We start from the raw sequence: 51501 nt of genomic DNA, 5'->3' as shown, positions 1-51501 counted from the left end.
CTTGCCCAGTGTAAAGGCATGAAGCATAGTATGAGCAGACGTGGTAATTGTTGGGATAATGCTCCAACCGAGCGGTTCTTTAGGAGCTTTAAAACAGAATGGATGCCCAAGAAAGGCTATGACGATTTATCTCAAGCAAGAGTCGATGTAGCGAGTTATATTTTAGGTTATTACTGTCAAGTTAGACCACATAGCTTTAATGATTATTTAACACCTGTTGAGAAAGAAAATCAGTTTTTTAACCAAAATCTCTTAAAAGCTGTCTAATTAAACTTGACCACTACAATCTTTAGTGTATTTATCGCCATGTACAATATTAACACGTGAAATGACCATGATTAATCTAGGAGACATATTAGCATTTTCATAGTCTACATACTCTTGTATTGGTTTCTCAGTTTCTTTAATAGCTAACCTTATAATATTTTTTGGTTCTAAAAAATATCCATCAAATTGAAACTTTTCATTGTTAAGAAATGGAGTTGCAATTTCATTTTCTATTTCTTCTAAATTAACTTTGTCAAACTCATAGAGTCTTCTGTTGTTTTGTGACTTACCGACTTTTTCATTCGTTTCAATTAAGACTTGATAAAACATAACCTATCCTTTTAGTATTAGCAATAAATTAAAAAATATTTATAAATTTAAAGCGTACACGCCCCACCTGCACAGGCATCAAGGTCGTCTTGAGCATCGTTTGCACCATCACGGGTATTATGATAATACAAGGTTTTTACCCCAAGTTTATAGGCAGTGAGCAGGTCTTGTATCATCGCTTTCATTGGCACACGTCCATCTTCAAAGCGGGTAGGGTCGTAGTTGGTATTTGCTGAAATACTTTGGTCAATGAATTTTTGCATAATGGCGACCAATCGTAAGTAGCCCGTATTGTTAGGCATTTGCCAAAGTAACTCGTAGCTATCTTTTAAACGGTTAATTTCTGGTACAACTTGTTTTAAAATACCGTCTTTGGACGCTTTTACCGAGACCAAACCACGAGGCGGTTCAATACCATTGGTGGCGTTGGCGATTTGGCTTGACGTTTCTGATGGCATCAGTGCAGATAAAGTAGAGTTGCGTAAACCGTGTATTTTAATATCTTGGCGTAATTTTTCCCAATCTAATTGTAAAGATTGATTACAAACACTATCAAGGTCTTTCTTATAAGTATCAATGGGTAAAATGCCTTGTGAATAAGTGGTATCACCAAACGCAGGGCAAGCCCCTTGTTCTTTTGCCAATTTATTAGAGGCTTGTAACAGGTAATATTGGAACGCTTCAAAAGTCCGATGTGTCAAATCCAACGCATCGACATCCGAATAACGTGTGCCATTTTTTGCCAAATAATAGGCAAAATTAATCACACCCACGCCCAACGTACGGCGATTCATTGAGCTATTTTTGGCAGCAATCACAGGATAATCTTGATAATCTAGCAGGGCATCTAAGGCACGCACAATCAATTCAGCAGGCTCTTTGATATCTGCTAAGTCATTGATTTCACCTAGATTAATACCTGACAACGTACAAAGGGCAATTTCGCCATCTTCATCGTTAATATTGTCAAGTGGTTTGGTCGGCAAGGCGATTTCCATGCACAAATTTGATTGACGAATGGGGGCAAGTGCAGGATTAAATGGGCTATGCGTGTTACAATGATCCACATTTTGCACATAAATGCGTCCTGTACTGGCACGTTCTTGCATCATTAGGCTAAATAATTCTTGGGCAGACACTTGTTTTTTGCGAATGCTTTCATCATTTTCATAAAGCTCGTAGAGACGTTCAAATTCGGCTTGGTCAGCAAAAAATGCGTCATATAAGCCTGCAACATCAGACGGTGAAAATAGGGTAATATTTTCGCCTTTAATTAAGCGTTGGTACATGGTCTTGTTAATTTGAACACCGTAATCCATATGGCGGACACGGTTGTCTTCCACGCCACGGTTGTTTTTTAGCACCAACAAATTTTCGACTTCTAAATGCCAAATTGGGTAAAATAAAGTCGCTGCACCGCCACGCACACCGCCTTGTGAACAGCATTTAACCGCCGTTTGAAAATGTTTATAAAACGGAATACAGCCTGTATGCTGGGCTTCGCCGTCACGAATACTACTCCCAATCGCACGGATACGCCCTGCATTCACACCAATCCCTGCACGTTGCGACACATAACGCACAATCGCACTGCTGGTCGCATTGATACTGTCAAGACTATCATCACATTCAATCAGCACGCAAGAGCTAAACTGACGGCTTGGGGTACGCACACCAGACATAATCGGCGTTGGCAACGAAATTTTAAAGGTAGAAGTCGCATCATAAAACCGCTTGATATAATCCAAACGTGTGGCTTTGTCGTACAATTTATCATAACCTGCAAACAAGCACATCCCCACGAGCAAATACAAAAACTGTGGACTTTCAAACACTTGTTTGCTGACACGGTCTTGCACCAAATATTTGCCTTCCATCTGCTTTACCGCAGCGTAAGCAAAATTCAAATCCCGACTATGGTCAATATAATCGTTTAAAATGTTAAATTCATCTTCGCTATAATCTTCCAACAAATGTTTATCATATTTGCCAAGCTCGGTCAAACGCTGAACGTGGGCATATAAATGCGGTGGCTCAAACTCACCATACGCAATCTTACGCAAATGAAAAATCGCCAAACGAGCCGACAAATATTGATAATCAGGCGTGGTGACCGAAATCAAATCCGCCGCCGATTTAATAATGGTTTCGTGAATGCTTTTGGTGGTGATTTCGTTATAAAACTGAATGTGCGAGCTGATTTCCACCTGCGATACCGACACATTTTCCAAACCTTCCGCCGCCCATTCAATCACACGGTGGATTTTTTCAAGGTCAATTTTTTCCAAACGCCCATCACGTTTTTTGACAAAAATTTCTTCAAAACGAGTCATAACGGTATCCTTTAATCAGATAAAAATCAGACAAAATTAAGTTGATGTTATCACTTAATTTTATAAAAAAAGCTAAACAATCTTTGTTATTTTACTGATAAATCACAGACAAAAATTCCCGATAGAAAAACTTGACAAAAATTTTTCTATATTATATATCATTCAAGAAGTGGTAGGTTTTTAAGAATTGAAATACTATATTTAGGGGTAAAGTTGTTTTGCTGATGCACAATATAGCCGAAAAATTTTTAAAAAACTAGCTTGTATTTTATTTTTTTTTGTGATTTATTTTTTTTGCTTTTAACAAAGTGAACTTAATTAATTGATTTTTTTAACAGTTATAAAAGTCAAGCAAACTTTACAAAAAAAAATGTTAAAAAAATGCTTGACGAAAAAATAAACAACTTATTTTTATATTAAATATTATTAAATATTTAAATTAAATTTATTAATTAATTAACGTTCCGCCAACATACATTGTTTTGGTGTTTGTTTTTTATTGAGCGACGTGACGCACGCCCATTGGGGACTGTTTTTGTCATCGCTAACACGGTACATAATCAAGGTTTGACCGTTTAGCCAACGATTGGGAAAGCCGATATTTTGTACAGTGGCTTGGATAATACAAGGGCTTTTTGCCAAAATTTTGTCGGATTTGGTTAAAATTTGCAAATGAATGGTGGGATTTTGGCTATTAAAAGGTGTGTTAATCGGACATTGATGTGTGGTTTGGTAGATGCTTTCTACCCGATTTTGGATATTTTGTACGGTGTCAAACGTGGCAAATAGCACTTCACTAGACTTTTGTTTGGCATAAATCGGTAAAAATTGCACTTGAACAACCAGTAGGGCAAAGGCAAAAAAACCAAATGCAAGCCCCATACCGACAGGGCTTACGCCACCGTGTTGTTGTAAATAAGCCAACTGTTGTTCGGTATCTTGTGGGTACATTTCTATCGCATCGGCAATTTCACGACGTGCGGTACGGTAATAAAACGCATCGCACCAACGTGCCACCATACTCGCCCAAAATAGCCAAACACTCGCCCCAATGCCAAGGCGTGTCCACATTTGCCACGCAGTCGGTAATGAGCCGATAATTAAATATTCGGCAATCACCAAAAAAATCGTCATGTTTAAATGGATAAAAGACCAACCCGCTACCGAATATACCACGCTGTCTAAATAGCGTTTGCGGTACAATAGCCACGAAAAAGTCATAAAAAATCCCGCCCAATGCCATTTTGCCGAGAGTTTGCCTGCACGGTCAAATTCGACAAATCGCTTGAGATAATAGCTTTGCGAACGCTTACCAATAAAGGCTTTATCGTACATTAGACGTTGGCTGTCGCTTAGCTGACTTTGCCAAAATGGCGGTGGCGTGGTTTCTTCAATAAATAACATGGCAGATGAATTTTGGGATTTAAATTGACAAAAGAATAACATATAATAGCGTCATTTTTAACCCTGTTTTGATATTTTTTATGACTATGAACGATTTACATTCACCCACTGAAGTACTTGATAAACAAAATTTGACAATTAAAAGCGAAGTTGCGAATGTCAGAGAACATACACCGCATAATTTGCGACAAATCAACACCTTTATGAAACGCAAAACCCACATGGGTAAAAAGGCCCAAATCGGCTTGGGCGATGCCTATCAAACGTATTTTGTGCAAAAAAACCTAGATGCTATCCAAGCGATGAATATCGATGGCATTGACAATTTACGCACTTTATTTGATAATCCTGAACGACCGTTGACACTGGAAATCGGTTTTGGTATGGGGACGAGTTTGGTAGAAATGGCAAAGGCTGAGCCAAATCGTAATTTTGTCGGTATTGAAGTGCATGAAGCAGGGCTTGGTAATTGTGCATTTTTGGCAGGGGAACAAGGTTTAACTAACCTAAAATTGATTGGTGGCGATGCGATTGCCTTGATGAAACAATTACCACAAAATCATGTGGATACTGTGCAGTTGTATTTTCCTGACCCTTGGCAAAAAAAGCGTCATTATAAACGCCGTTTTGTCAATGCAGAGCGTATGGCAGTCGTCGCTCAAGTGTTAACAGTTGGTGGGATTTTCCATTCGGCGACGGATTGGGCGCATTATGCGTTTTGGATGTTGGAGGTATTAGATAGTTTAGCAGAATTTAACAATGTCGCTGGCAAAGGCAACTTTTTACCCCGTCCTGATTTTCGTCCATTGACCAAATTTGAACAACGTGGCATCAATGAGGGACGGGCGATTTATGATGTGATGTATCAGAAGGTCTGATATTGCTATTAAGCAAAACTGTTAAATAAAAACCGTGTTAGATACGCCTAACACGGTTTTTAAAAGCCTTTAGAGTAACGTCCTATGATTTTAAAGCAGTTATTTTAAAAGCAACGCATTCACCCGTTTTAAATACCCTGCTGGGTCATCTAGCTGACCGCCATCCGCTAGTACCGCTTGGTCAAAGACCACTTGGGCAAGCTCGTCAAACTGCTCTGATGTTTCCAGCTTTTGGATAAGTGGGTGATTTGGATTTACTTCCAACGTCGGTTTGACATCAGGCACTGGTTGCCCCATGGCTTTTAACATTTGCACCATTTGCGGAGTTAGCTCGCCATCGCCCACAACCAGACACGCAGGGCTATCCACGAGACGGTTGGAGACTTTAACGTCTTTGGCACGATTTGATAGCACGCCTTTTAATTTATCGACGATGGGCTTTAAGTTTTCTTCAGCTTGCTTGGCTTCTTCTTTTTCCGCTTCATCGGTCAAATCGTCCAAATCCACCGCCCCTTTGGCGATGTTTTGTAATGGTGTGCCATCAAATTCGTGCAAGAAATTCATCGCCCATTCGTCCACACGGCTGGTCATCAAAATGACTTCAATGCCTTTTTTCTTGAAGACTTCTAACTGTGGGCTATTTTTGGCACTCACTAGGCTGTCCGCAGTGAGATAATAAATCGCCTTTTGACCATCTTTCATACGTGCCTTGTAATCAGCAAAGCCTGTGTTAATGGCGTCATCAGTGCTTGTGGCGTAGCGTAACAGTTTAGCAATTTTGTCTTGATTGGCTTGGTCTTCACCCAAACCTTCTTTAATCACATCACCAAACTCTTTGTAAAACTCTTTGAACTTGTCTTGTTTTTCGCTTTCTTCAGAATTTGCCAAACTTGCAAGCACGGTTAAAATACGGCGTGCATTGCCATCGCGGATTGCCTTAACATCACGAGACTCTTGTAAAATCTCACGGCTGACATTCAGCGGTAAGTCACTTGTGTCAATCACGCCTTTCACAAAGCGTAAATACATCGGCAACAACTGCTCAGCATCGTCCATGATAAACACACGTTTAACGTACAATTTCAAACCACGCTGATGTTCACGGGTGTACAAATCAAACGGGGCTTTTTTGGGAATGTAAAGCAGTTGCGTATACTGCAGACGCCCTTCCACACGGTTATGCGACCACGTCAAAGGCTCGTCATAGTCATAGGTCAAGTTTTTGTAGAAATCGGTATATTCTTCATCACTGATTTCACTTGCTGAACGTGTCCACAAGGCGTTGGCTTGGTTGATGGTTTCCCACTCGTCCGTTGTAATGTACTCGCCTTTGGGTGAAGCATTTTCATCATCGGACTCCGCTTCTTGCCAAACTTCTTTACGCATTTGAATTGGTAGGCTGATGTGGTCAGAATATTTGTTTACAAGCGACTTGATTTTAGCACGGTCAAGGTAGCCTTCATGCTCTTCTTTGATGTGCAAAGTGATGGTCGTGCCACGCTCGTTTTTGGTAATTTTTTCAGTGGTAAACGTGCCTGTGCCGTCTGATACCCAGCGAACGCCCTTGTCGGCTGACTCGCCTGCTTTGCGAGTTTCTACGGTAATCGTATCCGCCACGATAAAGCCAGAGTAAAAACCCACGCCAAATTGACCAATCAGCTGACCATCTTGTTTTTGGGCATCGGTAAGTTTTTCTAAAAAGGCTTTTGTACCAGATTTGGCAATCGTGCCTAAGTTTTCGATAACATCAGCTTCATTCATGCCGATTCCATTATCAATAAAACTGATAGTTTTATTGGTCTTGTCAATGTCAATACGTACTTTTAGTTCACCGTCATTTTCAAACAGGCTATCGTCTGAGTTAGCTTCAAAGCGTAATTTATCGCAAGCATCAGAAGCATTAGACACAAGCTCACGCACAAAAATATCGGCATTTGAGTAAAGTGAGTGCGTGACAAGATGCAAAAGTTGGGCAACTTCGGCTTCAAAAGTGTGTTTGGTTGGATTTGTCATAATCTCTCCGTTTTTAATCAAATTTTTGGATTAGCGGATAATTATTTATGGTTTGTGGCAGTTTTTTCAAGAAAATTTTTGCATAATTTTGCCCAATTAAATTACAATAAATCGGATAAATACAAAAATTGACCCAAATGCCAAATTTGAATACAAATAGAATGGATAGTGCAAAAGTTTGATTTGAACGAGTGCAAACGCAATCTTCGACAAGATGAACTACAAAGCCTTGCTTGTTCAGCTAGTGTTTGTACGACCAAAAAATTCTTGCAAACACGGTTGGAAAAAAGCGGTTCAACAAGATAGGGTTTTAATTAAAAGGGTGATACAATGAAATCAAAGCTCTATGATGCAACCACTTTTGCACTATCTAAAGAAGTTGCACCACCTAAACTAAAATTGATAACATTCCTTACGCAAACCGCTCACCCAGCCACTGCCCAATCGCTTTAATTTGTGGTAAACAAACTTGATGAGCCATGGGATAAGTCTGATAAATTGGCTTAAAATCATGCTGTTGCAACCACGCAACCGCCTGTTGCCCTAGCACTTCAGGTACAACAGGGTCTTGCGTGCCATGCTGTACAAGGATTGGCAGGTTTTGGTTTAGTTTACTTAGGTTTAAAGTTTCTTTTGCTAAAACTTCTTTGGTCGCCAAATAAGTGGACAACGCAAGCAATCCTGCCAACGGCTTATCAAAAGTTAAGGCGGTTTGGTAAGCCACCGCCCCACCCTGCGAAAAACCCGCCAATACGATATGTTCGCTCGGTATGCCTCGCTCAATTTCACGCAAAATCAACGCTGTAACCGCATCGCTTGAGCGTTCAATCTGTGCCACGTCAATTTTCCTATCCAAACTCATTTCCAAAATATCATACCACGCAGGCATGACATAACCGCCATTCACCGTCACAGGGATAGACGGTGCGTGCGGAAAAACAAATCGCACGCCACGGCTCACATCCAAGCCCAACTCAGGCACAATCGGCTCAAAATCATGCCCATTTGCCCCAAGTCCATGTAGCCAAATCACACTATGCGTAATTGGTAAATTAGTTGGGTTGTGAACTACTTCTACACAGTCTAATAAACTCATTTAATCAAACCTATCAATTTTTGTTAATTTGCTAAAATTTATTTTACCAACTGAATGACGCCATTTGCCGTCACCGTAATGCTAGTTTCACCCACTTCAAAATTTTGGCTTGCGACACTCGCATCGACTACCTGAGGCATTGCCATGGCATATTTACGCGATGAATAATTGTTATAACCGCCACCTTGATTAAAATCCAAACTCACCAACTGATAACCTGTCGCATTCCACGCAGGGAGCAAGGCTTGAGCTTGTTGCTGAAAAGCTTTGGAAGCATCAATCATCAAACTTTGGGTAATGGCTTTTTGTTTGGCTTCCGACACTGAAAAATCCAAACCATTTAACTGCATAAAACTTTGCAAGTCGGCAATCAACTGACTCACCGCTAGCGTATCACTACTTTGCAAGTATAGGCTTGCAGTGCCTGTCCAACCGCTGATTTTTTGATTTTTGTCATATTCAGGATAGGTTGATTGACTGCCTGTACTGACCTTGACGCTTGGATATTTTTTGGCAATCGTGGTCGCCTGGTTTAGCGTTTCGGTAATGCGTTTTGCCACTTCAGTGCTAGACTTATGCTGAATCGTTTTGCTCATCGTGGCATTGATTTCATCATTTTCCACTTTTTGCGTGGCATTTGCAGAAAAATTAATCAAATTATAATTAATCGATTTGTTCACATTACTATCTGCATTTGCACCGACTGCCAAAGTCATCAGGCCTGCCAATGCCAATAAAGCTGAAAGTTTCATAAAATTCTCTCTTTGCTAAAAGTGAAATTTGGTTAAAATAAAAAATACTCCCAACTATTGTAAATTTTTTTGCCCAAAATTACCATGTAAAAATTGTCAAACATTGTTATCAAAATGGTTAATAAAACTTACGCCAAATTTTTTTTAAATGATTGATTAAATAATGCTTGCAATCGTGTAAACTTTAAGATAGAATACCGTCCTGTAACCTCATTGGTAGCTTCGCAATTTGATACTATGAACCCCGCCAGGACCGGAAGGTAGCAACGGTAGTAGTTCTCAAGTGTGCCGAAGATGTGCTAGTGGGGTTACATTTTTTCCTTAAATCTTTTGTATTAATATTTTTAATTATTCTTTTAAAAAAATATTGAGTAATATAAATTTTACCCAATATTTTTTTATCTAATTTAAAGCTTATATTTAATTTCTCACCGTTTCCCACGGTGAAATACTGCCCAACTGCACGACTTCTTCTGGGGCTGATTGCGAAATTTTGCGTAAACTTGCCGACAACCACACAAAAAATTCCACGAATTTTACCGCATCCATATGTTTTGGCAAATTATTTACCGATAATTGTTGCAACATTGCCATTTCGCTATCGCCTGTTTCAATACCAATCGGATAAATCACACATTCTTTGGCTTGCTCGGCTCGTTGGCATTGTTGGGTTGCCGACAGCCAGACATCGGCGTTATCGGTTGGCAATCCGTCAGACATGGTGATAATCCACGGACGGGTGTAGCTGATGCCTGCGTTGCGTAGGTTTTGGCGTTCGGTTTCAATCATGCGTATCGCAAGCAACATCCCTTCACCCAATGGCGTAAATCCCCCTTCGGAAAATTTTAGGGGCGTCAAATCCACCGCATCCGTCCAATCCAAAATCAAATTCGCCCCATCATTTACCCCACCGACCGCAATAATTGCCAGTCGGACACGGTTACGAGCGGTTTCGTCATTCATCAAATCATCATAAAACGCTCTCACGCCTGCGTTGAGCATATCAATGCGTTTGTGCCCATTTTTGGTGGACAATGACATCGTGCCTGACACGTCAAGCACCAGTACGCAAAGCGTGCGTTGGGCGACATTGTTACCATAATCAATCTCACGCATCGGTTGATAAGTCATGATTTTTCCTTATAACTATTTTTAATCAAGTTTGAAGTTTATCATCAGTAAAAATGTTTAAAATTGAACCGCCTATTGTAAACAATTTAGCAAAATTTTAGTATATCAAAATGCAAAATTTTAGTATATCAAAATGCAAAATTTTGTTAAAATAACCCAATTTGTTTTTTTAAGCGACTTTGACAAGGAGAATATGATGACGCTGACTGCCGAACTGCACCATTCCCAATCTCTGCCACAACTTACCAAAGATGGACAATTAAAGCATTTTTTGTGTGTGGAAGGCTTAAGCCGTAAGCATTTGATGGCAATTACTGAAAAAGCCAATGGGTATTTACTTGGCGATGGACAAATTAAAAATTCTGATGAATTAACAGGCACGACGGTGATGAACCTATTTTTTGAAAATTCCACCCGCACCCGCACCACTTTTGAAGTCGCCGAAAAACGCTTGGGGGCAAATGTCCTAAACCTTGACATTACCAAATCGTCCACGAGTAAGGGCGAGAGCCTTGCCGACACGCTGTGGAATTTGCAGGCGATGACGGCGGATATGTTTGTGGTGCGTCATTATTCGTCTGGGGCGATGCATTTTATGGCTCAAAAGGTCTGCCCAAGCGTTGCCGTTATTAACGCAGGGGACGGTCAGCACGCCCACCCCACGCAGGCGATGCTAGATATGCTGACCATTCATCGTGAAGCCAAAAAGCCCTTTGACGAACTCTCCGTTGCCATTATTGGCGATGTTAAGCACAGCCGTGTCGCTCGCTCGGACATTTGTGCTTTGCAGACTTTGGGCGTGAAAGATTTGCGAGTGGTCGCCCCCAAAACCTTACTCCCCAAAGGCATTGAACGCTATGGTGTGTCGGTGTTTGACGATATGGACAAGGGCATTGCAGGCGTGGATGTGCTGATTGGACTTCGCATTCAAAATGAACGCATTGGTTCGCCCCTTTTGCCGTCCACTGCTGAGTATTTTAAAATGTACGGCATTACCGACAAACGGCTAAAACTTGCCGACAAAGACGCAATCGTAATGCACCCCGGCCCGATGAATCGTGGCGTGGAAATTGCCTCCGATGTGGCGGATGGCGTGCAATCGGTGATTTTAAAACAGGTTAATAATGGCATTGCTGTTAGAATGGCGGTAATGGCAATGGCAATGGAAGGGCAAAGAAGTTTGAGACAATGATTTAATGAAAAAGTTAATTTATTCTTATCAAAAGTCAAAGTCCGAAGTTTATGATTTTGTGATGAATTTACCAAAAGAGAATTTAAAAAAAGACGGTTTAACCATTCAAAGAAAGTTAAGAAATGAATGGTTAAAAAATTCTTGCAAATTAGCTAAGAAATAAAAATGATAATCACCCCTTTAAAAAACGCCACAAAAAAATTGTCCGAAGGCTTAATTCGTTATCAATCCGATATTAACGATGAACAAATCCGAGATGGACTGATTCAGCGTTTTGAATTTACTTATGAATTAAGCCATAAATTTATCAAACGCTATTTGGAATATAGCTCGCCCACGCCTGATGATATTGATAAACTGGCATTTGGCGATATGATACGCACCGCCAATGAAATTGGGCTTTTGTTTGGCGACTGGTCGGATTGGCGAGTATATCGTGAAATGCGAAATTTGACCAGTCATAGTTATAATGAACAAAAAGCCCTACAAGTGGTTGTCAATATTCCAAAGTTTTTGATAGAAATAGAATTTTTGTTAAATGAATTAGAAAACAGATTAATCAATGACTGATATTTTATTAAGCGAAAGCGAAAAACGTATTGTACAAAACATTTTAAAAACCCATTGCAAAAATGCCAAAGTTTTTGCTTTTGGTTCTCGTGTGAATGGCAATGCCAAGCCTTATTCGGATTTGGATTTGGTGATTAAAGCGGACAATGCGTTGCATTTATCAGACATTGCGTGTCTAAAAGATGAATTTTGCCATTCGGATTTGGTGTTTAAGGTAGATATTTGCGATTGGCAAAGTTTGGACGATGATTTTAAAAGAAGTATTGAAAATGAGTTGGTATTGATTTGATGTTGGTTTTAACATTGGGCGTAAGGTGCATATGACGCACCTTTTAACACTCAAACTTTAAATGGTGCGTGGTACACACCTTACCCATTACCACTTTTATAATTTGGAGAATATAATGTCCATTGCAAAACAATATTTTAAAAGTTTGAAACAAGCCTATGCCGATTTTGGTGGTTTGTCAGAATGGAATGAATTTGAAACGATCATTTGTGGGGCAAGCAATGAACATATTGCCCAATTAAAAGAAAAATTTCCTTTAATCCCACAATCTTTGATTGATTTATTAAAAATTGTGGACGGCACTTATTGGCGAGAATATCAAGGTCAAGAAATTGCCTTTTATGTATTAGCATCAATGCCAGATGAATTTAATTATCCTTGTTATTTAAATTCTAGTGAGCAAATTTTAACAAGTGATGAAGTTGTATTTTTAGCGGATTATATCAATCGAGACATAGACCCTGATTGGGGCGTTGAAATTGATGATAAAATTATTGATGATTTTGATAAAGTGCATTGGCTACATTTTTCAGATTGTATGAATAATGGCGGAACTTCAAAATTGTTTATTGATTTTTCTCCGTCAAAAAGCGGAAAAATCGGGCAAGTAGTGATGTATTTGCACGACCCAGACGAATTAACCGTGATTGCTGATAGTTTTGATGAATATTTGCAAATGCTGATAAATTCAGAATTTGCCTTTATTGAAGATATTGCAGACGACTTTGAAGAGAGTGAATAATGAAAAATTTATTACCAACCAACTGGCAATTTAACGCCGACTCATTAAAAGACGCCGACAACAACAAATGGCTGATTCAGCCCATTGTGGATTTGTGCGGTGTGATTGCAAATGACGAACACGCCACGATAGAGAGCGAGAGCATTTCGGCATATCATAATGGTATTTTGCACATTTGTACACCGCCTGCCAGCTCTCGCCCACAGGACAACCCGTCTTTGATTGACGACATTCGCCACAAGGCAAGTAAATCAGGCGTCAAGCTCTATGCCATTGGAGCTTTGACCGCATCGCTTGGCGGTGAAAAACTTGCCAACATTGCAGGGCTAAAACCCAAAACGATAGCGGTGTCCAATGGGCGATGTGGGTTTGCCAGTGATGATGTGCTTTTGCGAGCGTTGGAATACGCCAAAACCTTTGATGTTCAAGTGTTTTTTTACCCAGACGAGCCGTCCTTGACCAAAAATGGCGTGGCTCACGATGGCTATGTGGCAAGCTATCATGGTCTTTCGGGCATTCCGTGGATTGCTGAGACGGTCGCCCTTGCCAAACAGCTCCTTATCGTGGAAGAAACGGGCGTGTCGGCTCATTTTAGCCAGATTAGCTGTAAATCGTCTGTGGAGCTGATTCGCACCGCCAAGGCAAAGGGCTTGCCCGTTACCTGTGATGTGGCGATGCACCAGCTTCATCTGACGGACGATGCGATTGACGGCTACAATACTTTGGCATTTGTCTATCCGCCCCTTCGCTCCGAGACCGACAAGCGGGCATTGATTAAGGGCTTGCAGGACGGCACGATTGATGCGATTTGTTCTCATCATCAGGCGGTTTCTATGACCGCCAAACTTGCCCCATTCCCCGAAAGTACGGCTGGGATTAGCAATTTTGATACTTTTGTCAGTTTGGGTTGTCAGCTGGTGGCGGACGGCATTTTGACGGCTGAACAACTGGTGGAAAAAATTTGCACCAATCCTGCCAAAATCGCAGGCATTGAAACGATTTATCACGAAAAAGGCGGGGCGGTGCTGATTGACCCAAACTGCGAGTGGACAGTCAGCGATGAGACGATGTTGTCAATGGGCAAAAATACGCCGTTTATTGGGCAGGTTTTAAGAGGGAGAGTGGAAAAAGTGTTTTTTGATTAACACTAAAATCTGTTATAATAGCAAACATTTTTAAGTAAAAAAATGAGTATTTGGCTTAATAAATTTTATTTAACAAAAAATTTAGCGGAGTAAAACAATGACAAACAAAAAAATTCCACACGTTTTGATGATTTTGGACGGTTTTGGACACCGTGAAGACCCAAAAGATAATGCTATCGCACAAGCCAACACACCAAATTTGGATAAACTGTATCAGCGCTATCCACATGGCTTGATTTCAGGCTCTGGCGAAGATGTCGGCTTGCCAGACGGTCAGTTTGGTAACTCAGAAGTTGGGCATATGAATTTGGGTGCAGGGCGGATTTTGTACCAAGATTCTACACGTATTCATAAAGAAATCCGTGAAAAAACCTTTTTTAGCAACGATGTATTAGTAGAAGCAGTAAAAATTGCCAAACAAAAATCTGCCAATGTGCATATTTTAGGGCTTTTGTCGGACGGTGGCGTGCATTCTCATCAAGACCATATGCTTGCCATGTGTGAATTGGCGTTGCAACAAGGGGCAAAAGATGTTTTCGTTCATGCATTTTTGGACGGACGAGACACACCGCCAAAAAGTGCAGACGGTTATTTGGCAGATTTTGAACAAAAAATCGCACAATTAAACAGCCAATATGACGGCAAAATTTACCTTGTCAGCCTAGTGGGGCGTTATTTTGCGATGGACAGGGATAAACGTTGGGATAGGGTGCAACAAGCCTACGACTTATTAACGTTAGCAAAAGCCGAACGTGTGGCAAGTTCTAGTTTAGAAGCGATTAAACTGGCTTATGATAATGATGAAACGGACGAGTTTATCAAGCCTACCTTTATTCAGTATGCGGAAAAAGCGAATGATTTTGGCAAAATCAGCGACAATGATAGCGTAATTTTTATGAATTTTCGTGCCGATAGAGCCAGAGAAATCAGCCAAGCCTTTGTCGAAAATGATTTTTCAGGGTTTGCTCGTAGCATACAACCAAAAATCAGTCGTTTTGTGATGCTGACCAAATATTCGGACGATTTGCAAAACAATGCTTTAACCAGTATTGCCTTTTTGCCAACTGAATTAACAAATACCTTGGGTGAGTTTTTACAAAATAACAACAAAACGCAACTGCGGATTGCCGAAACCGAAAAATACGCCCACGTTACTTTTTTCTTTAGCGGTGGACGTGAGCAAAAATACACAGGCGAAACCCGTATTTTGGTCAATTCGCCCAATGTGGCAACCTACGATTTACAACCTGAAATGAGTGCATTTGAAGTTACTGAAAAACTGAAAAATGCGATTAATGGTGGCGAGCATGATGTGTTGATTGTCAATTATGCCAATGGCGATATGGTTGGGCATACAGGGGTGTTTTCGGCAGCGGTGAAAGCGGTTGAAGCCTTGGATATTTGTATTCAAGACATCGTTGATACTGTGCTTGCACATGATGGGCATCTTATCATCACCGCTGACCATGGCAACTGTGAGCAAATGCAGGATTATGAAAGTGGGCAAGTGCATACCCAGCACACGACCGAGCTTGTGCCATTGATTTATGTGCATAAACATGCCACATCAGAAACAGTAACAGTACGTCAAGGCGGTAAATTATCAGACATTGCACCGACTATTTTGGCATTAATGGGCTTAGAAAAACCAAACGAAATGACAGGTGAAACCCTGCTAAACTTCAGTTAAATTTCAACCGAATTTTAACTAAAAATTAATTTTTAATCATGTAAATTTTAACAAAAATGTTTATATAATTTGACAAAAAAATTGGAAAAATTTATGCCAACCGTGCCAAAACTTGTAACCAAACCACGCATTTTTTGCCAAAAAACTTTAAAAGCGTTAGGTATCGGGTGTTTACTTGTACCAATTTTTTGTCAAACCACCCTTGCCAATCCGTCTGTTAGCGCACTGCCAAGCGATGATGACGGCGAAGTGGAAATTGCGGACGGTTTTGCCATTCCGCCTGATGCCCCACGAGCCGATATGCCGATGCAAACGCCACCCTTGGATATGGATTTTCCTGCGGTAGATGTGGAAAGTATGGACAAACTCGCCCAACTTGCCGAAGAAAATCCCGATATCGGACAAGTGGCAAATGTACCGCTTGGGGCGATTTCGCCGTCAACCATTGCCAAATTTGTTAAAATCATTGATGTTGTACGTCAAGATTATGTAGAAACGGTTGATGATGAACAATTATTTAACAATGCAATGAATGGGGCGTTGGCAAGGCTTGACCCTTATTCGGAATATTTGGACGCCAAAGCCTTTGAAAATTTACGCTTGTTCACTGAAGGCGATGTCGGTAGTATCGGCGTGCAAGTCAGCTATCACGCTGACGAAAAAATGTGGGTGTTTGATGATGTGCTCGCTAACTCACCTGCTGACCAGGCAGGCATTCAAACAGGCTATTATTTACATCAAATTAACGATAACAAGCTCAATGATGAACAAACCCAACAAGATATCGACCAACTTTTGTCAGGTATTGCGGGGACAAGTGTAAAGTTAACGGTTTCAGATAAAGGCAGACGTAAACAAAGTGTGAGCGTTCAGCGAAATTTGGTAGAACAACAATCAGTACAAGCTCGCATGGAACAAGGCGTGGTAATTGTACAAATTCCTGTATTTCAAAACAACACCTTGCAACAAGTCATACGAGCGATTGCAGGGTTAAATGAACCATTTAATGCACTGATTTTGGATGTTCGTAACAATCCAGGTGGCGTGCTGTCATCTGCTAATGACGTAGCAAGTTTGTTTATGAATGATAAAATGTTGGTACAAATCAAAAATCGCAATGGCTTGCAAGAAACCATGAAAACCTATCATAACGCACGCCTTTCCAATGTACCGTTAGCGATTATCCAAAACCGTTATTCGGCATCTGCCGCCGAAGTGTTGGCAAGTGCCTTGCAAGAAAACCAACGTGCTAAAATCTATGGCGAAACTAGCTACGGTAAAGGCTCAATCCAAAGCATCGTGCCTGTGAATGATGACGAAGCGGTGAAATTAACCGTGGCATACTATTACTCAGGCAAAGGGCAAGTCATTGACGGCGTGGGCGTTAAAGCCGATGTACCGTTGCCAAATGGCGAAAGATCGTGGGAAAATCAAGTTTTACAACAAATGTTACAAACCAGTCGACCCACCTTTTATCAACTACATAATACGCCAAATGGGCAGGAATTTTAATGTGATACCCTATACTCAAATAATCCATAAAAGCGTTCAGCCGTTCAGCCGTTCAGCCGTTCAGCCGTTCAGCCGTTCAGCCGTTCAGCCGTTCAGCCGTTCAGCCGTTCAGCCGTTCAGCCGTTCAGCCGTTCAGCCGTTCAGCCGTTCAGCCGTTCAGCCAAAATTATGCTTAAATTCTGTTAAAAGTCAATACACTCACAGTCTAAAATTCTTATTTTTATGTTTTAAAAGCTCGTCTTATGACGGGCTTTTTTCGTGTCCAAAATTTGTCCAAAGTCTATCCAAAAAGGCGGTGCAAAATGACTGATACCGCCCCAATCCAAGCGAGCAACAAACAAGTCAAATCCAAAAAACGAGTAGCCGATTTTGGCGAAGTGTTTACGGGTGAGCGAGAAGTAAACGCAATGCTGGGTCTTTTGCCCGACACCATTTGGCATAACATTACCGCCACATTTTTAGAGCCTGCGTGTGGCAATGGCAATTTTTTGGCACAGATTTTGAGCCGAAAATTGGACGCTGTTCTACAATCGCTATCCGCCAAAAAAATCAAAAAGAGACACCGAGCCTTTAATTACGGATTTTATGCCATTGGGGCGGTTTCATCAATTTATGGCATAGAAATATTAGCAGATAATTGCTACGAGTGCCGTGAGCGATTATTAAATTTATTTATAGAGCATTATCAAACGCATTTTAAAGAAACCGACCAAAATATCATCAAGGTTGTTAAATATTTGCTGGGTCAAAATATCGTCAATGGCGATGCGTTGTTTAACACACCGATTGTATTTAGTGAGTGGGCATTTGTGGGAGAGATGGTTTATCGCACCGATTATATTTATCAAAATATGGTTGATGACAAACATTATCGCACCGAACACCACTTACATAAAAAATACAAGTCAGTTCATTATTTAGAATTAAATGAGAGTACAGAATGGAAAATCTAAATTTATCAATAGACAGCCAATTTACCCCCGATTTGGATAATATCGGCAAAGGTCAATTAAACCTATTTGAACTCGCTTACAATCCTGATGTATTAGATTGTTTGTCTAGCCTTTCTAATGATGAAGTATTTACTTCGCCAAAACTTGCCAATCAAATGCTGGATTTATTGCCGTCTGACATTTGGCAAAATCCCAATGCCAGATTTTTAGACCCTGTCTGTAAATCAGGTGTTTTTTTAAGAGAAATCGTCAAACGCTTAGATAAAGGCTTGGCAAGTCAAATTCCCGATAAACAAACTCGCATTAACCACATTTGTAAAAATCAAGTGTTTGGCATTGCGATTACCCAATTAACCGCCCTATTATCACGCCGTAGTGTGTATTGTGCCAGAATCGCCAATTCGCCATTTTCTATCTGTGATGAATTTGATAATGAAAGTGGCAATATTATTTTTGGCAATGTCAATCATCAATTTGACAATGGCAAATGCACAGAATGTGGGGCAAGCCAAGATGTTTTTGGTAATCGGCAGGGGTTAGAAAATCACGCTTATGCGTTTATTCATAGCGATAAAGACAATGAATTTAAAGAGATTTTAAAAATGAAATTTGATGTGATTATTGGTAATCCGCCTTATCAATTAAGCGATGGTGGTGGAAATGGTTCAAGTGCAATTCCATTATATCATAAGTTTATTGAACAAGCCAAAAAATTAAATCCCGATTATCTGATTATGATTACGCCTAGCCGTTGGTTTACTGGTGGTAAAGGGCTTGATGAATTTCGGGATAATATGCTAAATGATAAACACATTAAAGAAATTCACGATTTTCCCAATTCAAAAGATTGTTTTGATAATGTAGAGATTAAGGGTGGTGTCAATTATTTCTTATGGGATAAAACTCATAATGATGATTGTATGGTGTTTACCTATGATAATGGTTATTGTATTTCGCAAGTAAAACGCCCTTTAAAAGAAAATGGTATTGATGTATTTTTTCGTTATAATCAATCAATATCCATATTAAACAAGGTAAAAAGATTTAATGAGAAAAGTTTTGGCGAGTTGGTGAGTAGTAGAAAGCCTTTTGGGTTATCAAGTAATTTTAGGGGTAATGTAAAGCCTTATATAAACTGCAATGAGAATGTCATTTTATATCAAAATGGCGGTATTAGTTATATTAAAAAATCAGATATTCCAGTTAGTTCCAATAATATTTTAAGACATAAGGTTTATATAACATTTGCTTATGGTGCTGGTGAAGGGTTTCCGCATCAAATAATAAATAAACCTATATACGGTGTTCCAAATAGTGTTTGTACCGAAACCTATCTATTGATAGGTGGTTTTGATAGTGAAGAAATTTGTAATAATGTTATTTCCTATATTTCAACAAGATTTTTTCGTTTTATGGTAATGTTTATTAAAAATACGCAAAATGCAACAAGGAGAGTTTATCAACTTGTCCCAATGCAAGATTTTAGCCGTGCGTGGACAGATGACCAGCTTTATACCAAATATGGGCTATCCAAAGATGAAATCAACTTTATTGAAAGTATGATACGCCCAATGGATAATGAGACTGGTGTAAAACCTAAAAAATCTCGTGGTAAAAAGACCACGCAATCACAGTTAGATTTGGGGAATGATGATGAGTAGAGCAAAACCACATTTTTTAAAAACTAGAAATGTTTTATTTCCAACAAAGGGGGAATTTATAAAACATCTGCAAAATATTCATCATAGAGCAAAAGCAAGCAAAAATGGTTTGGTTTCATCAAATGATGATATTTTGGACTTAATAGATTTTATTCAAGATTATTGTGATAAATCAGAAAGATTACAGGATATTTTTGATTTCGATAATTGTTATTTTATTTTTAAAAAATCGCCAAATTATAATACTGAATGCTTGTTTATTGTTGACAATTTAACAAATAAAGAAGAGCAAATTAGTATTATTCGGTTTGGAAATTCACCAAAACCGATTATAAACTTTCGTTCTTTTTGCACATATACAATTATGGATTTTAAAAGAAACTACCGTATTCAATTAAGTCAAGAGCTTGGAAAAGCTTATGATGAATATGATTTATGGCATAAAAAACCAACAACAAAAGAAATTGTTGATGAGTTTATTGCCATAAAAGATATTGGAGATAAATTAGATGAAGTAATTTCCCCAAATGGTAGTGGTTTTAATGTTCCTGTTTTAAATCAAAAATATGCAGGTCTAAAACAGGAGTTTATTGATTTTTATCAATCCAAAGTTGCAACCCAATTAAATTTTGAATTAAAGCCGAGAAACTAAAATGACCAACCCAACCTTTGCCCAAATCCACGCCCCAAAAATTTATGTTTATTCTGATAGCCGTTATCCAAATTACCTTAAAGTTGGCTACACCGCCCAAGAAACGGTAAGCCAGCGAATGAAACAACATTATCCAACCGTTACGCCAAGCCAAAGTTGGAAACTAGAATTTGAATCGTTGGCGATTAAAGATGACGGCAGTTATTTTAAAGATTTTGCCGTGCATAAAATGCTAGAAACAATGGGCATTAACCGCATTGCAGGCGAATGGTTTGATTGCGATATTGAGACTGTCAAAAACGCCATTTTAAATATTAAGAAAGCCAAAACTTTTGAACGGCAACGCACACAAGATTTTAAAATGCGTCCAGAGCAATTAGACGCTGTGAATAAAACCGCTTATTATTTTAATTCTATTAAACAAGATAAAAATAACAACCGCACACCGCATTTTTTATGGAATGCCAAAATGCGATTTGGTAAAACTTTTGCCACTTATCAGCTTGCCAAAAAGATGAATTGGCAACGGGTACTGATTTTAACCTTTAAACCTGCGGTCAAAAATGCGTGGCAGGAAGATTTAACCACCCACAGCGATTTTAATGGTTGGCAATTTGTCAGCCGTGATAGTGAATTAAAGCTAGAAAACTATGATAAAACTCGTCCGATGGTCTATTTTGCGTCTTTTCAAGATGTTTTGGGTAGAGACAAATTTGGTAATATCAAAGCCAAAAACCAAGAAATTCACGCAATGAATTGGGATTGTGTGGTATTTGATGAATACCATTTTGGGGCGTGGCGTGATAACGCCAAATCGCTTTTTGCCAAAGATGATGAATTGGCAAAAATGCAAAATGAATATCAAGAAATGGAAATTGGGGTAGAAAGTTTTAATGAAAATGAATTGCCCATTACCACAGAGCATTATTTGTATTTATCAGGTACGCCATTTCGAGCGATTGCCAGTGGTGAATTTATAGAGGAGCAGATTTTTAATTGGACTTATGGCGATGAACAAAAAGCCAAATTAGAATGGGATAAGACAAAAGGCGATAATCCTTATTTGTCATTGCCACAAATGATGTTATTAACTTATCAATTACCAGAAAATATTCGCCATATTGCCACACAAGGCGAATTTAATGAATTTGATTTGGGCGAATTTTTTAAAGCAGACGGCAATGGGGAAACGGCTAAATTTAAACACGAAAATTATGTGCAAAAATGGCTGGATTTAATTCGTGATAATCTTGATGAGATGATTGTTACCAATTTAAAACAGGGCAACGCCAAACCGCCAATGCCATTTAGTGATGTGAATTTATTAAACAGTTTATTGCATACGCTTTGGTTTTTGCCCAGTGTGGCAAGTTGTTATGCGATGGCAAATTTATTAAAAGCTCCTAATAATAAATTTTATCACGATTATGATATTATCGTATCGGCAGGCGATAATGCAGGAATGGGCGATAGGGCGTTAATTCCTGTGAATAATGCGATTGGTAACAATCCACTTGCGACAAAATCCATTACGCTGTCGTGTGGCAAGCTGATGACGGGTGTGTCTGTGCCTGCGTGGACGGGGATTTTTATGCTAAGAAATTGTGCCAGCCCTGAGACTTATTTTCAGGCGGGATTTCGGGTGCAGACCCCGTGGACGGTGCGGGGCGATGACGGGGTAAATATTATTAAAAATCAATGCTATATCTTTGATTTTGCTCCCAATCGTGCCTTACGCCAAATCGCCGATTATGCCCATAAACTAAACCCAGCCGAGGGCAACCCTGAGAGTAAAGTATCTGAATTTATCGCCTTTTTGCCTGTGCTTGCCTATGACGGCAGTGCAATGCAACAAGTGGACGCAAAACTACTCCTTGATATGGCGATGAGTGGCACAACGGCAACGCTACTGGCTCGCCGTTGGCAGTCGGCACTTTTGGTCAATGTTGATGATTTTACCTTGCAAAATCTGATGAAAAATCAAGATGCCATGGACGCTTTGATGAAAATTGAAGAGTTTAGAAGCCTTAATGATGATATTGAAGTGGTCATTAACCGCTCTGAAAAAATCAAAGGTTTAAAAGAAAAAGCCAAAGACAATGATGGCGAATTGTCAAAAGAAGACAAAAAGACATTAACCGATGAAGAAAAGGAGCAAAAATCCCTGCGAAAACAAATTCAAGATAAACTCATTAAATTTGCCACTCGTATTCCGATTTTTATGTATTTGAGTGATTTTCGGGAACACAGATTAAAAGATGTGATACAAGAGCTTGAACCTGAATTGTTTACCAAAGTAACAGGTCTAACACAAAAGGATTTTCAATTATTGGTGTCCTTAAATGTCTTTGATGAAAGTGTGATGAATGATGCGGTGTATAAATTCAAACGCTATGAAGACGCAAGCCTTGAATATACAGGGATTGATAAGAAAACGGCGTATTTGGGGTTGTTTAACACAGTCATCATAAATGAACATGTGCAATAATTTGATGGTTATTGCACAAATTGACAAAAGCGTTCAACCTGTATGTAGAAATTTATTTAGGATTATTTAACAACTGTGGGTCAACCGCATCCAAATCGGTGGCTTTTAGTTTTGGATAATCTTTTTTGCAAAACGTTGGGTCAAGGCGACAAATCGCATTTTGCAACTCATCAAGTCTTGCTTCCGATTGGCGAATATGCTCTAACATCTTAATAAAACTTAACGCCACAGGGTCTTGCGTGTTTGGGTCAATGCCGTATTGGTGAAATTCTTTGGCAAATTGGCTAAAATCGGGTTTTTTAGCTGATTGTTTGGCATTATTTTTAGCATCTTCATCAGATTGGTTATCAACTTTTGCTTGATTTTCAGGACTGACAGGATTGTTGCTTACCAAGCTATCTATCCCGACTTTTTCTGCCAAATTTTTGTCTTGAATTAACCGTGCTGCATTGCCAACCATGGTCGCCCCTGCAGGGACTTCTTTGACAACCACCGCATTTGAGCCGATTTTGGCATATTTACCAACCGTAAATCCGCCCAACACTTTCGCCCCTGCACCGACCACCACGCCATCTTCTAAAGTTGGGTGGCGTTTGCCTTCATTCAGCGACACACCGCCGAGCGTTACGCCATGATATAGCGTAACATCATCGCCGATTTCTGCCGTTTCACCAATCACCACGCCCATGCCGTGATCGATAAAAAAACGTCTGCCGATTTTTGCGGCTGGGTGGATTTCAATGCCTGTCAAAAAGCGGTTAGCAAAGGAAATAAAGCGGGCCAAACCTTTTTGCTCAGCGTGCCAAACTTGGTGAGCAATGCGGTGAAAAATAATAGCGTGAACCCCCGGATAAGTCAGCAAAACTTCAGCCGTATTGCGGGCAGCGGGGTCTCGTTCAAAGACCGCTTGCACGTCTTCTTTGATTTCTCGGCGAAAGGTAGTCATGGCGGTTTTAAGTTTTTTTAGCGGTGAAAACATGGTTTTTCTCAATATCTTTGCGTTTATCTTTGGTGTTTAATTGCACAAATTATAGCAAAATTAATAGGATAAAAAAACCGCTATTCAACGTAGCGGTTTTTGTTTTGGCACGGATTTTAGTTAATCAGTTTTTCTTGACGTTTTGACAAAATCAACATAATTACGATAATCGCCACATAAACCCCTTGAGCAGTCATCGTCTGCACTGTCGGAAAAAATCCAGCCCACTCTATTGCTGGTAAATTTGGCACAAGCGTGCGATTGATATGATTGGTTAACTGTAAGGCGGACAGGCTAATTCCTAAAATCTTAAATCCTAAAAAATAAATCGTCCACGTCAAAATCTTAAACAAAAACGGAATGGGCAATTTAACAGATGTTTTTAGCATGATAAAGGCAGTCACTGCCAAAATCACAAGTGCCATGCCAATCCCTGTCAAAAAATTCGCCATACTGATATTCGGCAAAATCCCCACATAAAACAAAATCGTCTCTGCCCCTTCTCGGAATACTGACAAAAATGCTAAAGTAAACAAGCCAAAAAACGATCCTATCGTCATGGCTTTGCTCATGTGTGATTTGATATAGGTATTCCATTTTGCCACCGATGATTTGCTATGTAGCCAAGCTCCGATACCAAGCATCATGAACACCGCCACGATACCGACCACCCCTTCTAAGGCTTCACGGTTTGCACCACTTGTCGTTGCAGGAAATAATTTTTGCAAAATAATTGCCCCACCGACACTTGCTAAAAGACCTGTCATCACACCTGCATACACATACTTTTTGGCGGAAGCTTGCTTAGCGACTTTTAAGGCGGTGATGAGTGCCATGACAATCAGCAGGGCTTCCAAACCTTCACGCAATAAAATCAGCATGGAATCGATGGCGGTGTATTGGGCTTTTGGGTTAATTTTAGCAAGTTCATCAATAATGTTCTGTAAGTTAGCTTGCTGTTCAGCTTTCTCGCCAGTTGCCATAATTATCGGAATTTGGCTTTCAACTTTAGAATACAAAGCGGGATTGCGAGTAGATACATCACCCTCAATCATCACCCAAATGTCAATAAATTCGCCAAGTTTACTTTGTGCAACTGCTATCTTGCCATTTTGAAAATTTACCAAACCATCTTTTAGCAAATCAATGCCATAATTTAAATCAACATCTTTTTCAACCTGCTTTATCGCTTCGCCGTTGTTGTAGCTCATCACGGCACTTTCCAATTTGGCAAATTGGTCTTTTATCTGTTCATGATTGGGCGGACTACTCTCAATCGCAACTCGGATTAACGCCAGTGGCGTCTCTATTTTGCCATAATGTGCCATGCTCGTATTTCGCACCACTCGCTCGTTCGCCACCCATGTGCGGTTAAATTTATCGTAAGCAACCCTTAAATCTGCCAATTTTTGTGGTGAGTTATCAAAACTATTAATCGCCCCTTTTAAGGTCTCAAGCTCTGGTGTGACTTTTTTGGCAAACTCTTTGCGTTTGGCACGATAGTCCACAGGATTTTGCAGTTTTTCTAGGGCGTAAATGTTGGTGGATAAATCGGACAAATTGGTTTCGTTAGGTGAGTTTATTGCATTAGCAAAAGCATCATGAACCGCTTGTTTTTCGCTCGCTAAATCAGCACGAATAACAAGTTTGTCAAATTCACTTGCCAAAATTGTTAATTCATCAACGCCTTTTTGCGTGTCACCTTGTTTGACCAAGCCCATCACATCTGATAGTCCGATAAATATTGGGCTAAAATTGGTTTTTTCTTGAGCTTGAACGGTTTGAGCTTGGGTGCTTGCAACCGCTTGATTTTTCTCGCTATTTGCTAAGGCAGGATTGATTAAAATACCAAATGATAACATCAAAGCAACGGTTAGTTTTTTATAAAATATCATACGATTATCCAATTTTTTTAAATATAAGATTTAAGTCCAATCAGCATACACCGTGCCATCATCTTGCAAGCACAACCACACAAATCCTGCTGGACAATTTGGCATAAAAAACCAAGTATAAAAAGCACCATCTTCTGTTAAAAGTGGTACTTCACTTTTGGGGAAATTTTTTTTGCCATTGTTTAATTTGACTATCAATCGAACCTGTTAAAAACTTGTCATTTTTGCCCAATTTCATCAAGCCATTTTCTAAGGCATATCACATAAAATCCAAAAAAACTCGTCTTTTAAAAGCAAAATTATGCGTGTCGCCAAACAATACCAAATGCTCATCACCTTCAATACACTGCCAAATATTATGACTGGCTAGACCACAAACATTGTGGACGAATTTTTTAATCGCTTGATAATAAAGCCATTTTTTGGTTTCATTGCCATTTATCCTATTGGCTTTCAAATAAGGCTTGACCCAAATACTCACCTTGTTTCACCCCACCAAAGCACAAAAACAGTCCGCTACCGATGTGGGTGGTGTACTCGTTCATTTTATCAACCTTACCAAACGCATTTTGAATAACGGAAAATTGCATGGGCGATTTTTGAAACGAGATAAACAGTAGTCCTGCATTAAACTGCCCAGTTTTGGCATCAATACCACTGGCGTACGAATAGGAACGGCGGAGCATTTGTAGCCCTGTACGTTTGGCAAGCCCCATGTGCGAAATATCAGGCACAAGCGTTTTGCCATTTGCATTCTTTTCATTGACATCAAACTCATCAAACTCGCCCGTCTTGCCGATACTCGCCCCACTCTCACGATGGCGACCAAAGGTGTCTTCCTGCCCTTGTAGGCTTGTTCTATCCCATGTTTCTAGGTGCATTTGGATAATGCGTGCGACCAAATATGTGCCATTTTTAAATACGCCCTCGTCAATCCACAACCATTTGTCCGCATCTTCAAGCGTGTTTTTGTTTGCCGTACCGTCCTTAAAACCAAACAAATTACGTGGGGTTTCATGCCCTGTATCAAAGGCATTGTAACCCGTCTGCGACCATTTCATGGTAACGAGCGAGCGAGCCTGACGCACCAGCTGTCGCACCGCATGAAAGGCAACTTGCGGGTCATCAGCACACGCCTGAACACAAATATCACCACCAGAGAGTTCGGGGCGAATTTGGTCTCGTGGAAAATTTGGCAAGTCGCTAAATTCTGGTGGTGCTTTATCAGTTAAATTTAACTTTTGCAAAAAAGATGGGCTAATCCCAAAGGTGAGCGTTAAGCCATACGCCGACAAGCTATCCGCTTCGCCCGTATCGGTAGGCGGAACGTGTGGATTATCAGAATAGGGCAAAATATTTTCACCCTTCATAAGCTTCACCGAATAATCTGTCCAATCTTTAAACATTTGAGCAATCGCTTTTACATCCGTTGAATGCAAATCCAACACCAAAAAATACACATGACGCTGGACAGGCGTTAAAATCCCTGACTGGTGCGTGTCATAAAATTCGTATTTTTTATCGGCAAAGCAGTTTTTGGCAGAAGTTGCGTCTGAACCTGCGTGTTTTGGGTTGTCGTTGTCATTGCCTTTGGCGGTATTATTGCTTAGATTGTTACTAGACGAATGTTGTGTCTTGTCATCGCAACCCGTCAAAAGCGTTGCCCCAGCAAGGCTTGCAACACCCATATTTTGCAAAAATTGACGGCGATTTTTTAAATTTGACATAATTTTCCCCTTTATTTTCGATTTTTAACGAAAAAAGCACTAACAACAACTTTGTCGTTAATGCTTTTGCTTATCAAATCCTTGCAGTCATTTACATTTACTGCATAACAATGCCCATTTGAGCGAGTGGCTCACCCAATTTATTAACTGCTTCAGCAAGGGCTTTAATTTCATCTTGAGCTAATTTGTCATAGAGTTTATAGTCTTTTTCACCCACTTTTTGCTTGTCAAGTAACGCATTAACATCGGCAAATTTTTGGGTCAAATCTTTGACTAACTCAGGATTTTTTGCTTGTAATTTTGGCGTTAAAATTTGGAAAATTTTCTCAGCACCTTCAATATTCGCTTTAAAATCATAAAGGTCGGTTTTTGAGAAAATCTCTTCTTCTCCTGTAATTTTAGTCGTCGATACTTCATTTAATAAATCTACCGAACCTTGCACCATAAGCTCAGGCGTTACGTCGGCGGTTGGGATTTTGGCACGCAGTTCTTTGACATCGGCAATCAACTTATCGCCCAATGCTTCCGTGCCTTTGGTCGTGTTTTTTGTCCACAGGATTTTTTCGATGGCGTGAAAACCCGTCCAAACTTCATCTTTTTCAAGGTCAGCTTCACGGTTGTCAATGCGTGGGTCAAGGTCACCAAAACTCTCAGCAATCGGCTCGCTACGCTCAAAATACATACGGGCGTGTGGATATAAGGCTTTGGCCTCCTCTGTTTTGCCTGCCTTTAATAGTGCAACAAATTTTTCAGTCTCCACCAACATTTGGTCAATTTGCCCTTCCACAAATTTTTTGTATTCGGTGGTTTCAGCAGATAAGTCAGTATCAGCGGTTGAAGCACCTGTAACTACTGGGGCGGTTGTGCTTGCGTTGGTTGGCGTTTGAGCATTTTCGGTAGGTTTTTGACAAGCGGTTAAAACGGTGATGATTGCTAAAGCTAGCAATGATTTTTTCATAACATTTCCTATTTAAATGAGTTAAAATATTGTTATACTTTGTTAAGTGTTATCTTTTTTAACAAAATTGATACAACTATTATAGTTTAAATGATAATTATTATCAATCCTTTTGAGAAATCCTTTATCAGTTTTGTTGAATGACATGGCTAATAAATTTCACTGTTGATTAAAAATTTTTCATGTTAAAATAATCGGTCTTGCCATTCATGCTGCTTGCCAACGTTGAAAGTAAATTTGCCCAGTGGCAATTTAGTAAAAAGCAATTACAAATCCATTCGCCAAATTAACAAAAATTATGCTAAAACTCACACCACGCCTAGATAACAACGAATTTTTACAAAAATTACCAACAACGTTTCAGCAGTTAGCACCACTTGCCGAACAATCCATGACCTTAGCCCGTATTTTGGCAGGGCGTGGCGTGCTTGCACCGACTGAGCTAGATACTGATCTGGGGGCATTATTGCCCGCCAATCAGCTATTAGACATTGACAACGCCGTTGCCCTACTTAACCAAGCTATTGATAATCAACAAAAAATTTTAATCATCGGTGATTTTGACTGCGATGGGGCGACCAGTACCGCTCTTATGGTGCGAGTGTTGCGAGAAATGGGAGCAAACGTTGAGTTTTTAGTGCCTGACCGCTTTAAATATGGCTATGGCTTGACCCCTGAAATCGTAGATTTGGGCGTGGAAAGCTATCAGCCTGACATGATTGTCACAGTGGATAATGGTATCTCTAGCCATGCAGGGGTAGAACGTGCCAAACAATATGGCTTGACCGTGGTTATCACCGACCATCACTTGACCAACAAAGTAAAACCTAACGCTAATGCGGTGGTTAATCCCAATCAACTGGGTTGTGCGTTTGCCAGTAAATCGTTAGTAGGCGTTGGTGTGGCGTTTTATGTGCTTGGCAATTTGGCAAAAATCCGCCGTGAGCAACAAAAACCCACCACCCACGTTAGCAAATATTTAGATTTGGTGGCGTTAGGCACGATTGCCGATGTGGGGGTTTTGGATCAAAACAATCGGATTTTGGTGCATCATGGCTTAATGGCTATCCGTGAAGGACGTTGTTGTTTGGGAATTTTGGCATTGTTAGAACAAGCTAGCAAACAGCCAAGCGAAATTACTGCACAAGATTTTGGTTTTATCATCGGACCCCGCATTAATGCCGCAGGTCGCATGGACAATATGCAAATTGGTATTGAATGTTTGCTCAGTGATGATTGGCAACAAGCAACCGAATTGGCAAGTGAGCTCAATCAATTAAACCTTGAACGTCGTCAAGTGGAACAAGGAATGCGAGAACAAGCCGACATAATTTTACAAAATAAACATTTAGACAGCCAAGATAGTGACAGTTTGACAAACGCATCGCATAAACGCAGTATTATTTTGTACCAAGACAATTGGCATCAAGGGGTGATTGGCATTGTGGCAGGTCGTCTTAAAGAACGTTATCATTTACCTGCGATTGTGTTCGCCCCTGCCGATACCAGTGCGGTGAGCGACAGCGATTTAATCAAAGGCTCAGCACGCTCTATCGCAGGCGTGCATATCCGTGATATGATTGAAACGGTGGCACAACGTCATCCAGAGCTGATTACGCATTTTGGCGGTCATGCCATGGCAGCAGGCTTAAGCATTGAAAAACGCCATTTTTCTGCATTTTGCCAAGCATTTGAAAACGTATTAAGCAAGTTAGATGCCGATGTGTTTGAAGAAACTTTGCTGACAGACGGTCAGTTATTAGCCCAAGATTTTAATACACAATTTGTCTATTTTTTAAACAATTTAACCGTTTGGGGGCATGGTTTTGTGCCACCGATTTTTGACGGTGTGTTTGTAGTACAAGATTTTCGGGTGTTAAAACAACGCCATGTCAAACTTTGGCTTAGCCACCCCGATGTTGCCTTTACCATTGAAGCGATTTGGTTTAACACAGATTTTGAAGCGTTTAATCCAAACGATATTGAGCCAAGCGTTAGCCAAGCCCATTTGTTATTTAGCCTTGATAACAATGAATTTAATGGACAAGTTAAACTGCAATTACTCATTAAAAAAGCGGTGCTAGTCTAGGTTATTACCATGCCAAAATCTCCATTAATTATCAACAAAATTCCGCTATCACTCTACATTCACATTCCTTGGTGCGTGAAAAAATGTCCGTATTGTGATTTTAACTCGCACCAAAGCCAACCTAGCATTGACTTTGACGGTTATGTTCGCTGTTTGCTCACTGATTTGGACAGCCAGCTACAATGGGTACAACAGCGTGAAATCACGTCCATTTTTCTCGGTGGTGGCACGCCGTCGTTGTTGCCGATTGAGCAATATCGCCAATTATTTAATGGCATTAACGCCCGTTTGCAATTGGCAAGCAACTGCGAAATTACCATGGAAGCTAACCCTGCCACGGTAGAACACGCCCCATTTATCGATTATTTGGACGTGGGCATTAATCGCTTATCACTCGGTGTGCAAAGTTTTGACAGCGAAAAACTGCACGCACTGGGACGAATACACGACCGCACCCAAGCCATCACGGCGATTAAAAACGCCCAACAGGCGGGCTTTACTCGGCTCAATATTGACCTAATGCACGGCTTGCCGAACCAAACTTTACATCAAGCCTTGAACGATTTACGCCAAGCGGTGGATTTGGGCGTGCCACATTTATCTTGGTATCAGCTGACGATTGAGCCGAATACGGTTTTTTACCGTAATACGCCAATTTTACCACAAGATGATGTTTTGATGGATATTTTTGAAAAAGGCAGTGAATTTTTAATTAATAATCATTTTAGTCAATACGAAGTATCCGCTTGGATAAATAACCAAAAACCACAGCCTTGTCGGCACAATGTCAATTATTGGCAATTTGGCGATTATTTGGCGATTGGTTCAGGGGCTCATGGCAAAATCAGCACACCTGACGGGGTTTTTCGCTTTAGCAAATCCCGCTTGCCAAAAGATTATACTCGTAATCAATCGGCGATTGGTTGGCAAAAAATCGCTGATAGTGACATGGCATTTGAATTTATGATGAATGGGTTACGCCTAAAAAATGGCGTAGCAAAAGCCAACTGGTGCGAGCGTACCGGGCAAAATTGGCAAACGATTACACCAATTTTGGCAAAGTTAGAGCAAAAAGGGCTGATTAAAGTTGATGATAATATCCAATGCACACAAGCAGGTTTTTTATTTTTAAATCAAGTCTTAACGGAATTTTTAGTGGATTGATAAATAGAAGCCTTAAATGCAAACAACAACCGCAACGCTTAAAAATAATCCCCCCAACCAAAACTGTTCTGATTAATTTCAGTCAAAAATAAAATGCCAAACAGACTTTGCCCTTTTGTCTGCCATTTTTCCACATAAGAATGGGTAAAATTGAAGCTATCAATGCGTGTATTCTGCCGATACGTTTCAAGATTTCGCCGTTCTAAATCCGAGATATCATAATCCACCAACAAGCCATTCTCCACCGCCAAAAAATGACACGCCGAGCGTGGTTGCGTGGGTTCTTTGTATTTTGCAGTTTCATGGTAATGACAATACACTGCTTTATCCTGTGTGGGGTGGTAGCTAACATAATCGGCATTGATTGGGATATGAAGGGCAAGTTTTTGGTTAACGTGGGCGACATGATAACGCACATTGGAAAATTGACAGACCGTATCTTTTGTAAATTTTTTTTCAATTTTATAAATATAATCGTTAAATTTATCTAAACTTTTCCGCAAACCTGTAAGTTGTATTGAGCCAAATTTTTGATAATCAATTTGTAATTGAAATTGATTTGCCAACACCACATATTCATTAATCTGACAGCGTGTATTTTCATGGTTGACGCCATAAATAAGGGAAATTTGTTGAGAATTTTTAATAAGGTGTAAGCCATAAATGCCCATACTTGATACAATGGCGATGATTAACAAAGTTAGGCGTTTTTTTGTTGAAAAATCAAAGGGTTTCATAAGATTGCCTTTATTTGCTAATGTTAAAAAGTAAAAACCAAACAACCATTTGATTGTTTGGTTTTGTGTTGCCAATGAATTGACACAATCACTGAGTTAGGTCAACTGTGCCACGTTGATTTTATCCACATCTACTCTATCAGCTTCTTTGGTGTATTCGCTCATGCGGTCAAAATTCATGTAACGGTAAATGTCTGCTGACATACTGTTTAGTTTACCTGCATAGGTTTGGTACTCATCATTGGTTGGTAGTTTACCAAGTACCGATGCTACCGCTGCCAGTTCCGCTGATGCCAAATATACATTCGCCCCTTGACCTAGACGGTTCGGGAAGTTACGAGTAGAAGTGGATACCGCTGTGGATTTTGGTGCGATACGAGCTTGGTTACCCATACATAGCGAGCAACCTGGCATTTCAGTTCTTGCACCTGCTTGGGCGAATACGTTATATAGACCTTCGTCCATTAGTTGTTTTTCGTCCATTTTGGTCGGTGGTGCAATCCACAGACGAGTGGTCAAGCTGCCTGCTGGCACTTCGGTTAATAGATTTGCCGCTGCACGGAAATGCCCAATATTGGTCATACAAGAACCGATAAACACTTCGTCAATCTTGTCGCCTGCCACATCTGCCAAGGTCTTAGCATCGTCTGGGTCGTTTGGACAACACAAAATCGGCTCTTTGATTGAGCTCATATCAATGGTAATATCCGCTGCGTATTCTGCATCAGCATCGGCACGTAATAGACTTGGTTTGGCAAGCCACTCCTCCATACCTTTGATACGGCGTGCCAATGTGCGTGCATCGCCATAGCCTTCGCTAATCATCCATTTTAAAAGCGTGATGTTAGATGTTAAGTATTCTTTTACAGAATCTTCCGATAAAGTAATGGTACAACCTGCTGCAGAACGCTCTGCTGAAGCATCTGACAACTCAAAGGCTTGCTCTACGGTTAAATTCTCCAAGCCCTCAATTTCTAAGATACGACCGTTAAAGACATTTTTCTTGCCTGCTTTTTCAACAGTCAAAAGACCTTCTTTAATGGCTTGTAAAGGGATAGCGTGTACCAAGTCACGCAAAGTAATGCCCGGTTGCATTTCGCCAACAAATCGTACACGCACCGACTCAGGCATATCCAGGGGCATTACGCCAGTTGCTGCTGCAAACGCAACCAAGCCAGAACCTGCCGGGAATGAGATACCCATTGGGAAACGAGTGTGTGAGTCACCACCAGTACCCACAGTATCAGGTAATAACATACGGTTTAACCATGAGTGAATAATACCATCCCCTGGGCGAAGTGAAACGCCACCACGGTTCATAATAAAATCAGGTAAAGTATGCTGAGTTTCTACATCAATCGGTTTTGGATAGGCAGCAGTATGACAAAATGATTGCATGACAAGATCAGCTGAAAAGCCCAAACACGCCAAGTCTTTAAGCTCATCACGGGTCATCGGACCTGTGGTGTCCTGACTACCGACTGTCGTCATTTTAGGTTCGCAATATGCTCCTGGTCGTACGCCTTGACCTTCTGGCAGTCCGCAAGCACGACCGACCATTTTTTGTGCCAAGGTAAAACCTTTGCCTGTGTTGGCAGGTTGCTCTGGTTTGGCAAAAATATCTGACGGTGCTAATCCCAAATATTCACGCGCTTTGTTGGTCAAGCCACGACCGATAATCAAAGGAATACGACCACCTGCACGCACTTCGTCTAGTAGGGTTGGGGATTTTAGTTCAAAAGTAGAAATCACTTCATCGCTGTCGTGTTTGGTAATTTTACCATCATAAGGATAAATATCAAACAGATCGCCCATATTGAGTTTGCTGACATCAACTTCAATCGGCAATGCACCAGCATCTTCCATTGTATTAAAGAAAATCGGTGCAATTTTACCGCCCAAGCACAGACCACCAGCACGCTTGTTTGGCACGCCTTTGATGTCATCGCCCATTAACCATAATACTGAGTTAGTCGCTGATTTACGGCTAGACCCTGTACCGACCACATCGCCCACATAAGCAAGCGGAATGCCGTCTTTTTTAAGCTCTTCTATTTGGGTCATCGGTCCAATCACGCCATCTTGGTCAGGAACAATCCCTTCACGAGCATTTTTAAGCATTGCCAAAGCGTGTAGCGGAATATCAGGACGACTCCACGCATCTTGGGCAGGCGACAAATCATCGGTGTTGGTTTCGCCTGTTACTTTAAAAGTTTTGTAGGTGGATTTTTTGGGTACTTCTGGACGGTTTGTAAACCACTCAGCGTCCGCCCACGATTGAATGACTTCTTTGGCGATATCATTGCCAGCATCTGCCTTGTCGGTCACATCATGGAACGCATCAAACATAAGTAGGGTATATTTTAAAGCTTCGCCAGCATCACGAGCCAGATTTTTGTCGTCTAGGGCATCGACAAGTGGCTGAACGTTATAACCGCCTTGCATTTCGCCCAATAATTGAATGGCTTTTTGTTTGTCAATCAGCGGTGATGTTGCTTCGCCTCGCACAATCGCCGCCAAAAATCCTGCCTTAACATAGGCTGCTTGGTCGACCCCCGGTGGAATACGATTTTCTAATAAATCAAGCAAAAACGCCTCTTCGCCTGCAGGTGGATTTTTTAATAAGTCCACAAGTCCTGCCGCTTGTTCTTCGTTTAATGGCTGTGGCACAACGCCTTTTTCGGCACGCTCTTCAACGTGTTTGCGATATGCTTCTAACATTGACATAACATCATCCTCTTGTTGATTAACACTATGTGGGTGAAATTTAAACTACCTGCACACTGTTAATTTTGGCTAAAAATTAGACTAAAACCTAAGTAAAACTAACTAAAAAAACTAACACTAAATTGGGTAAATTTTTAACAAAGTTTTAAGATTTCAAACGTTAACATGATACGTTAAAACACTCAAAAAGTTAACGTAAAATTTGTAATGCTTGATATATAGCCATTATTTATTTAAAAAATACCCAAATTCTTATCATCAGCAAAACTATGTTATTCGCTATGTTAACTAAAAAATCAAAAAAAGTCCATATCCAAACGCTGACAAACACAAAGACAACGCTAAAAAAGCTAAATTTTGAGTTGATTTTCTGTTATACTATGCCAATTTAATTTTGCAATCACCTAATGCCGTTTATTCTTTTTAAAAAATTAATTTAGGACACGACAATGACACAAACCGTCCAAACCTTTTCCCCAAATGCTGTAACCACGTCATCGCCTATCCCCAAAGAACGCCCAAAACGTCCAGAAGTCGGTGAAAAATTGCGTGGGCATGATAAAGTGGCTCGTATCCCCATCAAAATTATCCCAACGGTCGAAGCTCCTAAAAAACCCGACTGGATTCGAGTAAAAATGTCAAGTCCTGCCGAAGTCGGACGTATCAAAGAAACCTTGCGTAAACAAAAACTTTACACCGTCTGCGAAGAAGCTGCTTGCCCCAACCTACCGCAATGCTTTGGCGATGGTACGGCGACTTTTATGATTATGGGTGATATCTGTACTCGTCGCTGTCCGTTTTGTGATGTGGCACACGGACGCCCCAATCCGCTTGACAAGCAAGAACCTATTCACACTGCCGAAACCATTGCAGGGCTTGGCTTAAAATACGCAGTGATTACCTCGGTTGATCGTGATGACTTAAAAGACGGCGGTGCTTCCCATTTTGCCCAAGTCATTACCGAGAGCCGTGCCTTGTCGCCAAACTGCTTGATTGAGATTTTGGTGCCTGATTTTCGTGGGCGTGAGCAGTTGGCATTGGATATTTTATCTGAAACCGCCCCTGACGTATTTAACCATAACATTGAAACCGTGCCACGTCTGTACAAGGCCTTCCGACCAGGCTCAGATTATCAACATTCGTTAAAACTGTTAAAGAATTATAAAGCACGCCGTCCTGATATCGTGACCAAATGTGGATTTATGGTAGGGCTTGGCGAAACCGAAGACGAAGTTTACGCCTTGCTAGACGATTTAAAAGCCCATGATGTGGACTTAATTACCATTGGACAATACTTACAACCAAGTAAATCGCACGCCCCTGTTGACCGTTTTGTGCATCCTGATGAATTTGACCGTTATACCGCTTATGGACAAAAGTTGGGTTTTGCCAATATTTGGGCAAATCCAATGGTACGCTCAAGCTACTTTGCTGACCGTCAGTATTATGGCGAGCCTTGCCCACGTCCAACCCGTGGTGCAAATCCGTTAAGCGAAGCAGACATGAAAAAAGGCGGTTGCTAAACTTATTTAATCATTAAATCTTGGTGGATTATGGTACAAATTATAATCCGCATTTTATTTATATAATATTAAATAAAAATTAAGGAAACACCATGGCAACGATACAATTAAATGGTGCAAAACTGCAAACGTCGCACGAGAATTTATTGACTTTTTTGGAAGAAATGGGGGAAACTAACGGTCGTTTTGCGGTAGAAGTCAACGGCAAATTAATCCCGAAAAGCCAACTTAACACCACGCCAATTCACGATAATATGGTGATTGAAATAGTGCAAGCGGTAGGTGGGGGTTAATTTTTATTAATTTTTACACTAAAATCCGCCACAACACGAATGACACCGCAAGCAAATAAAAAATCGGTGCAAGCCAACTACTCACTTGCCAGATGCTAAATGTCGCCACTTGCTGAGCGATAAATAGTGAACCAACAAAACCAAGCAACGCCACCCAGTCTTGCTGTCGGCTTTTGAGTATATCGGCACGGATTTGTTGCATTTCTCGTAGTTGTAAATCCTGATGCCCACCCAAATTTGCCAAACTTTGCAAACTATTGTCCAATAATTTTGGCAAATCATTGAAACTTAATAACATTTCTGGTAATTGCCCACGCAATTCTTGCATTTTTTGCAATGGGTCAAGTTGTTGTTTTACCCATTGGGTCAAAATTGGTTTGGCAAGTGACCAAATATCCAAATCAGGGTACAAATCTCGTCCCAACCCTTCAACGTGAACCAAGGTTTTTAACAACAACATCAGTTGTGGTGGAATGTCCAAATGATAACGTCTAGCAATGTCCAAAATAGACATCAACACGCCTGCAAAGTCAATTTCATTAATCGGTTTGCTAATCATCGGTGATACGGTTCGTCGCATATCTCGCATTAGGGCGTAGCGGTCGGTGTTTGGCGGTATCCAACCAGCCCGTGCAATGGTATCCACCAAGCCTGTAAAATTGTTATTCATCACCGATAATAATAGCCGAGCCACCAATAATTGGTCGTCCTTGCCCAGTTCGCCCACAATTGAGCAATCCAGGGCAATGTAGCGTGGATTGGGGTTTGGCGTACCGCTTGGCAAGGTTTCTACAAACACATTACCAGGGTGCATATCGGCATGGAAAAAATTATCTCGAAAGACTTGGGTAAAAAAAATCGTCAGGCCTTTTTCGGCAAGACTTGCCCTATCGTAACCAAGCTCATCAAAAATGTGTGTTTGCGATATCGGCACGCCTTCAATGCGTTCCATTATCATCACATTTTTGCTCGCTTGATACACTTCTGGCACATACATCAAGCGAGAATGCAAAAAATTATTTCGCATTTGCATCGTATTATCGGCTTCTAGGGTCAAATCCAGTTCATTTAACATCACTTGACGGTAGTCTTCCACCACATCAATAATATGGATTGCCCTTGCAGGCTCTAAACGTGCGGATGTCCAATTTGCCAAATCTCGCAACAACTCAAAATCTGCCAAAATCTGCTCACGAATACCCGGACGCACCACTTTTACCACCACTTCACGCCCATCGTGCAAGCGTGCAGTATGTACTTGGGCGATAGAAGCCGCCGCCAATGGCATTTCGTCAAATCGCACAAACAACTCATCTAATGACTGTCCAAAACCGCCATCTTTTACTGATTTTTCAATTTGTTGTTTGACAATCGCCACATCAAACGGCTTCACACGGTCTTGTAACTGCACTAACTGCTCAATAATTTGTGGCGGTACAAGGTCTCGGCGAGTGGATAACAGTTGCCCCAATTTTAAAAACAAGGTCCCCATTTCTTCCAATGCCAACTTCACGCCATTAGGCTGGGGTTTAGCGAACCAAGCGGCATGATGACTGGCAATTAGCCGAGCTAGTGGGGCAAGCTCTGGCATTTCATCGTGGTTTAAATGCGTATCAAGGCGGTATTTGGCACAGATTTGCCAAAGCTGAAACAGACGTTTACGGTGCGTAATTAACACAAGTTGGCTCTTTTATCAGTTATTTTTAATTAATGCGTCATTTAAATTTCTTAAATCATGAATTTGTTCATTCAATTTGGCAATCATTTCATCTTTATAAGCTAAAGTTAATTTTAATTTATCAATTTCGTGCTGATAGTGCTTTACATCATCGTTGATTTGTGTGTTTTGGTAAATATATTGACTATCTTTGGTACTTTGATAAAAGATTTGGCTCGTGGTGCTAAGCAACTGGGCAATATCCACATCAAAAATATCGGCAAATTGTTCTAACCGCTCTAAGGTCAACCGAGTCTCACCACGCTCTATTTTGGCATAACCTTGTGGGGTTAGGTCAATTTTTTTGGCAACATCTTCCTGTGTCCAATGATGATTTTCTCGCAATTCACGGATTTTTTCGTAAGTTTTCATCTTAAGCCTAACTTCCATTGAATAAACTAAAAGCATAATTTACCATATTCCCCCAATTTATTGTAGTTTTTTTTAAAATAGTTGATAAAGTTGCAATTTTTAGGTTATTCACCTATTCTTAAAAAAATTGACAAAAAAAATTGGGCTAACACGGTAACCCAATTTTATTAAATTCACATTAACACTACGCACCGAGCAAACTTTGTCCGCACACACGCACGATTTGCCCATTCACACCGCCTGACGCAGGGCAGGCAAGCCACGCAATCGTCTCGGCAACGTCCACAGGCAGACCGCCTTGGCTCATTGAGTTCATACGGCGACCCGCTTCACGAATGGCAAACGGAATTTGTGCGGTCATTTGTGTTTCAATAAATCCAGGGGCGACCGCATTAATCGTCATGCCATTTTTTAGGCGTGGGGCGGTGGCTTGTACCACACCAATTACCCCTGCTTTACTCATGGCGTAGTTGGTTTGCCCCAAATTACCTGCAATGCCACTAATTGACGACACGCAAACAATGCGAGCATTTTGGTTAAATACTTGATTTTCAAGTAAACTATCGTCAATGGTTTGTTCGGCTTTTAGGTTAATATTTAACACCAAATCCCACATTTTTTCGTCCATTTTTGCCAAAGTTTTATCACGCGTTACCCCTGCATTGTGGATAATGGCATCCAGTCCACCACGTTTTTTGGCAACTTCAGCAATTTTTTCCCCTGCATCGCTCGCTGTGATATCAAGGGCTAAGGTTGCCCCCCCGATTTCACCTGCGACTTTTTGCAAGTCGGCTTGTTGCCCTGCCACGTCCAAACAAATTACAAACGCCCCATCCCGAGCCAACACACGAGCGATTGACTCACCGATACCACGGCTTGCCCCTGTAACCAGCATGGTTTTACCTGCCAATGGTTTTTGCCAATTAACCACAACCGCATCAGCGTTGCCAACACGCACCACTTGCCCTGACACATATGCCGAACGTGGTGATGCAAAAAATCTTAAAGTACTTTCAAGATTTTCTGCACCACCTTGTCCCACATAAATCAACTGACTGGTAATGCCTTTTTTTAATTCTTTGCCGACTGATTTTACAAAGCCTTCTAACGCACGCTGTGCCGCCGCTTGAGCAACCGTTTCACACTGTTCAGGTGGCACGCCTAGCACAATAACACGCCCTGATTTTTCAATGGCACGGGCAATCGGATGAAAAAATTCATACACCTGCTTTAAACCGTCCGTATCACTCACGCCACTGGCATCAAAAATCGCCACTTTATAACGACCGTCCGCCATTGGTAAGTTCGCTGTCAACGAATGTTTGGCAAAATTATCACCAAGTGTTGCCGATGTGAACACGTCTGCATTTACATTTGCCAAAATTTTTGCCACGCTATCGGTCAATACCGCCCCTTGACTTGCCCCAAAAATCACGCTACCTGTAATCGGTGCTTGACCGTCTTTGTAACGTTCCAAACGGATTGGCATCGGTAAGCCAAGATTTTGGGCAACTTTTTTACCAAGTGGCGATTGAACAAAATTTGAATAATTATCTGACATCAGAAATCCTTATTGCTTGTTAAAAGTAAAACGAATGATTGTTAAAATATTTTTATTATATCAAATCTTGGCTAAAAGACTATGATTAAACTGTAACTAAAACTAAAAATTATTATTTAAATGATTTTATATAAAATTTTGTTATTGTTTTGGTTCAATTTAATTTTTTTGAAAAATTTGTGGTAAACTAGGCGTTCTTTTTGTTAAGTTTTTAAAAATTAACACCAATTTCAGCAAACATCTATTTTTAAGAATTTTAATCATTCATCAGTTATTATTAAGGATAAAATCATGAGCAATCCCCGTAAAGTCGCTATTTTGGGTGGTAATCGTATTCCTTTTGCCCGTTCTAATGGTGTGTATGCCAACGCCAGTAACTCAGATATGTTAACCGCCAGTTTAAATGGCTTAGTTGAGCGGTTTGATTTGCAGGGTGAACGTCTTGGCGAAGTGGTCGCAGGGGCGGTTATCAAACTTAGCCGTGATATTAATATGACCCGTGAATGCGTGTTAAGCACGGCGTTAGACCCACAAACACCTGCCTATGACATTTCACAAGCGTGTGGCACAGGCTTACAGGCGACGTTTGCCGTAAGTAATAAAATTGCGTTGGGTTTGATTGATTCAGCGATTGCAGGCGGGGTGGATACCACATCTGATGCACCGCTTGGGATTGGTGATGGCTTGCGTAAAGCCTTGTTAAAGTTAAACAATGCCAAAACCAACAAACAACGCTTGCAAGCCTTATTGTCAATTAATCCAAAAGATTTGATTGATGCCCCACAAAATGGTGAGCCACGCACGCATTTGTCTATGGGCGAACACCAAGCGATTACAGCGTTAGAATGGGGCATTACGCGTGAAGCCCAAGACGAATTGGCATTTAACAGCCATAAAAATTTGGCTCGTGCCTATGACGAAGGTTTTTTTAATGATTTAATGACGCCGTTTCGTGGTTTGACCCGTGATAACAACTTGCGTCCTGACGTTACTTTGGAAAAATTGGCAAGTTTAAAACCTGTGTTTGGCAAAAAAGGGGCAAACCCAACCATGACCGCAGGTAACTCAACGCCATTGACAGACGGTGCGTCTTGCGTTCTACTGGCAAGCGATGAATGGGCAACCGCTCACGGCTTAAAACCGTTGGCATATATCACGCACCAAGAAACGGCAGCGGTTGATTTCATCGGCAAAACAGGCGAAAAAGAAGGCTTATTGCTCGCCCCTGCGTATGCCGTACCAAGAATGTTGGCTCGTGCAGGTTTGACGTTGCAAGATTTTGATTATTATGAAATTCACGAAGCTTTCGCTAGCCAAGTGCTATCCACGTTAAAGGCGTGGGAAGACGAAACTTTCTGTAAAGAACGTTTGGGCTTGGATAAAGCATTAGGCTCAATTGACCGTAGTAAATTGAATGTCAACGGCTCATCATTGGCGGCAGGACACCCATTTGCGGCGACAGGTGGACGTATCTTAGCAAGCACCGCAAAATTGCTTGACCAAAAAGGTGGCGGACGTGCGTTGATTTCTATCTGTGCCGCAGGTGGTCAAGGCGTGGTAGCGATTGTTGAGAAGTAATTTTTCTTAACATAAACATTATTAATAACATTTGAAAAACAGGTGAAAATTTCGCCTGTTTTTTTGTTTACTTTTAACTTCACTAATATCATTAAATCAGCTATACTGCTATAAAATCATCGCCGCAATCCACCCAAATACCAATAACGGCAAATTATAATGCAAAAATGTCGGCACAACACTGTCATAAATATGACTGTGCTGACCGTCCACATTAAGCCCCATCGTCGGTCCTAGCGTAGAATCTGACGCAGGCGAACCGGCATCACCTAGCGCCCCTGCTGTCGCAATCAAAGACACGGTCGCAAGCGGTGAAAACCCCATGCTCATACACAGTGGCACATAAATGGTGGCAATGATTGGTACTGTAGAAAATGACGAACCAATGCCCATCGTCACCACAAGTCCGATAAATAACATTGCAAACGCCGCCAAACCCTTTGACCCTGCAAATATCTCGGTGCTAGCGTCCACGAGAGGCTTGATTTGCCCTGTGGCATTCATGACTTCAGCAAAGCCCTGTGCGGTAATCATGATAAAGCCAATCATGGCAAGAAGTTTCATACCATCATTAAACACACTGTCGGCTTCTGACCACTTGACCACGCCTGTCGCCATAAACACCCCAAAACCTGTCAATGCCCCCAAAATCAAAGAATCAGTGTAGAGTTTCATCACAAATGACACGATAATAGCAACTACGGCAATGGCGGTGCGGTATTTGATGTTATCACTTAATTTGGTGGATTTCGTGGTTTGATTAAACAAATCATCATTACTTGCGATGTCAATATCTTGGTAAATGCGTGGCTTACGGTAACTGACAAAAATCGCCGTCAATAAACCCACAAGCATTCCCAAAGCAGGAATTAGCATGGCGTGAATCACCGAAATACCTTTAACATCTAGCCCAGCTTCGCTGATATTTTTTAAAATAATTTGGTTAAGATAAATATCACCGAAGCCATATGGCAAAAACATATAGGTATTGACAAGTCCAAAAGTCATCACACACGCAAGTAGCCTTCTGTCAATTTGCAAACGATTAAATACTAAAATCAAAGGTGAAATAACCAGTGGAATAAAGGCAATATGAATGGGAATTAAATTTTGGCTTGCCATACTCATCAATAACACACCGCCAATTAACAGCCATTTTAGACTACCCCGCTTACCGTCTTTTTTGGCATTAATGGCAGAAATTGCCTTTTTTGACAACATTTGTGGCATGCCCGAATGCGAAATAGCGACCGCAAACGCCCCGAGCAACGCATAAGATAAGGCAATCACCGCACCTTCTTTTAGACCGTTTTGAAAATGGGTCAAAATACCTGTAGTGACAACTTTATCATCTGCCCCAACGATGTCAGTCAGTGGCAAGCCTGCAATCAAACCGCCTGTCACTGCCCCAATAATCAAACTTAGCACCACATGAACCCGTGACAAAGACAGCACGAGCATGACAATCACCGCCCACAATACCGCATTGGTTAGCATAATTTTCCCCAAAACTATCCAAAATATACAAAAAATTACAAAACGAAATTTTTCACAAAAAAAGAACGCAAATTTTACGTTCTTTTTTATTAAGTTACCAATTAAGCATCATAAGGGTCACGCAAGACAATGGTCTCACTGCGGTCTGGACCTGTTGAAATAATATCAATTGGGCATTCAATCACGGCTTCAATGCGTTTGATGTATTGTTGGGCATTGGTCGGCAAGTCGTCAAATTTGGTCACACCCACCGTGCTTGATTGCCAGCCTTTCACCGTTTCATAGACTGGCTTGACATTCTCGTAAAACTCAGCGTCACTTGCACCAACGACTTCACCATTTGACAACTCATAACCTGTACAAATATTGATTTCTTCTAACTCGTCAAGCACGTCAAGTTTGGTCAAGCAAATGCCTGATAACGAATTTAACACCACCGCACGGTGTAAAATCGCTGCATCAAACCAACCACAACGACGAGCTCGTCCTGTGGTCGCTCCAAACTCTTGACCCACTTTTGCCAAATGCTCGCCTGTTTCATCAAAAAGTTCGGTTGGGAAAGGACCTGAACCGACACGTGTGGTATAGGCTTTGGTGATGCCTAGCACATAATCAAAGTACAATGGCCCTAAACCTGTGCCTGTACACACACCACCTGCCGTAGTATTAGAACTCGTGACAAACGGATAAGTACCATGGTCTACGTCAAGCAATGTGCCTTGTGCCCCTTCAAACATCAAGTTTTTGCCTGCTTTACGCATCGCATCAAGCTCACCTGTTACGTCCGCTACCAACTCTTTAAGCTCATCACGCCATTCATTGGCAAGGGCTAAGGTTTTGTCAAAATCTACCGCTTCCACGCCGTAATATTGGGTTAAAGCAAAATTGTGAAATTCTAAATTGTCTTTTAATTTATCAGCAAAATCTGCACGCAAAAGGTCGGCAAAACGCAAGGCACGGCGGGCGACTTTGTCTTCGTAGGCAGGTCCAATGCCACGTCCTGTTGTGCCAATTTTGTTACCGCCACGCTTGATTTCACGGGCTTGGTCTAGGGCAACGTGCTGTGGGAGAATTAGCGGACAGTTTGGCGATATTTTTAGTCGCTCACGCACAGGCACGCCAGCTTCTTCCAAGGTTTTCATTTCCTTAAGCAGTGCATCGGGGGCAAGCACTACGCCATTGCCGATATAGCAGGTTACGCCTTCACGCAAAATCCCTGATGGAATAAGGTGCAACACGGTTTTTTCACCATTTACCACAAGGGTATGCCCTGCGTTATGACCACCTTGATAACGTGCCACCGCCGACGCTTTTTCGGTCAACAAATCCACGATTTTGCCTTTGCCTTCATCGCCCCATTGGCTACCTAATACAACGACGCTTTTTCCCATAATTTTCACCCTTTTGGTTAATTAATTTGATTAGCTGTTTTTCAATAAATTTTTAAAAAAATTACAATGCTTTTTGTTGCCATTGCCCTTGTTCATACACAAGCCTGTGCGTTGCCGACGCTGGTATATCTTGTTCAGATAAGGCGACAACCACCGCTTGCCCTTCTTTACGCAAGGTTGTTATCACTTGCTCACGCTGTTCTAACACGTCATTTGGCAAATTTGATGAGAAAGCTACAATAGTCAACATTTCTTTAGGATTATCAATATGTTGTTGCCAACGGGTTAAATCACAACTAAAGCCTGTGGCTTGACGTAGCTCATTGGCAAACGGATTAAGGTATCTTCCACCCCGCACGATTGGTAACCGCTCATTTTCCACATATACATTAAACACCACGCCTGTATGATAATGATAGCCTTTGAGAGCCGAGACATCCACACTAATGCTAATGTTACGGCTATGCAAATGGCGGATTAATGCCGTCAAATCATCGAGTGCTTGACGAATCGTCGGATGTGATTTGGCAGTAATGGACAGTTTTTCTTCTAATTTTGTCAAGTCATTGCTAAATTCACCTAGCACATAAAAATCTTGGGCAAAGGCGGATGTTTTGGCAAGTTGTTGGCAAAAACTGTCTAACGCTGGCAAGGCTTTATTACTGTATAAATCAATCAGTTGCCCTTTTACATTCGGCGATAAATTGGCAAGTTGGCTCAAAGTTTGGAAAATCGCCACATGACCGATATCCAAATGACAACGAGCGATTAACTGATTATTATCTAATAATGCTAACAATAAATTTAAGATTTCTATATCAGCCTTTAAATCACTTATTCCAAAAATCTCCGCACCCAACTGCAACGGCATTCGTGAACCAAACAAACCTTTTGGCAAGGTATAAACCACATGCCCTGCATAACAGTAGCGAGCAATGCTTGACGCCATCGCAGTTTGACGGTTTTGCAGATTGGCATCAATCCTTGCAATTTGTGGCGTAATATCTGCACGCACGCCCATAGAACGCCCTGTTAATTGATCAATCATTTTAAAAGTTTGACGTTTTAAATCTTCGGTGGCATAACCAAGCAAACTTTCGGTAAACTCAATCAACGGCGGACTGACAAGCTCATAACCATACGATCTCAAAATCGCTAATAGCTCATGGCGTAAGTTTTCTTGTTTGACCGCTTGGTGCGATAATAAATCTTGAACACCGTCAGGCAGTAGCCATGTATTGGCATTTTGACAGTTAAATTCGGTTTGACTTTGGTTGGATTGATGATTTGGTTGGTTATTTGCCGTATTCACGGTTTTCCCCTAGCCTTGGCTTTAATTAGCTTGGTAAAATAATTTTGAAAATTTGACGAATAAATAAAGCGACATGAAAAGAAAAATAGCACACTTTTCCTTTTTATTGTAACATAGCAAATCTGGATTGGCAAAATCATTCTTATATTTTCGCTATTTTTTTTAATTTTTACAAAAAATATAAAAATTCAATTTATTTTTATTTAAATTTCTCAGCAAATTTTAAGTTTTTTACAAGGCAATGAACTGACAATTGGCTTTTTTTTTGTTACAATAGACGCTATTTATTGTTGCAAAGCGAGACTGGTTATGACAAAAAATCTTCTAAAAAATCACCCAGACAACCAATCTCCAACCACGACTATTCCCCTACACACCGACGAACCATCGCAAGACCTAGACGAAACACCTACAAAAAACCAAACAGAAGTTTATCAAATTCAACACAATGAAAATGATGAAGATGAGCTAGATTTGGATTTGCACGGCGAAGACAGCTATATCTATGGTGAAGATTACGAAGAAGACGAAGACGGCGAACCAATCGCTGAAATTGACAATACGCCACCTGAATATAATCCCGAAGCCGAGCTAGATGAGAGCCGATTTGTTGGGATAAATGAAGTTTCAAATTGTTTTACTTATTCACGCAAAACAGGCGAAAAATTGGGCGAAATTGAGCTAGACGATGTCCGCCGTGAGCTTGCTAACAACAATGTGTTCGTTTGGGTTGGTCTGCACGACCCAAGTGCCGAAACAATTCATGAAGTGAAAGAAGCCTTTGATTTGCATGAATTGGCGATTGAAGATGCGTTTGCCGAGCATCAACGAGCCAAAGTAGAAAGCTACGGTAGCGATAGCGTGTTCGTGGTAGTGCGAACTGCCAAACTCACTGATAATAATATCCGTTATGGTACGACCGCAATCTTTATGGGTAAACAGTATATTATCACCATTCGCCAAGGCGCATCGCACAGTTACGAAAGCGTGCGTGATTATTGTCATCGTCGCCCTGAAAAACTGCGGTTAGGACCGATTTTTGTATTGCACGCAATTTTGGACTTTGTGGTGGACAACTATTTGCCGATTACCGAAAAATTGGGGCGTTATTTGCGTGAGCAAGAACGTGAAATTTTTTCGGAAAGTTTTGATATTCAAACCCTGCGAAATTTATACGAATTAAAGTCACAGTTGGTACATATGCGAGCGGTGATTTTGCCTGTGCAAGATATTTGTAACTTTTTTATCAATCACAAAAAAAATGACCTAACGCCAACATTCCCAAGCCAAGCCAAACCGTATTTTCGGGACGTGAACGACCATTTATTACGTGCGTTGGATGCGGTAAATGGTCTTAATGAAATGCTATCGGTGGCAATGGATACCTACATGGCGGTGGTGACGATGGGGCAAAATGAAGTGGTACGAAAACTGGCGGCATGGGCAGGTATTTTGGCAGTGCCAACCGCGATGGCAGGGATTTATGGTATGAATTTTGATAATATGCCTGAGTTGTCGTGGCGATATGGTTATTTTGTATTGCTTGGGCTGATTTTTGCGATTTGTGGGACGTTATATTATCGCTTTAGAAAAGCAGATTGGTTGTAAAAAAAACGAGCAAACCGTTAAAAAGGTGGAAATTTTAAATTTCTGCCTTTTTTATGGCTTAAATAAGACAGAAAAAACGCTCCAACAGGTGGAGCGTCTTGAAAATTATACAATAGATTTAAGTTTTAAATGATTTGGTCATTGATATCTTGCAATACATAAAGTGTTGCACCATTACCTATATACATATCATACACCTTGCTTTCACCATTTACCTCTTTATTGTATGTACCAGCTTTCGTCATATTTTGGATTTGAACCGTATCGCTTGCATCACCATCTATAAATAGCTTATTACGACCATCTGTCATGGAAAGCACGCTACTAGCGGTAATCTTAAGTGATTGAGCAAAATCATTGGTCATATCAATTGCTTCGATATTTTTGATGGTTGATGACTGAATGGCACTAAAATCAATCTGTTTTTGATTAGTACCCTCTAACTCAACCCAGTTAATCAATGATAAGGTATCAAAATTGTTGGTATCTGTTGCGATCTCTTCAGCACTATAGGCATAAGCTGTATTTTCGAAGCTATCGTAACCATCACCATCAATTATAGTATTTTTACCATAGAACAATACATCGTTACCTGTACCACCAATTAATGTATCTTGACCGCCATTGCCAACCAAAGTATCCTCACCTCGTCCACCATTAATAACTTCAGCTTTGGTTGAGCCAACATAGTAATCGTTTTTATGTTGCTCAAATGAACCTTGGTCAGTGTAAGGACGCACCTCTGACATCTGATTTGCAGTAAGCCCGTCAAAGTCAAAACGAATATCAGAAATGGCTTGGTCACCGTCATTATCTACGTAGGCATATTTAAATGCAAACGTACCTTTCTCACCTGCTTTCACAATATCTGCAATATTACTCACTGCTTTAAAACTGTAAGAGCCATCACGATGAGCTGTCATTACCCCATATTTGCTCTTAATTTCAAAAGTCTGAGCTTGGTTAATATCCTGCGTCACGACCCCTGCTTTTGTTTTCATAACAACTTCAGTGATACCTTCTTCTAAAGCACCATCTGCCTTTTTAGCAAGCCATGTCACATCAACACCTTTAGCATCACCACCGATATGAATTTTACCTTGAATATCAACGTTGGTACTCAGGTCTAATGGATTTGTGATTGGCGATAAATTCGCTTTTACATCAAAGTTATTATCTTGAGCCTCAGTGGTAGTCAAAATCGTACCGTCTAGAATAGTACGAATAAAGTTTACTTTGGTCGCGTCTGGCAGAGTTAATGAATTAACCTTATCAAATAATGCTTGTGTTACGGCTGTCGCATTCGCAATGTTATTACTATTCGCCACAGACTTGCCATTGCTAAGAGTAGTATTATATAACTGAGTCCATAAATCATAAACCTGTTTAACGTTAGCATCATTTTGGGCTAGCCCAACTGCATTCGCAAACTCAGCGATAGACATCTGTTTACCATCTTGTAGTAGATTATTATTCAGAAGATTAATCTTTCTATCATTATCTAAGAAGCCTGCTAGTCCTTGAGAAACAGACCATGACTGAGTCGTAAGGTTGTTAAATGCAGTAAGTATTTCTTTATTAATATCCGCATTGGTACCCTGTTTAACCGCCCCCTCGATTTTCAATAGATAAGCTGTATCACCTACTTGAATCACTTGGTCACTGTTTTTTACAATCACAAAGTCATTTGAAGGAACTCCTTGCAGATTATTTGTATCATTGGTGGTTTCTAAGTGAGTTAGACCAAATTTAACCAACGGTGTTTGTACTTTCTCACCATTGATGGTGATATCAAACTGCACCGCAAGGCTGGTTTTTTCAAGTACACCATACTGTGAATTAATACTGTTGTTACGGTGAGTAAAAGTGCCCAACGTAAAAGTATCCGTTATTTTGGTGAGTGATGTGCTTGAAAGCTGTGCATTATCGACCAAATCATAACCTGCAGTTTTCTGAGAATTTCCATTCCAACCCCAAGCCAATGAGTCATCGAGATTATCGTTGTCACGTTGAGTATTCTCAGAAAGAACATTTGTAGACTCAGTAAGCTGTTTTACTACACCATCATTATAATTTACGGTCACGTTTGTGCCCAACAACGTGGATGTTGCATTTTGTACTTGTGCGTTTGAATAAGATAGCTCAACCTTATAAGTAGTGTCAGTAAAGCCTGCTGTCAGATTACCAAAACCAATCGTATCATGAGCCACTTGGATATTGTGTACAACGTTATCTTGTCTTGGCATATCATCTTCTACAACAACGACGATATTTTTACCTTGTTCTGCCACGGCAATGATATCATTACCTGCTTTGGCAGAGACATTAAACGTAATCGGTAGCGTATCTTCACCACCTTTATTTGGATGGTCAATCGGACGTTTTAACTCTACTTGATAGGCAAAATTCATCTGATTATTCGCATTATCCGCTTTACCAATGTTATCAACTTTGACAACAATGGCTGGGTTAGTTCCTTTGTCATCTAGACCTGCCGTCCATATGGTTTGACCATTTTCTACCTTTTTAGACCAAATAAGCGGTTTTAAATCAGCAGTCAATTGAGAACCTGTATCAAGGACAATACTCATTGAATCGGTGATTGATTTATCTGTAACATCGATATTTTTAATCGCTATACTACCTTTTGTTACTAATTCGTTTGTCTTATCCTCATAACCAGCCAGAGCCTTATCGTCTTTGTTACCACCAATAAGTCCTTCTTCAGAAACACGCGTTGGTGGATCGATTTCAATATTTGGCTTATCGTTAGCTTGTTTTGGATCGTTTGGATCAGGTTTTGTCGGATCGGTCGGATCTGGGCTAACAGGTGTGTTGCCGTCTGTTGTGCCATTGTCGTGAATGGTGGTTGTTACAGACTGCTTTGTTGGTTCAGTCGTTTTTACATCTTGTTCGCCAACTTTAGCGGATACCAGTTCAACTTGATAGGTNTCTGCCCCTTCGTAAACATTATCGTTAACCAATGGGGTTTCTACTTCTAGTTTAGTACCTGCTGGCATATCTACTTTATAAACACCGTCTTTAATCGTTGGTGTTAATTCCGTGCGTACGCCTTTTGCNTCAACTGCATAGACTTTAGTNCCGTTTGTAACCAAGTCAGCATCTTCTGCGGTTAGCGGATCTTTTGTACTCACTTTGAATTCAACCGTAATTGGGCTTTCGCTTGTTTTACCGTTGTCAATCGCGATGGTGTAAGTAGGTACAGTTTTGTCGTCCGCTGTTTTGCCATTTTCATTCGTGTTGGTTGTCCCTGT

Annotated in this window: 42 protein-coding genes and 1 other RNA gene; 21 read left to right on the top strand and 22 right to left on the bottom strand. The window is 40.7% G+C overall.

From position 1 onward, the window contains the following. Positions 1-267 (top strand): integrase core domain-containing protein (locus tag A3G3_RS0105600; protein WP_019519561.1); only part of this gene is annotated, 267 nt, incomplete at its 5' end. Here A3G3_RS0105600 and A3G3_RS0105595 read toward each other — a convergent pair. The 3 genes from A3G3_RS0105595 to A3G3_RS0105585 all read right to left on the bottom strand — a co-directional run bounded on the left by A3G3_RS0105595 (position 268) and on the right by A3G3_RS0105585 (position 4376). After that, on the bottom strand, positions 268-597 hold the full coding sequence (locus tag A3G3_RS0105595) for a hypothetical protein (RefSeq protein WP_019519560.1): 330 nt from the start codon (positions 595-597) through the stop codon (positions 268-270). Between the two features lie 47 nt (positions 598-644). Beyond that, positions 645-2930, bottom strand: coding sequence for a class 1a ribonucleoside-diphosphate reductase subunit alpha (gene nrdA, locus A3G3_RS0105590; protein WP_019519559.1), 2286 nt, complete (start codon positions 2928-2930; stop codon positions 645-647). A 456-nt stretch (positions 2931-3386) separates the two neighbouring features. Beyond that, positions 3387-4376 carry a DUF2628 domain-containing protein gene (locus A3G3_RS0105585; RefSeq protein WP_019519558.1) on the bottom strand — a complete coding sequence of 330 codons (990 nt, stop codon included), beginning with the start codon at positions 4374-4376 and terminating at the stop codon, positions 3387-3389. 44 nt (positions 4377-4420) lie between these two features. On the opposite strand from A3G3_RS0105585, the gene trmB reads away from it, so the two are divergent. Then, a complete protein-coding gene (gene trmB, locus A3G3_RS0105580) occupies positions 4421-5212 on the top strand; it encodes a tRNA (guanosine(46)-N7)-methyltransferase TrmB (RefSeq protein WP_019519557.1) in 792 nt (263 codons plus the stop codon). A gap of 99 nt (positions 5213-5311) precedes the next feature. Here the strand turns inward: trmB and htpG are convergent, their stop codons facing one another. The 3 genes from htpG to A3G3_RS0105565 form a co-directional block, all read right to left on the bottom strand. Next, positions 5312-7225, bottom strand: coding sequence for a molecular chaperone HtpG (gene htpG / locus A3G3_RS0105575; RefSeq protein ID WP_019519556.1), 1914 nt, complete (start codon positions 7223-7225; stop codon positions 5312-5314). Positions 7226-7637: 412 nt separating this feature from the next. Then, positions 7638-8321 (bottom strand): alpha/beta hydrolase, encoded by a 684-nt coding sequence (locus tag A3G3_RS0105570; RefSeq protein ID WP_019519555.1) that lies wholly within the window; start codon positions 8319-8321, stop codon positions 7638-7640. Positions 8322-8359: 38 nt separating this feature from the next. Beyond that, positions 8360-9073 carry an SIMPL domain-containing protein gene (locus tag A3G3_RS0105565; RefSeq protein ID WP_019519554.1) on the bottom strand — a complete coding sequence of 238 codons (714 nt, stop codon included), beginning with the start codon at positions 9071-9073 and terminating at the stop codon, positions 8360-8362. 211 nt (positions 9074-9284) lie between these two features. Between A3G3_RS0105565 and ffs the strand changes: the two genes are divergently transcribed. Beyond that, an RNA gene (gene ffs, locus A3G3_RS14240) (signal recognition particle sRNA small type) lies at positions 9285-9381 on the top strand. Positions 9382-9493: 112 nt separating this feature from the next. On the opposite strand, the gene A3G3_RS0105560 is transcribed toward ffs, so the two are convergent. Then, the gene (locus A3G3_RS0105560; RefSeq protein ID WP_019519553.1) at positions 9494-10204 is read right to left on the bottom strand and encodes a vWA domain-containing protein; all 711 of its coding nucleotides are present in this window, start codon (positions 10202-10204) and stop codon (positions 9494-9496) included. Positions 10205-10397: 193 nt separating this feature from the next. Here A3G3_RS0105560 and A3G3_RS0105555 point away from each other — a divergent pair, with 193 nt between their 5' ends. The 12 genes from A3G3_RS0105555 to A3G3_RS0105500 all read left to right on the top strand — a co-directional run bounded on the left by A3G3_RS0105555 (position 10398) and on the right by A3G3_RS0105500 (position 23098). Further along, positions 10398-11396, top strand: coding sequence for an aspartate carbamoyltransferase catalytic subunit (locus A3G3_RS0105555; RefSeq protein ID WP_026212868.1), 999 nt, complete (start codon positions 10398-10400; stop codon positions 11394-11396). Between the two features lie 165 nt (positions 11397-11561). Then, the gene (locus tag A3G3_RS0105545) at positions 11562-11966 is read left to right on the top strand and encodes a nucleotidyltransferase substrate binding protein (RefSeq protein ID WP_019519550.1); all 405 of its coding nucleotides are present in this window, start codon (positions 11562-11564) and stop codon (positions 11964-11966) included. Further along, entirely contained in the window at positions 11959-12255 is a 297-nt protein-coding gene (locus A3G3_RS0105540; protein WP_019519549.1) for a nucleotidyltransferase family protein, read from the top strand. The genes A3G3_RS0105545 and A3G3_RS0105540 overlap by 8 nt, the downstream gene beginning before the upstream one ends. Positions 12256-12370: 115 nt before the next feature. Further along, entirely contained in the window at positions 12371-12997 is a 627-nt protein-coding gene (locus tag A3G3_RS0105535; RefSeq protein ID WP_019519548.1) for an SMI1/KNR4 family protein, read from the top strand. Continuing rightward, entirely contained in the window at positions 12997-14142 is a 1146-nt protein-coding gene (locus A3G3_RS0105530; RefSeq protein ID WP_019519547.1) for a dihydroorotase, read from the top strand. Before A3G3_RS0105535 ends, A3G3_RS0105530 begins: the two co-directional genes overlap by 1 nt. Positions 14143-14239: 97 nt before the next feature. Continuing rightward, complete coding sequence (gene gpmI / locus A3G3_RS0105525) at positions 14240-15832, top strand: 2,3-bisphosphoglycerate-independent phosphoglycerate mutase (protein WP_019519546.1); 1593 nt, start codon at positions 14240-14242, stop codon at positions 15830-15832. Positions 15833-15925: 93 nt separating this feature from the next. Beyond that, positions 15926-17344 (top strand): S41 family peptidase, encoded by a 1419-nt coding sequence (locus A3G3_RS0105520; RefSeq protein ID WP_019519545.1) that lies wholly within the window; start codon positions 15926-15928, stop codon positions 17342-17344. A gap of 1 nt (position 17345) precedes the next feature. Next, entirely contained in the window at positions 17346-17654 is a 309-nt protein-coding gene (locus tag A3G3_RS14665) for a hypothetical protein (RefSeq protein ID WP_211207547.1), read from the top strand. Then, a complete protein-coding gene (locus tag A3G3_RS0105515; RefSeq protein WP_019519544.1) occupies positions 17647-18297 on the top strand; it encodes a hypothetical protein in 651 nt (216 codons plus the stop codon). The genes A3G3_RS14665 and A3G3_RS0105515 overlap by 8 nt, the downstream gene beginning before the upstream one ends. Then, positions 18285-19958 (top strand): Eco57I restriction-modification methylase domain-containing protein, encoded by a 1674-nt coding sequence (locus tag A3G3_RS0105510; RefSeq protein ID WP_019519543.1) that lies wholly within the window; start codon positions 18285-18287, stop codon positions 19956-19958. Before A3G3_RS0105515 ends, A3G3_RS0105510 begins: the two co-directional genes overlap by 13 nt. Beyond that, positions 19951-20610 (top strand): hypothetical protein, encoded by a 660-nt coding sequence (locus A3G3_RS0105505; RefSeq protein ID WP_019519542.1) that lies wholly within the window; start codon positions 19951-19953, stop codon positions 20608-20610. The genes A3G3_RS0105510 and A3G3_RS0105505 overlap by 8 nt, the downstream gene beginning before the upstream one ends. A gap of 1 nt (position 20611) precedes the next feature. Beyond that, positions 20612-23098: a DEAD/DEAH box helicase gene (locus A3G3_RS0105500; protein WP_019519541.1), complete on the top strand. Its 2487-nt coding sequence runs from the start codon at positions 20612-20614 to the stop codon at positions 23096-23098. 52 nt (positions 23099-23150) lie between these two features. Here the strand turns inward: A3G3_RS0105500 and cysE are convergent, their stop codons facing one another. From cysE to efeO, 6 genes are all read right to left on the bottom strand, one after another. Next, complete coding sequence (cysE, locus tag A3G3_RS13240; RefSeq protein ID WP_019519540.1) at positions 23151-24077, bottom strand: serine O-acetyltransferase; 927 nt, start codon at positions 24075-24077, stop codon at positions 23151-23153. A 116-nt stretch (positions 24078-24193) separates the two neighbouring features. Continuing rightward, positions 24194-25972 (bottom strand): FTR1 family iron permease, encoded by a 1779-nt coding sequence (locus A3G3_RS0105490; RefSeq protein ID WP_019519539.1) that lies wholly within the window; start codon positions 25970-25972, stop codon positions 24194-24196. Positions 25973-26002: 30 nt separating this feature from the next. Continuing rightward, a complete protein-coding gene (locus A3G3_RS14485; protein WP_156802109.1) occupies positions 26003-26170 on the bottom strand; it encodes a hypothetical protein in 168 nt (55 codons plus the stop codon). 61 nt (positions 26171-26231) lie between these two features. After that, positions 26232-26453 (bottom strand): hypothetical protein, encoded by a 222-nt coding sequence (locus A3G3_RS0105480; protein WP_156802108.1) that lies wholly within the window; start codon positions 26451-26453, stop codon positions 26232-26234. Next, complete coding sequence (locus A3G3_RS0105475; RefSeq protein ID WP_019519537.1) at positions 26416-27699, bottom strand: Dyp-type peroxidase; 1284 nt, start codon at positions 27697-27699, stop codon at positions 26416-26418. The genes A3G3_RS0105480 and A3G3_RS0105475 overlap by 38 nt, the downstream gene beginning before the upstream one ends. 97 nt (positions 27700-27796) lie before the next feature. Then, the gene (gene efeO, locus A3G3_RS0105470; protein WP_019519536.1) at positions 27797-28657 is read right to left on the bottom strand and encodes an iron uptake system protein EfeO; all 861 of its coding nucleotides are present in this window, start codon (positions 28655-28657) and stop codon (positions 27797-27799) included. A 298-nt stretch (positions 28658-28955) separates the two neighbouring features. On the opposite strand from efeO, the gene recJ reads away from it, so the two are divergent. Both recJ and hemW read left to right on the top strand, forming a co-directional pair. Then, a complete protein-coding gene (recJ, locus tag A3G3_RS0105465; RefSeq protein WP_019519535.1) occupies positions 28956-30746 on the top strand; it encodes a single-stranded-DNA-specific exonuclease RecJ in 1791 nt (596 codons plus the stop codon). Between the two features lie 9 nt (positions 30747-30755). Then, positions 30756-31910 carry a radical SAM family heme chaperone HemW gene (gene hemW / locus A3G3_RS0105460; protein WP_019519534.1) on the top strand — a complete coding sequence of 385 codons (1155 nt, stop codon included), beginning with the start codon at positions 30756-30758 and terminating at the stop codon, positions 31908-31910. 38 nt (positions 31911-31948) lie between these two features. Here hemW and A3G3_RS0105455 read toward each other — a convergent pair whose 3' ends face one another. Continuing rightward, positions 31949-32647, bottom strand: coding sequence for a hypothetical protein (locus A3G3_RS0105455; RefSeq protein WP_019519533.1), 699 nt, complete (start codon positions 32645-32647; stop codon positions 31949-31951). A gap of 96 nt (positions 32648-32743) precedes the next feature. Then, positions 32744-35368, bottom strand: a complete 2625-nt coding sequence (acnB, locus tag A3G3_RS0105450) for a bifunctional aconitate hydratase 2/2-methylisocitrate dehydratase (protein WP_026212867.1) — start codon at positions 35366-35368, stop codon at positions 32744-32746. Between the two features lie 455 nt (positions 35369-35823). On the opposite strand from acnB, the gene lipA reads away from it, so the two are divergent. After that, positions 35824-36897, top strand: coding sequence for a lipoyl synthase (lipA, locus tag A3G3_RS0105445; protein ID WP_019519531.1), 1074 nt, complete (start codon positions 35824-35826; stop codon positions 36895-36897). Positions 36898-36989: 92 nt separating this feature from the next. Beyond that, complete coding sequence (gene thiS / locus A3G3_RS0105440; protein ID WP_019519530.1) at positions 36990-37190, top strand: sulfur carrier protein ThiS; 201 nt, start codon at positions 36990-36992, stop codon at positions 37188-37190. 13 nt (positions 37191-37203) lie between these two features. On the opposite strand, the gene A3G3_RS0105435 is transcribed toward thiS, so the two are convergent. The 3 genes from A3G3_RS0105435 to A3G3_RS0105425 all read right to left on the bottom strand — a co-directional run bounded on the left by A3G3_RS0105435 (position 37204) and on the right by A3G3_RS0105425 (position 40840). After that, positions 37204-38868, bottom strand: coding sequence for an ABC1 kinase family protein (locus A3G3_RS0105435; protein WP_019519529.1), 1665 nt, complete (start codon positions 38866-38868; stop codon positions 37204-37206). Positions 38869-38883: 15 nt separating this feature from the next. Then, a complete protein-coding gene (locus A3G3_RS0105430; RefSeq protein WP_019519528.1) occupies positions 38884-39279 on the bottom strand; it encodes a helix-turn-helix domain-containing protein in 396 nt (131 codons plus the stop codon). Between the two features lie 184 nt (positions 39280-39463). Beyond that, entirely contained in the window at positions 39464-40840 is a 1377-nt protein-coding gene (locus tag A3G3_RS0105425) for a 3-oxoacyl-ACP reductase (protein WP_019519527.1), read from the bottom strand. 291 nt (positions 40841-41131) lie between these two features. Between A3G3_RS0105425 and A3G3_RS0105420 the strand changes: the two genes are divergently transcribed. Further along, positions 41132-42418, top strand: a complete 1287-nt coding sequence (locus A3G3_RS0105420) for an acetyl-CoA C-acetyltransferase (RefSeq protein WP_019519526.1) — start codon at positions 41132-41134, stop codon at positions 42416-42418. A gap of 108 nt (positions 42419-42526) precedes the next feature. On the opposite strand, the gene A3G3_RS0105415 is transcribed toward A3G3_RS0105420, so the two are convergent. The 3 genes from A3G3_RS0105415 to A3G3_RS0105405 all read right to left on the bottom strand — a co-directional run bounded on the left by A3G3_RS0105415 (position 42527) and on the right by A3G3_RS0105405 (position 46618). Beyond that, on the bottom strand, positions 42527-43915 hold the full coding sequence (locus A3G3_RS0105415; protein ID WP_019519525.1) for a Na+/H+ antiporter family protein: 1389 nt from the start codon (positions 43913-43915) through the stop codon (positions 42527-42529). Between the two features lie 101 nt (positions 43916-44016). Next, positions 44017-45306, bottom strand: coding sequence for an adenylosuccinate synthase (locus tag A3G3_RS0105410; RefSeq protein ID WP_019519524.1), 1290 nt, complete (start codon positions 45304-45306; stop codon positions 44017-44019). A 61-nt stretch (positions 45307-45367) separates the two neighbouring features. Next, positions 45368-46618 carry an ATP phosphoribosyltransferase regulatory subunit gene (locus tag A3G3_RS0105405; RefSeq protein ID WP_019519523.1) on the bottom strand — a complete coding sequence of 417 codons (1251 nt, stop codon included), beginning with the start codon at positions 46616-46618 and terminating at the stop codon, positions 45368-45370. A gap of 309 nt (positions 46619-46927) precedes the next feature. Between A3G3_RS0105405 and corA the strand changes: the two genes are divergently transcribed. Continuing rightward, a complete protein-coding gene (gene corA, locus A3G3_RS0105400; RefSeq protein ID WP_019519522.1) occupies positions 46928-48226 on the top strand; it encodes a magnesium/cobalt transporter CorA in 1299 nt (432 codons plus the stop codon). A 125-nt stretch (positions 48227-48351) separates the two neighbouring features. Here the strand turns inward: corA and A3G3_RS14965 are convergent, their stop codons facing one another. Beyond that, positions 48352-48975 (bottom strand): hypothetical protein, encoded by a 624-nt coding sequence (locus tag A3G3_RS14965; RefSeq protein ID WP_456152358.1) that lies wholly within the window; start codon positions 48973-48975, stop codon positions 48352-48354. Positions 48976-51501 lie beyond the last annotated feature (2526 nt).

It is taken from the genome of Moraxella boevrei DSM 14165 (assembly GCF_000379845.1).
In the GTDB taxonomy this organism is placed as follows: domain Bacteria; phylum Pseudomonadota; class Gammaproteobacteria; order Pseudomonadales; family Moraxellaceae; genus Faucicola; species Faucicola boevrei.
Note: the sequence above shows the minus strand (reverse complement) of the source record. Positions and strands in the feature narration are given on the sequence as shown.

Excerpts from the sequence above, each read along its gene's own strand:
- A3G3_RS0105595 (WP_019519560.1), bottom strand. The coding sequence starts at position 597 with ATGTTTTATCAAGTCTTAATTGAAACGAATGAAAAAGTCGGTAAGTCA.
- nrdA (WP_019519559.1), bottom strand. The coding sequence starts at position 2,930 with ATGACTCGTTTTGAAGAAATTTTTGTCAAAAAACGTGATGGGCGTTTG.
- A3G3_RS0105585 (WP_019519558.1), bottom strand. The coding sequence starts at position 4,376 with ATGTTATTCTTTTGTCAATTTAAATCCCAAAATTCATCTGCCATGTTA.
- trmB (WP_019519557.1), top strand. The coding sequence starts at position 4,421 with ATGAACGATTTACATTCACCCACTGAAGTACTTGATAAACAAAATTTG.
- htpG (WP_019519556.1), bottom strand. The coding sequence starts at position 7,225 with ATGACAAATCCAACCAAACACACTTTTGAAGCCGAAGTTGCCCAACTT.
- A3G3_RS0105570 (WP_019519555.1), bottom strand. The coding sequence starts at position 8,321 with ATGAGTTTATTAGACTGTGTAGAAGTAGTTCACAACCCAACTAATTTA.
- A3G3_RS0105565 (WP_019519554.1), bottom strand. The coding sequence starts at position 9,073 with ATGAAACTTTCAGCTTTATTGGCATTGGCAGGCCTGATGACTTTGGCA.
- A3G3_RS0105560 (WP_019519553.1), bottom strand. The coding sequence starts at position 10,204 with ATGACTTATCAACCGATGCGTGAGATTGATTATGGTAACAATGTCGCC.
- A3G3_RS0105555 (WP_026212868.1), top strand. The coding sequence starts at position 10,398 with ATGATGACGCTGACTGCCGAACTGCACCATTCCCAATCTCTGCCACAA.
- A3G3_RS0105545 (WP_019519550.1), top strand. The coding sequence starts at position 11,562 with ATGATAATCACCCCTTTAAAAAACGCCACAAAAAAATTGTCCGAAGGC.
- A3G3_RS0105540 (WP_019519549.1), top strand. The coding sequence starts at position 11,959 with ATGACTGATATTTTATTAAGCGAAAGCGAAAAACGTATTGTACAAAAC.
- A3G3_RS0105535 (WP_019519548.1), top strand. The coding sequence starts at position 12,371 with ATGTCCATTGCAAAACAATATTTTAAAAGTTTGAAACAAGCCTATGCC.
- A3G3_RS0105530 (WP_019519547.1), top strand. The coding sequence starts at position 12,997 with ATGAAAAATTTATTACCAACCAACTGGCAATTTAACGCCGACTCATTA.
- gpmI (WP_019519546.1), top strand. The coding sequence starts at position 14,240 with ATGACAAACAAAAAAATTCCACACGTTTTGATGATTTTGGACGGTTTT.
- A3G3_RS0105520 (WP_019519545.1), top strand. The coding sequence starts at position 15,926 with ATGCCAACCGTGCCAAAACTTGTAACCAAACCACGCATTTTTTGCCAA.
- A3G3_RS0105515 (WP_019519544.1), top strand. The coding sequence starts at position 17,647 with ATGACTGATACCGCCCCAATCCAAGCGAGCAACAAACAAGTCAAATCC.
- A3G3_RS0105510 (WP_019519543.1), top strand. The coding sequence starts at position 18,285 with ATGGAAAATCTAAATTTATCAATAGACAGCCAATTTACCCCCGATTTG.
- A3G3_RS0105505 (WP_019519542.1), top strand. The coding sequence starts at position 19,951 with ATGAGTAGAGCAAAACCACATTTTTTAAAAACTAGAAATGTTTTATTT.
- A3G3_RS0105500 (WP_019519541.1), top strand. The coding sequence starts at position 20,612 with ATGACCAACCCAACCTTTGCCCAAATCCACGCCCCAAAAATTTATGTT.
- cysE (WP_019519540.1), bottom strand. The coding sequence starts at position 24,077 with ATGTTTTCACCGCTAAAAAAACTTAAAACCGCCATGACTACCTTTCGC.
- A3G3_RS0105490 (WP_019519539.1), bottom strand. The coding sequence starts at position 25,972 with ATGATATTTTATAAAAAACTAACCGTTGCTTTGATGTTATCATTTGGT.
- A3G3_RS0105475 (WP_019519537.1), bottom strand. The coding sequence starts at position 27,699 with ATGTCAAATTTAAAAAATCGCCGTCAATTTTTGCAAAATATGGGTGTT.
- efeO (WP_019519536.1), bottom strand. The coding sequence starts at position 28,657 with ATGAAAAAATCATTGCTAGCTTTAGCAATCATCACCGTTTTAACCGCT.
- recJ (WP_019519535.1), top strand. The coding sequence starts at position 28,956 with ATGCTAAAACTCACACCACGCCTAGATAACAACGAATTTTTACAAAAA.
- hemW (WP_019519534.1), top strand. The coding sequence starts at position 30,756 with ATGCCAAAATCTCCATTAATTATCAACAAAATTCCGCTATCACTCTAC.
- A3G3_RS0105455 (WP_019519533.1), bottom strand. The coding sequence starts at position 32,647 with ATGAAACCCTTTGATTTTTCAACAAAAAAACGCCTAACTTTGTTAATC.
- acnB (WP_026212867.1), bottom strand. The coding sequence starts at position 35,368 with ATGTTAGAAGCATATCGCAAACACGTTGAAGAGCGTGCCGAAAAAGGC.
- lipA (WP_019519531.1), top strand. The coding sequence starts at position 35,824 with ATGACACAAACCGTCCAAACCTTTTCCCCAAATGCTGTAACCACGTCA.
- thiS (WP_019519530.1), top strand. The coding sequence starts at position 36,990 with ATGGCAACGATACAATTAAATGGTGCAAAACTGCAAACGTCGCACGAG.
- A3G3_RS0105430 (WP_019519528.1), bottom strand. The coding sequence starts at position 39,279 with ATGAAAACTTACGAAAAAATCCGTGAATTGCGAGAAAATCATCATTGG.
- A3G3_RS0105425 (WP_019519527.1), bottom strand. The coding sequence starts at position 40,840 with ATGTCAGATAATTATTCAAATTTTGTTCAATCGCCACTTGGTAAAAAA.
- A3G3_RS0105420 (WP_019519526.1), top strand. The coding sequence starts at position 41,132 with ATGAGCAATCCCCGTAAAGTCGCTATTTTGGGTGGTAATCGTATTCCT.
- A3G3_RS0105415 (WP_019519525.1), bottom strand. The coding sequence starts at position 43,915 with ATGCTAACCAATGCGGTATTGTGGGCGGTGATTGTCATGCTCGTGCTG.
- A3G3_RS0105410 (WP_019519524.1), bottom strand. The coding sequence starts at position 45,306 with ATGGGAAAAAGCGTCGTTGTATTAGGTAGCCAATGGGGCGATGAAGGC.
- corA (WP_019519522.1), top strand. The coding sequence starts at position 46,928 with ATGACAAAAAATCTTCTAAAAAATCACCCAGACAACCAATCTCCAACC.
- A3G3_RS14965 (WP_456152358.1), bottom strand. The coding sequence starts at position 48,975 with ATGTCAGAGGTGCGTCCTTACACTGACCAAGGTTCATTTGAGCAACAT.